The organism is Anaeromonas frigoriresistens, from assembly GCF_016820655.1.
Lineage (GTDB): Bacteria > Bacillota > Clostridia > Tissierellales > SIT17 > Anaeromonas > Anaeromonas frigoriresistens.
Map to the genome: position 1 here is coordinate 1 of NZ_WSFT01000036.1, position 57,671 is coordinate 57,671.

Below are 57,671 nucleotides of genomic sequence, written 5' to 3' on the forward strand. Positions count from 1 at the left end.
AATTGGTAGAGCAACTGACTTGTAATCAGTAGGTTGGGGGTTCAAGTCCTCTCATCAGCTCCACATAAATTAAAGAAAAAGGCCGGAGAGCGCTGTGACCTCTCTGGTTTTTTTCTATTCTTTTATTTTTTAACAAAAAAAAAGAGTCTATATTAGACTCTATGCTTCCCACCTTAGATCATCCCCAAAAAATTTAAGAGGTACAAAATTACTAAATATTCTAGAAAAAGTTCTATCAGTATACGTATCTGCAAACTCTTTTGGTGAAAAATTAGTAGATATTATCATTTTTTTACCATTCAATAAGCGAGTATTAACAATATTAAATATCTCTGTATTAGTAAAGGAATTTGTAAATTCAGTGCCTAGGTCATCAATGATTAATAGATCCGCATCAAATAATAAACTATATTCTTTTTCTCCAATATCATCATTATTTCTATTGAATTTATGAGAACCGATTATATCCATAATCTTAAAGGCCGTTTGGTACACAACAATATAACCTTTATCTAATAAAGACTTAGCTATACAATTAGCCATAAAAGTCTTTCCTAGGCCAGTCTGGCCATAAAATAATAGATTCTCTCCATTATCCTTATCAAAGTTTATAACAAATCCTTCGGAAATATTTAAGATATTCATCATATTTTCTTGAGGTGTTCTATCTTCACCTTCTATAGGATTATTACTAAAAATATTGATATTAAAATTATTAAAATTCTCTTTTTGAAGCATTTTAGAAAGATTGGACATCTCATATGATTCATTTATGAGAGCTTGTTTAAAACAACTACATTTTTCGCCATTTTTAAAATATCCAGTATCATTACATTTATTACATTTATAATTTACATTTAAATATTCTAAAGGTATATTATTTTCCGTAAGTAAGATTGCTTTTTCTTTTTTTAGCTCTTCTAATTGAAATCTTAATTTACTTATTTTATTCTCATAACTAAGAGGGTCTTCTATTATAACTTTTGATATAGATATACTTGCCTCAGTTATTTTCTTATCAATATCTTGGAGACGGGGAATCTTACTATATACCTCTTGTCTTCTCATTTTTTGATTGAGGATAGCTTTATCCCTTTTCTTATCGTATTCATTAAGAATCTTTTTAATTATATTCTTATTCAATATAATCACCCTTATAAAGTTTATTATCCGTTAATTTTCTCTTCGAAATTTTTTCTGATTTTTTTCTCTAACTCATCAGCTGAGTACTTAGTAGTACGTTGCTGAAAATTATGAAACTGTGTATATACTTTTTTCTTTTTTGTGGGAGTTACTTTCTTTTTTAAAACATCTTCTTTATTAGTTTTAAAATTTTCTTTTCTTTTTTCCACATCTTCTAAGGAGTTCACGTTTTCATTATTCCAATTCTTTAAAACACCATCAATATAATCGAAGCTAATTTCACTAATTTTAGTAGTTTCATCACAGGCCCTTAGGACTAGTTCCATACTAAAGTTCCACTCATCAAACCATCTATCAATATATTTCTTCTGAGGTTCACTTGCCATACCTTTTAGACCAAGGTATCTTATTACCTTATTATATCTATAAAATCTTTCATCTCTTTTGCTCATATAAGCATCTAACTTCTCGATATTTGTAATATCATCAGCATACCAGTTCCGGATAATTCCTTCCACAAAGGATATATTCCTTCTATTCTTTTTTTCTAAAGAATACTGAAATGCTCTTACTATCACTTCAGGGCTCATATTATAATTATCTATCCATTCATAGATACGCTTATATTCATTAGGAGTAATATATCGTTTTATAACTAATCGTATTTCGTTAAACATTTCATTAATAGCTGGCACTTTCTTTGCTTCTACTAGTTCTTCTGAAGTAGCTGTATAGGGTTTAGTATAGCTTTCTTTTCCACTTTCTATTTTAGTATCAGTTGATTTTGGTTTTATTAAATTATTAATGTAGAGTTGTTTAAGATTCAAGAACTCAATATTATAATCTATGTTATTGCTCTCATCTTCAAAAATTTTTTTTATTATTCCTTTATTTTCCCAAAAATCCCATGCACTAAGAACATCACCAAGGGGAACATCTAAATGTTTAGCAATAGTTCTATTATCTACATTTATATTATCATCTTTATCCTTGGCGTATTTATATCCTAATAAATACACTTTCACATAGGTACCGTGAGCCATAGGCATGAAATCATTTATAAAAATATTTTCTATAGGGGTATCCCCTAAATCTATATCTGTAGTTTCAATATAAAAACTCAATTTAACTCACCTGCCAAACTTTTATTAATAATTATTATATCATAGGAAATACTTATACTATTGTAATATTTAAGTAACATAACCAAAATATAATAGACATCATAAATTACTTTAACATACAATATCTTAATAGACAATATGGAGGAAATACCATGGAATAATTTTATAGAGACATATTTACTAGGTTAAGAATTATACCTATTTTATACAGTTACAAACAAGTTTATATGGAAATAACTTTTATAGATTATTGGGAAATTATCATAAAAATATTCCTCAAATAAAAGAGGAATTAAGTAATAATAAAAAATTAATAGAATATTATGTATTATAGACATGCTTTACACAAAAAAATATTTGCTTATTCGTAAAGCAACTGATATAATTGAGGGGTACTTTATTACGATTGTATTACAAAAGTGTTATCAGTAGATTACTAGTGAAATAATTTTAGCAAATAGTCGCAGTTTTTTATATACCATTTAAATACCCAACAAACGAAAGTTAAATCACAATATATAAAAAAATATAGAGGATTTTCTTGGGGAGGAAGTTTTATGAATGATTTTATTAAGAGAGCCATTGGCGTTATTGGAAAAAAGAGTTCTCGTTTTAAAGACATAAGATTTAGCATTATTGTTGTAGCAGTTCTTATAATAGGAATATTAAGTGGCGCAACAATAAAATCTAATATTGAACATAAAAAATATACAGAAGCTTATGAAGTTAGCCTAGGTGAAGAAAAAATAGGTATGGTAAGGGATAAGCAATTAGTATTGAATACATATAATCATATAAAAGATAATTTTAAGAAAGAATCTGGATTTGAATTATTACATAATGAGGAATTTACTTTCCAACAGACCTATGCAGAGGATGAAGAATTAACTTCCAAAACAAACATTTATAATAATATCAAAAATAGGGTTGGAGAAAGTGTATTAGCATATGGACTAAAGGTTGATGGTAAACTTGTAGGTATTGTTAAAAGTGATAAAGTAGCTAAAAACATAATAGAAGATATAAAAAAGCCATACATAGAAAATTCAAATGAAAATTCAAAAATAGAAGAAGTTAAAATCCTTGAAGACATTAAAATAGAACAAGTTAAGGTAGACGTATCTCAAATTCAAAATTCAAATGATTTAATAAATATCCTTAAAAAAGGAACTAATGAGGAAAAGACTCATATAGTTAAAGAAGGAGAAAGTTTTTGGGAAATTGCTAGCAATAATAAAATTACAGTGGAAGATTTGGTAAAAGCTAATCCATCTCTAACTCCAGAAAGTATTAGAGAAGGAGATGAAATAAGTCTAATAGCACCAAAATCATATATAACTGTAGTTACTTATGAAACTAAAACCTATACAGAAGAAATACCATATGAAGTAAAATATGAAAAATCTGATAGTTTATATTCAAATCAGAAGAAAGTTAAACAAGAAGGAACAGAAGGAAAAAAAGAGGTAGTAGTAAAATTAGAAAAAAGAAATGGAATAGAAATAGCTAAAGAAGTAATATCTCAAACAATAAAATCTCAACCTATAGCACAAATAATTACAAAAGGAACAAAGGCTATTCCTTCTTCTAGAGGTACTGGGCAATTCTCAATGCCTGTGAATGGAAGGTTAACTTCCTCCTATGGACCTAGAGGATCAGGATTTCATTCAGGTATAGATTTAGCAGCTTCTACTGGAACCACCATAAGAGCAGCAGATAATGGTGTTGTAACATTTGCTGGGTATAGTGGTTCATATGGTTATATGATTAAGGTTGATCATGGAAATGGATATGCTACTAAATATGCCCATAGTAGTAAATTATACGTTAGTAAGGGACAAAAAGTTGCTAAAGGTCAATCTATAGCAGCAGTAGGAAACACAGGTAGAAGTACAGGACCTCATCTTCATTTTGAAGTTCTTGTAAATGGAAGGCATCGTAATCCATATAATTATTTAAGATAATAATAATAATAAGAGAGTTAAGACCTAGGAATTTTCCTAGGTCTTTTAATTTATATATCCCATAGAAATAAAAGAATTATCAATAATATAATTATTATATTATCATCAATAAATCCACCAAAGACTCCCTGACTGTCAAATTTTTCAGGGTCATTGAAAGATATAGTATCATATTTACTGGCATAGTCTTTATCAAATAATTTTTCTAAATCTATGACTCCTGCACCTTGTTCGTTTTGAGAGAAACCTATGTTGCTACAACAACCTACAATCATTTTCTTTGCTTTTTTTGGAGTTAAATCAGCATGCTTTTGATGTAATAAAGCACATGCTCCTGTTACAACTGGAGTAGCCATAGATGTTCCACTTAATGATATATATCCAGAAGAATTTTTATTTGATAAGCTCATAATATCAACTCCTGGAGCCACTACGTCCGGTTTTTTGTAACCATCTTTTGTAGGACCTCTACTAGAAAAATTTGCTATAAAATCATCATTTATCTCTGGAGTTTTATTATCATCTATTGCGCCTACTGTAATTCCTGATGGAGCATTTCCAGGACATAAAATTGTACCCTTTGAAGGACCGCTATTTCCTGCTGCACAAACTACAGTCAATCCTGACTTTACTGCTTCTTCTACAGCCTGAGCTAATGGACAAGATGTATATGAACTATTAGCTGGTGTACCTAAGGATAAGTTTAATATTTTAGTATTATATTTGTCTTTAGTTTCGATAACCCATTGTATCGCTGATACAATATCAGAAGTACTTCCACTACCAGAACTATCCAAAGCTTTTACTATTAATAAATTAGCTGAAGGAGCTATACCTGTGTATTTACCATTAGATGAATAGCCACTGCCTGCAATTATTCCTGCGATATGAGTTCCATGGCCATTATCATCATAGGGTTTATTACGGTTATTTACAAAGTCTTTAAAACCTAAGATCCGATTTGTAGGTCTAATTAAGTCTACATGAGGTGAAAATCCTGTATCTACTACAGCAACTGTTACACCTTCACCAGTAAAATTTTTTTCTTTAGGAAAATTCGTTTTTATAGATTCATTTACAATATCTAACTGAGCAAATACTTTACCATCAAATGATATGAATTCTACATCAGGATCATTACTTAATGAACTTATATCATTGAGATTCATACTGCAGGCAATAGCTCCTACAATAGGAAGCTCATATTTTAACTTTGAAGACATAGTAGATATCTTACTAGTGTTATTATTTTTAAACCTTATTATAATCGGAATTTCTCCCTTAGATATGGAGTTCAATTTAGCACTGACTAAAGGATCAATCTTAATTCTTTTCCCCCGTCTCATAAAATCACCTTCCTATGATTTAATCTATGCGGTAGGTGATTAAAAGGTTATTACATTTTTATTTGTTCTAATTAAGTTTGGAGATACTATGTTATAATTATATAAACTTGCAAATTAAGTACTAGAGATTCAAAATATTAAATTATTATTTTGAAGGAAATTCGTATAATATATAGAATAGATATAAGAGTTCCATTAATTGTAATTAAAGATAGGAGGATTTTTATGGCAAAAAAAATACTGGTTGTAGATGATGAAAAACCAATCGCGGATATATTAAGATTTAACCTACAAAAAGAAGGTTATGATGTTTCCTTAGCTCACGATGGGGAAGAGGCAGTAAAGATAGCTATGGAATGGGATCCAGACTTGATATTACTTGACATAATGTTACCTAAAAAAGATGGATTTGAAGTTTTAAAAGAAATTAGAGAAAAGAAAGATACTCCTGTAATTATGTTAACTGCAAAAGAAGAGGAAGTAGACAAGATTTTAGGATTAGAGATGGGGGCAGATGACTATATTACAAAACCTTTTAGTATAAGAGAGTTAAGTGCAAGAGTTAAAGCTAATATTAGAAGGGGAGAAATGGTGAAGAATGTTAGTGAAAAAGAGCCTAGAAATATAATAAAATCTGGAAACCTAGAGATAGATTTAAACAAATATGAAGTAATAAAGAATGGTGTAGTTATTGACCTCACATTGAGAGAATTTGAATTGCTAAGATTTATATCGACTAAACCAGAACAAGTATTCTCTAGGGAAAAACTTTTACAAGAAGTATGGGGATATGAGTATTATGGAGATATAAGAACTGTAGATGTAACGATAAGAAGATTAAGAGAAAAAATTGAAGATAATTCTAGCAATCCTCAATATGTAATAACAAAGAGGGGAGTAGGCTATTACTTCAGGAGGGCATAGATAATGTTTAAAAGCATTAGAATTAAATTTATAACTGTTTATTTTTTATTGGTATTTATAGCAATGATTATAGCAGGAATATTTATAGTAACAGTATTTGAAAAAAATCAATTAAAACAGGTAGAGAGCTCTATGAAAGCTCAAGCGCAAAGTATATTGGCTTTTTCTCCTACGATAAAAGAAGGAAGTTGGGATAAGTTAGGGGATGAGGAAAAGAGTGATTTATTAACTAAATCCCCTATCTATACTACAGATAATAGGGTTTATATTGTAGACACTACTAAAGTTTCTCCAGAAATAATTTCAACTAATATAGGCCAAGAAGAAAGACTTATAGGAGAAAGTGCCTATAACATACCACAGATATCTCCTACTCTAATAGTTGAAGCTTCCAATGGAAATGAAATTTTCGAATATAATGAGGAAATGACATTAAGGGATCTAGCATATCCAATAAAAAATGAAGAAGGAGAAGTACGAGGAGTAATATATATAATTTATGATCTAAAAAATATAAATGATACTATTTCTGAGACTAAAACTATATTTATTGAAGCTACATTATTAGCTTTGGCAATTACAGTAATACTAGGATTTATGATAGCTAGTAGTATAACAGAACCAATAAAAGATGTTACAGTAAAAGCTGAAAAGATGGCGGAAGGTGACTTTAAACAATATGTTGATGTAAAGTCAGATGATGAAATAGGACAGCTAGCAAGTATGTTTAATCTACTAACTAGAAAATTAGATACTACTATATCAGAAATATTTAGAGAAAAAAGCAAGATGGAAACTATTTTTAACTATATGGCGGATGGTGTTATAGCAGTGGATATTAAAGGTAGAATATCTCATGCTAATCCTATAGCTAAAAACATTTTAAAAGTTAAAGGTGAAGATTTAAAAAATAAAGATTATGATGAAATAATATCTTCAGTGAACAAATATTTAACATTAAAAAATATAATACAAAATGAAGATTTAAAAGGAAAACAAATGATAGAAACTGAAACATCCACATATATGGCAAGATTTGCACCCTACTTAAATGAAGGGGATGAATTTGGAGGAATAATTATAGTATTTCAAGATATAACAGAGCAACAAAATCTAGACAATCTTAGAAGAGAATTTGTTGCAAATGTATCCCATGAACTTAAAACTCCTATAACAACAATAAAAAGTTATACAGAGACACTGTTAGATGGAGCATTAGAGAGTAAGGATTTAAGCATACAATTTTTAGGTGTAGTAAATGATGAGTGTGATAGGATGTCTAGAATAGTAAGGGATCTTCTTCAATTATCAAATTTTGATAATAAGGAAGTAAAATGGGAAAAGGAATTTATATCTTTGTCTGACTTATTATTAAAGAGTTATACGAAGTTAGAAATTTCGATAAAAGAGAAAAAGCAAGAAATTAAAATAGATGTAGATGATAATGTACCCTTAGTGTATGCGGATAAAGACGCTATTGAACAAGTTATTTTAAATATATTGAGTAATGCTATAAAGTATACTCCTGAAAATGGCTTTATAGAAGTCAAAGGGGTAAAGCAATCTGAAGCAGTTAAAATTATAATAGAAGATAATGGTATTGGAATACCTAAAGAAGATTTAGAAAGAATATTTGAAAGATTCTATAGAGTTGATAAAGCAAGATCAAGAGATTTGGGAGGAACTGGATTAGGACTTTCCATCTCAAAAAGAATAATAGAATCTCATAATGGAAAGATAAACATAGAAAGTGAATATGGCAAAGGTACAAGGGTGAATATAACATTACCAATAAAAGATAATTTAGATAGTTAACATGGTTTATGTAATTTAATTTTAAAGCCTAGGTAATATCTCTGTAATATAACTCTTATATAATTGTAGTGTTATATTAAACACAGATTATATAAATATATAAGGACATTAGAAATTAAAGGATATAAGGGATCTATTATATAAGAAGATAATTACCTTGATTTTTGAGGAGGATAAACCATGATAAAGAAAATATTATCTAGTACATTAATAATGATTATGTTAGGTAGTACCTATACAACAGCCCATTCAACAAACCCAATAAACCCAACAAATGTAATAACGATTCCTAATAATAATTATAAGATCATAATGCCGGAAAATAATTTAGTGACTTCCCAAAAAATTATACTATTATCAGGAAAGGCTGAAGAGGATAGCAGTATAATTATAAAAGTATATAATTTTGATGAGCTATTATCTATTAATAAATCAAAATTAAATAATGATACTTCTTCTATTGAGGAGGAGCCAATTCTAACTACAAAAACAGAAGTGGGAGAGTTAGGTCGATATAACATAGAATTAAAACTTCCCCAGGGAAGAAATAAAATTATTGTAGAAACTAATAATGATGATAATACTTATATCTTTACTAGAGATATAAGTGTTACCAGTGAAGATATAGCTAAAGAATATCTTAGTAAAGCAAATATATTAAATGACGTAGATATTAAAGAACTATTAAAATCAATAATAGAAAGTGATTAGAAGGTGAGGTGGCTATCCTATGGATAAAGGTAAAATTAATACTTTTATTTTAACCACTTTGTTCATAATGAGCCTATTTCTTGCTAGTAAAACCTTATTTGATACTAATAATGATTTATTCTCATCCTTAGGAGACAATAAATATGATTCTTCTAAGGATTTAATCATATCTCAAATTATTTCTCCAAAGAGAATACTAGTAAATTATTCTGAGGGTACCCATACTATAGTATATTCTAATGAAAAGGATGATTTATGGGGTAAAGCAACAGTAATTATTAAAGATACCTTTATGAATGATATGCTTAATATTACTGAAATTACAAGCAAAGAATTAATAGATGAAAAAAGTGAAAAGTCAATTAATCTTGAATTCCCTGATGAAATCCCTATTAGATTACTATCAAAAGCATTAGATATGCCTATACCTACCAACATAGAGGGGAATATAGAATCTATAAAAGATGTATATATAAGAATAGGTAATGAATCATATATAATCTTAAGCAATGAAGAAAAGGTTATTAAAATAAATGACTTAACCTATGATAGTGATGACTTAGATAAATCTATAGAAAACCTTAAGAATTCTAGAGATTTCGTAAATTATTGGCCCGGTAGGATTATTTTAGGAACCAAAGAAGATGTATATATACCTACTAGTGTACCAAGCAATAAAAAGAATATCAAAGTAAAAAATGATATAGATGTAATAGATACTACGAAAAAAAAGAATGAATATAGTGAAAAAATACCACAAAATAATTTAGAAGACATTCATAGAGCAGAAGATAATAGTCATATTGATAAAATTGCAGAGGGTTTCTTTGATAAGGATTTATCTTATTTAAGAAAAATAGTAGATAATAGTGGTGCAATTGTTTATATGTATAATCAAAATACAGGATTATTAGTTTATCCTAATGGGTTAATTGAATATTCTAATACATTAGATAATGTAACAATAGAAAGAAATCTTTATGAAAGTTTTAATACTATTATTGAGTTTGTAACTACTAAAGATAGATTACCAGAAGAAAGTTACTTATCAAATATTGAAGAAATTGAATCTGAAGATGGTAGTAAAGGATATAGATTTACTTTTGAATATAATATACAAGGCAGACCAGTATATATAAATAATATAAATAGTGAAAATAAACAATTAATGAAACCTTTAATCGTTGAAGTATTTAATGATCAAGTAAAAAGTTATAAAAGATTTTATAGAGATAGTATATTTGAAGAAGAAACTCGTATTTATGGGGAAGAACGAATGACTCCTGAAGAAATAATTGAAAAGAATATGGATGAAATAATAAGAGATTTTATTAACGATGAGAATTCTATAGCAAAAAATATGGAGCAAAAAATTCGGGAGATAATAGTATCTTCTATAGATAATGTATCTCTAGGCTATTATGATAACGCTAAAGAATATTATAATACTCCCTTAGATGATGTATGGGTCATAGATATTGGCAAGAAGAGATATATATTTGATACTAGTGATGGAACTAAATTAGATGTTGAATCTATAGATTAAATAATTAAATTATATTTTCACGGAGCACTCTTTTAAAAAGGAGTTGTAGAATTTAATGGATTGGTCAAAAGCTAAAAAAATATTAATTATTGCTTTTTTAATAATGAATATTATACTACTATCTACTTTTCTCTATAGATCAAAGGGAATGAAGCAGTATATAACTACTGAAGCTGATGTAATAGAAAAGCTTAAAGAAATTAATGTTGAAATTCATACAGAAATTCCCAATGATATTCCAGATGAGGGACTTCTAGAAGTGGAGTTTGAAGATTATAGAACAGACAGTGAAAAAATTGAGATGGCAAGGAAGTTTTTAAATATAGGAGATATAATAGATACCAATAGTGTAGAGACTAAAGAAGATGAAATAATATTCAATAATGGAAATGAAGTATTAAAGATAATAAAAGAAAAAGAGTTAGTATATATAAATAAAGACAGAACCAAGGTAGGAAATTCTGAATATGATCCCTATGCGGTAGTAAATAATTTTGTAAGAGATAAAGGATTTAGTACAGAAGATTATGTGTTAAGTGAGATGAGAAAAAATGATGATTCCTATTATTTAGTGTATTCAAAGAAATATAAAGATACTATAATAGAAAAGAGTTATATGAAATTTACAATATATTCTTCAAGAGTAGTAAATTTTGAAAGATTATGGATAGAACCTATTAAAGAGAAAAAAAATAACATTGACTTAAGACCAGCCACAGATTCTTTATTAAAACTTTTATCCCAGAAAGAAATTTATGGAAAAAATATTGAAGATATTATTTTATGTTATTATTTTGATCCCACAGATACAAAAGTTTATGATTTTAGAGAACCAAGATCAGGAGATGCAATACCTGCATGGAAAATAGAATTTACGGATGGAACAATTAAATATCTTTATGAAAATTAAGAGTCCAAATTAATGGACTCTTTTTCTTTTATATAGGTTATAATATAGAAAATGAGACTAGATATTTAGATATAATCTAGTCGTGAGTATTTAAAAATATGTATAAATTGTATATAATAGATGTATAGGCGAGAATATTACTAGAAGATAATACTGAAAGAGGGGTGAACAGCTGATTTCGGTCAGCTTAAAATATGGATAAATTTATAATTAAAGGTGGAAATAGATTAACAGGTGAAGTAAATATAAGTGGATTTAAAAATGCTATTTTAGCAATAATTCCTGCTACATTGTTAGCAAAGGATAAATGCAGAATCGAGAATGTGCCGCTAATAAGCGATGTATATATATTAGTTGATATGATGAAAGAATTAGGTGCAGAAGTGTATTTAGATGAAGCAAATAATGCAATAGATATAGACACTTCTACTATAGAGGATTGTGTAGCATCCTATGATATGGCTAAAAGACTTAGAGCATCTTACTATTTAGTAGGAGCTGGATTAGGAAGATTTAAAGAGGCCCATGTGGCATATCCTGGAGGATGTGATATTGGTTCAAGACCGATAGATCAACATATAAAAGGGTTTGAAGCATTAGGAAGTACAGTTAAAATTGAGCATGGAGTTATAAATTGTGAAGTTGATAAATTAATTGGAAATGATATCTACATGGATGTAATAAGTGTAGGAGCAACTATAAATGTCATGTTAGCAGCAGTTATGGCTGAAGGTAAAACTATAATAGAAAATGCAGCAAAGGAACCTCACGTTGTAGATACAGCAAACTTCTTAAATGCAATGGGAGCAGAGGTTAGAGGAGCCGGTACAGATGTTATAAAGATCAGAGGAGTTAAAGAACTTCATGGGTGTACATACAGTGTAATCCCCGATCAAATTGAAGCAGGAACATATATAGTAGCAGCAGCAGCTACAGAAGGGGATGTGCTGATTAAAAATATTATTCCAAAACATTTAGAATCAATTACTGCTAAATTAAAAGAATTAGGAGTAGAGATAATTGAGAATGATGATTCTATTAGAGTTATAGGAAAACCTAATCTAAAGAGTATTAATATAAAAACACTACCTTATCCAGGATTTCCTACAGATCTTCAACAACCTATATCAGTATTACTTACTAAAGCAGAAGGTACTAGTATAGTAACAGAAAGCATATTTGAAGGTAGATTTAAGTATGTAGATGAACTAAAAAGAATGGGTGCAAATATAAAAGTAGATGGTAGGTCAGCTATAATAAGAGGAGCTACTCCATTAAGTAGTACAAAAATAACTGCCACTGACTTAAGAGCAGGGGCTGCTTGTGTAATAGCAGGGTTAATTGCAGATGGAGATACAGAAGTTTATGATATAAATCACGTAGAAAGAGGATATGAAAGAATAGAAGATAAATTAAGAGGGTTAGGTGCAAATATTAAAAAAGTGACGGAATAGCCTAAGGGTTATTTCGTTTTTTATTTTTTTGTTAATTCATCACAGAAACATCACAAATATTCTATAAAATAAATCATGACAGTATGGAGGAGTAAAAATGTCTTTTAAATTTTGTTCAATAGCCAGTGGAAGTAGTGGTAATTGTCAATATATAGAAACAGATAAAGCAAAGATACTTGTGGATGCTGGGTTAAGTGGAAAGAAGATACAAGCAGGACTAGACTTAATTGGAGTAGATCCAAACTCATTAAATGGTATACTAGTAACCCATGAACATAAAGATCATATACAAGGGGTAGGTATACTATCTAGACGGTTTAACATTCCTATATATGCAAATAATAATACATGGGAAGTTATGAGAGAATACCTTGGAAAATTAAAGGAAGAAAATATTAAAATAATAAAAAATAATGGCGACTTTGAAATTGGAAACTTAGGGATAAATACTTTTAGTACTAGTCATGATGCTATTGATTCTATGGGATATAACTTTAATTACAAAAATAAGAAGGTAAGTATAGTTACTGACACAGGAGTAATAACAGATAATATAAAAAGTAAAATACAAGATTCTGACCTATTATTCCTAGAATCAAATCATGATGTGGAAATGCTTAAAGTAGGAAGTTATCCATATTATCTCAAGAAAAGAGTACTAAGTCATGAAGGTCATTTATCCAATGAAGATGCCGGGAATTTATTAGCGGAAATTTTTCAAGGGAGATTTCAAAAGATATTTCTAGCCCATTTAAGTAGAGAAAATAACTTTCCAGAGCTAGCCTATCAAACCGTTGTTAATATAATGACAGCAAAGGGTATAAAAATAAATAAAGATATAGAGATAGATATAGCTCATCGACACCAGCCCACAGTATTTTGTACTATCTAAATAGGAGGGATAGAAATGAATGATGATAACAATAGCATCATTAATGGATTTAGTGGAGATAGTGAAAGGGAAGAAAAAATAGAAAATAATGAAAATAAACAGTGGCATAGTCCAGCACCAAATACAAAAGCTCCTGTCTATAGAGAAAAAGAGAAGCCTAAAAGAGGATTTATATCTTATTTTATAGTAGCTTTGGTGGCAGCATTAATAGGTGGATTAATATCAGCATATATTGCTCCTCAATACTTATATGGTAATATTATACCTATACCAAATAATGGAGGAAACGTTAATCCACAAAATATAACTATAAATTCTCAAGAAGATATGAATATTGTTTCAGCTGTAGCTGAAAAATCAATGAATTCTGTAGTAGGTATAACCACTATGACTACTCAACAAAATTTCTTTGGTAATAATGTGCCTTTAGAAGGAGTAGGATCTGGAGTCATAATAGAGAGTAATGGATATATACTTACAAATTCTCATGTAATAGATAATGGGCAGGCAGACGAAATAACAGTACAATTTGCTGATGGTTCCAAATCAATTGCAGAAGTATTGTGGAATGAATCAGCATTGGATCTAGCAATAATTAAAGTAAATGATACTAATTTACCAGTGGCAGAATTAGGGGATTCTGATGATTTAATTGTAGGAGAACCAGCAATAGCAATAGGAAATCCTCTAGGACTACAATTCCAAAGAACTGTAACATCAGGAGTTATTAGTGGGTTAGATAGAACAATAGCCAGTGAAAATGTAATGATGGAAAATCTAATTCAGACAGATGCTTCGATTAATCCTGGGAATAGTGGTGGAGCACTTCTAAATAAAGAAGGTAAAGTTATAGGGATAAATACAGCAAAAATAACTTCAGCAGAAGGTTTAGGATTCTCTGTACCAATAAATATTGCAAAACCAGTTATTGAACAGATAATATCTGAGGGTGAATTTAATATGGCTTTCATGGGTGTATCTGGGATAGAGGTAAGCAAATATGAAAAAGCCTTAGGTGTTGATATAGAAGCAGAAGAAGGTTTTATAATAATAGAAGTAGTACCTGGATCACCAGCAGCAGTAGGTGGAATACAACAAAATGATATAATAACTAAGATTGGTGATAAAGAAGTAACTAACTACACAACATTAAGAAAAGCTTTATATAATCATAAACCAGGAGACACAACAGAAATAACTATAATAAGAAATGGAGAAAATAAAAAATTAGATATTACATTTAAAGAAACTCCTAAAGAGGCAAAAAACAAATAAAGATATGTAAGACTTGACAAGTTGTCAGGTCTTTTTCCATTTTTAATTTTAAAAATAGAATATATTTATAAAAACAAGGAATTATCTATTTCTAAATAGAAATACTAAAAATAGGATATAATAGAGTAAAGATATTTTTTAGGAGGGAAAACTATGTATGTTGTCTGTAATGACCATTTAACTGAAGCAATAGATGAATTCGTAGAAGTATATGAACAGCCACCAGATATATATGAATTAGATAGTGTATCCTTTAGTGACTGGATAGCACCATCTATATGCGATAAATGTGATAAGGGTCCAAAATATCTAGTAGTTTAAATACTAATTAGGTAGCTAAAATCTAGGACAAGCAGGTAAGATGAAAGGATTATAATATGAACATAACAATAATAGCAGTAGGAAAGATAAAAGAAAAGTACATAAATGGTGGAATAAAGGAGTTTACTAAGAGACTCTCAGGATATTGTAAATTGAAGATAGTAGAAGTGAAGGACGAGGCTACAAGAGAAAACATGTCCCAGACAGAGGAAGACATACTAAAGGATAAAGAGGGAGAAAAAATACTTTCCAAAATTCCAAATGGGTCATATGTGATAACCCTTTGTATAGAAGGCAATCAACTATCCTCTGAAGAACTCTCAGAGAAAATTGACAGACTTGCAGTCACAGGGAAGAGTAATATCACTTTCATAATAGGAGGATCAGTAGGTCTATCTGACAAAGTAATAAAAAGCAGTAATATGAAATTATCCTTCTCAAAAATGACATTTCCCCATCAATTGATGAGGTTGATATTATTGGAGCAGATATATAGAGCTTTTAGAATTAGTAGAGGTGAACCCTACCATAAGTGATAACGGTTTTTTATGAAAATAAGCAATTACATTATATATATGCTATTATATATATGTCAAATGAATAAAAGAGTCAGAGGTAGATGAGGCTTGTTTTATTAAAAAATATATAAGATGGTACAGTTAGTAATATTATAAAAGGTCTCCCCAGGTGGTAAGCAAACGAGGGGAGTTTTTTATATGTTTACAATGAGGTCCAGTGATGATCTTGATTAACTCTTTCATTTTAAATGAAAAAAATTTTATTATAAAATGAACCTTTTAGATAGTTTGAGTATCTCTTATTATATAGGAGCTCCTAACACTGAAGGAGGTAAAAAATTTGGATAATACAACTTTGATTAAGAGCTGTCAACAAGGCAATCTAGAAAGCTTTGAAGAGCTTTATAAAGACTATAGTAAAAATGCTCTAGGCACAGCTTACCTTATTGCCGGACATAAGGGGATAGCAGAAGATATAGTTCAAGAAGCATTTTTTCAATGTTATAGAAAGATAAAGAATTTAAGAGATACCAACGCGTTTGATGTGTGGTTTTATAAGCTATTAGTAAGGATAGCGTGGAAGATGTCATCAAAATACAAGCATACAGTACCAATTGAAGAAATAAGTTACAAAAACACTTGGTGGAAAGAAAGTTTAGATGCAGAACTAGAGTCGAGAGAAACTAGGATAGTGATACATGAAGCGATAGAAAAGCTCAGTCCTCCTTTAAAATCAGTGATTATTCTATATTACTTTAATGACATGACGATTAAACAAATTTCAAGAATACTTAGCTGTGTTCAAGGAACTGTAAAATCTCGTTTACATAATGCAAAAAAAATTCTTGAAAAAGAACTTGGCAAGGATATAGATAAAAATATCTATAAAACCATATACAAGGGGAAGGAGTGTAGTATAGATGATTAATAAGTCTAACCTTGAAAGCATGATAAAGAAAGATTTAATACAAAAAGCTAGTGAAGTCAAACCTTCAGATGAAATGATCTCAAAAATAATTGACCGAATTGAGGATGAGGAACGAACAAATCACAACATGTTAAAAGATAGAATATTAAATGTGATCTTGAGAAGATTTATTGCTGTTTCGCTATGTGGAGTTTTAGCCTTTACTGGGATACTGTTTATTTTTTCAGAGACAGCTAGGGCTCTGACATTAGATGCAGTAAACACTATAAAAACAATATTTGTACTTGAAAAATCAGAAGGAGATTACAAGATTGTTGAACAATCAACGACAGACCCTGTATTCACACCTGTATGTATCAGAACATCAAAACTAAGTGATGAGGAAATTTCCAAAAAGCTTAAATTTAATGTGTCTTATCCAGAAAGTCTATCTGGCGGGTATAAGTATCATTATAAAAGTGAGGGAGTAGGTATTCAAAGGCAAGTAAGTCAAGAAAAGTGGAGACAGCTTCAAGTGGATATGATTGAAGCTATCAATGATGAGACTGCACTCAATGGTCTCAGTGCATATAAACCATACAGGATTATAGTTGCAACCTATAGAAACAAAGAAGGACACAACATATTTATCCAAATGCAAGCTGCAGAGGTTCTAGTATCTACTGAAAATAATAGTACCGTTGTTAAAACAAATATAGGTAATGAAGATGCTATTTGGATTGAAATGATGACCCCTGAGTATGAACATATTATGGAAAATGGGATGGGCACATCAAATTTATTTAAGAAGCCAGAAAGGATAGTAAAAGTGCATTCCCTAATATGGGAATCTGATGGCGTTAGATATGTTATCAATACTATGAAAGGGCAGGAGCTCTTTATGGAAGAGTCAGTAAAAATTGCGGAGTCTTTTATGGAACAAATAAAATAAGATGGATACAGATAAGTAATATTATTAAGAGGATATATCCTAGAAATATAACGGGCTTATTCTATAGGAGTAAATCTTAAAACTACGCTACTTTTATAATTTTTTCTGAAATTAAAAGGATGTTAACTTCAATAATTAACATCCTTTTCAATATTTAATTATGAATTTGGGAAGCAACAATATGAGAATATTATTCATAAATAACTCTAATGATATTAAGACGATTACTAGTGAAAGAGAATAATAGGTTAGTGAGGTGAAAAAATTAATAGTGATAAATTGAAATAAACATTGGTCTGTAACTGCGGTGTTTTTATAGAACGAAATAAAGGAGTATATTTTTAGATGCATGGGGTAGGCAGTAACATATGCATAAAATTAACATACGTAATGAATTTTAAAAAACTTGCTATAAAATATTTTTTAGAAGAAGCTGATATAAACTCATTATATTTAGAAATACTTAACAACATTTCACCAATTATAGGTTCGTATATTCTCAATACTACAAAAAAAGACTTTTCACCTTACCCCAAAATAGACGTATCTATTACTGATAGTATTGATACAAAAATATCTAATAAAAAAAGGGTGAAAATTATATAATATTATGGTAGAATGACTACGTAGAAATTAATTTATGATGAAAAGGGGTTTTAGCATGAATAAACCAATATTATCTGCTCACTTTGAGTCAAGAAAACCATCAGCGGTTCGTCTTGCACAAATGAAATATGAAGAAAGAAAAATAAAGCCTGAAGCGGTTATTAACGTAGGTATTGGAAACGTTTCGCTACCAGCAAATAAAGCGATGCAAAAAAGAATGTTTGCCCTTGATGCACCAGACAGTCCGTTTGCTAATGGAGTTGTTAGATATACAACTACTGCTGGAACTCAAGAATGTCAAGATGCATTCAAAAACATACTAAAAAGTGAAGGCTTTGATACAAGTAAGCTTCACGTACAGGTTACAGATGGAGGATCTGCAGCAATGGAATTAATGCTAATTGGTGTATGTGGTCCAGCTGGAAGTGATGAAAAACCTTTACTTATGATTGACCCAGCATATACAAACTATATTTCTTTTGCTGAAAGAACTGGAAGAAAAACAGTTACTGTAAAACGTAACTTAAATGAAAATGGAAAGTTTACTCTTCCGGAGTTTGATAAAATCGAAGAAGTAATAAAAAAAGAAAAGCCAGGAGCATTATTAGTAATACCATATGACAATCCTACTGGCCAGATGTATGAATATGATTCGATGAAAGCTTTAGCAGAACTTTGCGTAAAGTATAATATGTGGATGGTAAGTGATGAAGCATATCGTGAACTTTATTATGGTGCTGATATACCATTAGTGAGTATTTGGGGAATAACTGATAAAGATGTTCCTGGAATTGAAGGTAGAAGAATTTGTATTGAAACAGCTTCTAAGGTATGGAATGCATGTGGCTTAAGAATTGGCGCATTAATTACTGATAGTGATGAATTTAATAATCGTTCCGTAGCAGAGTATACAGCTAATCTTTGTGCAAATGCTATTGGGCAGTATATTTTTGGAGCATTAGCTCATGAAAGCAAAGAAGGTATTATGGACTGGTGCCAAGAAATCAGAGAATATTATAGAGAACAAATATTGAAGGTATATAACGGATTAAAAGAACAAGAGCCTAGTCTTATTGTTTCAAGCCCAGATGCATCTATTTATACAGTTATAGATGTTAGAAATGTAGTAAAACCTGGATTTAATGCAAGTGATTTTGTATTATATTGTGCAGGTGAAGGGTCTGTAGATATAGATGGTGTTGAAACTACATTACTAGTAGCACCTATGAGCGGATTCTATGATATTAAAGAAGGTGAAGAAAACCCAGGAGATACACAATTTAGAGTTTCTTTTGTTGAAGAACCTGAAAAAATGGCTAAAATCCCTGAGTTATTTGTTAAATTACTTAGAAAATATGAATCACAGAGATAATTAATATAAGTATTTATTCCCCTAGTTAGGACTTATTAGTTTTAGCTAGGGGTTTTATATTAATGAAAAATATTTTAACTTTTTTAATTGTGGGGAGAGGTACTGAAATTAGTGAGTTGAGTATAATTAATTCACTATATATTTATACTAAAGAGAGAAAAGGTAAAGTACCTTTATCAATACAGTTATAGATATAAACCTATCTTAATATATGATAGAATGTATTAATTGGTACTTAAAAAAGGAGGATACATATGCAAAATTATAAGATGATGATAGCTTATGATGGTAGAAAATATACAGGATTTAATAAATCAAAAGGTAAATTAGAAAAGAGTATTCAAGGTAAGTTGGAATTAATACTGTCAAAGCTTTATGAAGAAGAAGTAGAGGTTATTGGTGCAGTTAGTACTGATGCTGGGGTACATGCAAAGGGACAAATTGTTAACTTTACAGCACCAGATAGGCGTCTAGATAAAAAGGAAATCTTTGATTATTTCGAAAAATATTTAACCGATGATATTATTATATTATCAATAGAAACTGTTGATGAGAGGTTTCATAGTAGATATCTAATGAAAAGTTTAACTTACGAGTATCGTTTATGGAAAAAAGATGCCCCAAATCGTCCGTTGTTTGAGAGACAATACGTTAACTTAATGAATCAAACAGTAGATGTGGCTAAAATGAAAAAAGCTGCAAACTACCTTGTAGGTGAACACGATTTCTTAGCATTTACTACTAATAAGAAAACAAAAAAATCAATTAAGAAGATATTTTCTCTAGATGTAAAAGAAACTAAACATGAGATTATTATTACTATGAGAGCAAACGGATTTTTATTATATATGGAAAGAATAATAGTAGGTACATTAATACAAATAGGTCTTGGTCAATTACCTATGAGTACAATTGAAAAGGCTTTTAAATCTAAGGATATGGATGATGTGGGTCATAAAGCTAGTGCAGGAGCTCTTTGTTTAATAAGTGTTGAATACTAGTCAATATAAAAGATTTTAACTGTTAAAACTATTATAATTATACAATCTTATCTAATTGATGAAAAGTCGCTCGCACACCCGTTACTTCAGTGATGGGTTAGAGCGACATTTTTTATGTAATTTAAAGGAACATTTGTTCCTAAAAGTATATACAATTAAGTTAAAACATGGTATAATATATGTAATAAATGTTAAATTAAAACAATAACAAGAAGGTGATTATATGCAGAAAGCTTTTAAATATAGAATATATCCAAATAAAGCACAAAAAGAATTAATACATAAGTCTATCGGATGTTCTAGGTTTGTATATAATCACTTTTTAGCTATCGCTAATGAAGAAGAATATCAAAGTTATAATAAATATAGCAAGAGACTAACTTCTTTAAAGAAGGAAAAACCGTTCTTGAAAGAAGTAGATAAGTTTGCTCTACAAAACAGTTTAAGAGCATTAGATGATAGTTTTAAGCGTTTCTTTAAAGGACAAAACAAAAGACCTGTTTTTAAGAATAAGAAAAAAGCTCATATGAGTTACAAGACTAGCCTAACCAACAACAATATCGAGGTAGGTGAAAATTATATTAAACTGCCTAAATTAAAGAAAGTTAGAGCTAGAATACATAGAGAATTTGAAGGACAGATCATTAATGCCACTATTTCCAGGACTCCTACGGATAAATATTATGTATCAGTCTGTGTAGAGGTAGATAAGCCGAAGGCTATGGAGAAGACTACGAATATGGTGGGATTAGATTTAGGTCTTAAAAGGTACTTAGTAACTTCCGAAGAAAAGATAATAGATAATCCTAGACATTTATCTAAGCATGAGGAAAAACTAGCTAAAGAACAAAGAAAGTTATCTAAGAAAAAGAAAGGCTCTAATAATTACAAAAAACAAAAAAGAAAAGTGGCTAAAATTCATGAGAAAGTTAAAAATGCTAGACAAGATTTTATCCACAAATTAAGCTACAGGCTAATTAGCGAAAACCAAGTTATTGCGGCCGAAAGCTTAAAGGTGAAGAATATGATAAAAAATAAAATACTAGCAAAACATATCTCTGATGCTGCTTGGGGTAAATTCACCTCTCAATTAGAATATAAAGCTGATTGGTACGGAAGGGATTATGTAAAAATAGATACTTTCTTCCCTAGTAGTCAAACTTGCTCAAAATGTAGGTATGTAAATAAAAAAGTTAAGAATTTAAAAATAAGAGAATGGCAATGTCCTGTCTGTGGCGAAAGCCACGATAGAGATATAAATGCTGCTAAAAATATAAAGGCCGAAGGCCTAAGAAATATATCGTAAGTATTATTTAGTAGGGTGGGGTCCACATCCGATTTTATGCCATAGGAGGCTCAAACAAGTCCTTGCTTTCATAGGAGGCGCAAGCCGTTGAAAAGGAAGCCCGTCACTTTAGTGATGGGAGGTTCACGACACACACATCTGGACTTAGTAGTGATTTTTCAGTAGTAGATCCTTATCTTATGCTTGGAAAACGTCTATGTACTCATGAAGAAGTGTTTAATACTTTTAAAGACATGCCTTTAGAATTTGAGCCAGGGGAAGGATGGAATTATTGCTATTTTGGATACTATCTACTGGGGGTTATAATTGAGAGGGTTACAGGGAAGTCCTACATAGAATTTATAAAAGAAAATATTTTTGAGCCTTTAGACATGAATGATAGTGGGATTGATGAGTATATTGAAATTCTTCCTAATAAAGCAAGTGGATATTATGTAAATGATAATAAATTAATATGCTGTGAAATAGATACAATGAGTACATTTTCAGCAGGAGCCATCTATTCAACAGTTGAGGATATGTTATTGTGGGATCAAGCTCTATACACAGAAAAGCTTGTATCAAAAGAGACCATAGATGAGATATTTACACCATGCAAAGAAGACTATGGCTATGGATGGGTTATAGATAAAAACCTTAATCGAAAAAGAGCTCGTCATAGTGGGGGAGGAAGCTGGGGTAATGGATTTAACCATCAAATACAGAGATACATAGACGATGAGGTTACTATTCTTGTATTAAGTAATTATGGATTTTCAAATTCCTTTAATATTAATGAAACCATTGCAAAAATAGTATTTAACGAGAACTATAGTATGCCATTAAAACCAGAAGCTTTTAAGCTGGACTTAAACATTTATGATAGTTATACAGGTCTGTATGAAGAAATGGGAGCAAAAGTGGAAGTAAAAAGGGATGGAGAAAAATTATATTTTGTACAAGAATTCGCAAAGCAAGGTGCCAAGTGGATAATGCCAATATACCCAATATCAGAAAATACATTCCATCACATTTGGATAGACCAGAAATATACCATTGAAAAAGATAATAATGGAGATCTGACTTTTGATGGAGTAAAGAAAATTTGTTAAAGGTTTTTTATAATCAAGAAAATCTTAGAACATTAGCTCCCCTCATAATAAACAGTTAAAATAATATAACTGTTTATTATGAGGGGAGTTCTTATTATGGGAAAAAAATCAAAAGGGTTAAAATTATATATACTATAATTAGAAAAACTTTAAAATAGAATATGGTTTTCTGTTAGTTTTGATTATTCTATAGAGTAATATAACTAAATGGTAGAAAACTGGTGATGAAAAGCATAAAAACCTTTCCATAGGGTATGAAAGTTTTGATAAATGAAGAATAAAGGAAGTGTAAAGACTATGGACTTTAGAGAAACTATTCTTAAGTATAAACCAATTAATGAACAAGAAACTAATGATAGAAAGGTAATTTTAGATTATATTGATAATTTTTATGAGAATATTTTAATAAGGGAAAATGAAATAGCACATATGACAAGTTCTGGATTGATTTTAAATAAATCTTTAGATAAAATACTGATGATTCATCATAATATATATAATACTTGGACCTGGACTGGAGGACATGCAGATGGTGATAGTGATATGCTTGAAGTAGCCCTTAAAGAAGCAAAAGAAGAAACTGGAGTTATAAATATATGGCCTCTAACAGATGACTTAGCTTCTATTGATATTATCCCAGTATATGGACATATTAAAAGGGGTAAATATGTATCATCACATCTTCACCTGAATACATCATATATCTTAATAGCAGATGAAGAAGATGAACTTATTATAAACAGAGATGAAACTAGTGGTGTTCACTGGATTGATATAAATAATCTAGACAAATATTCCAATGAACCATATTTAATAGATATATATAATAAAATTATAGAAAAGGCTAGACAAGTAAGATTATAATATTTAAAAGTGGAATAATAATAGAAGGATTTTAAACTAATAAGGTGAAATCATAAATAAGAGTAAAATTTGATAAATAGCAATAGCGACAACTAATGAAAATTTTATCCTAGTATTAAGGGAGAGATATAGATGAAAAAAAACAATAATAGTAGTAAATATAGGAATAAAGAGTATTCTCAAAAAAAGTCTGAACAAATAAGGTTAAATAAATTTATAAGTGAAACAGGAATTTGCTCTAGAAGAGAAGCTGATAAACTCATCGAACAGGGGAGAGTTACAATAAATGGTGCAAAACCAGAGCTAGGAACTAAGGTTACTTCAGAGGATGATGTAAAAGTAGATGGAAAATCTATAAAACCTAAAGAAAACAATGTTTATATAGCTTTTAATAAACCTGTAGGTATTATATGTACTACGGAGCATAAAGTTAAAGGCAATATTATAGACTTTATTAATTATCCAGAGAGGATTTTCCCCATCGGTCGACTAGATAAACCTTCAGAAGGACTTATATTTTTAACCAATGATGGAGATATAGTCAATAAAATTCTTCGTGCTGGTAATTATCATGAAAAGGAATATATTGTTACTGTTGATAAGCCTATAACCCCTGAATTTATTCGAAAAATGGGAAACGGAATCCCTATTTTAAATACTGTAACGCAGAAATGTTTTGTAAAGAAAGAAAGTAAATTCGTGTTTAGTATAATTTTAACGCAAGGATTAAATAGACAAATAAGAAGGATGTGCGAGTATTTAGGATACAATGTTAAAAAGCTTAAACGAGTACGAATTATGAACGTAACCTTAGATAATTTACCTGTAGGAAAATGGCGTTATTTAACTAAGGAAGAAATGAAGACTATAAATAACTCAGTTTCCAATTCAATCAAGACTAAAGAAGGTTCTCAGTTATAATAGATAGAATGTATTGAATATTATGATAGACAAGGCTAGTAAATAGGAGTTAATCATGTTAGTATATTAAAAGAACTTGAAGAAAAACTGGGTAATTAAAAACCAAAAAGATGATATCAAGATAATATACAAAAATATCAACTAAGAGAGATTTGTCAGTTGGACAAGACTATGATAGGATATAAGCCTATAAAGTAGCTAACAACAATGAATGGAGGAAATGACATTATGCATGACTTACCAAATTGCCCAAAATGTAATTCGGAATATACATATGAGGATGGACTTCTTCTTATTTGTCCAGAGTGTGCCCATGAATGGACTTTAGAATTAGAAAATGAAAAGAATGAAGATGATAAAGTCATTAGAGATTCAAATGGGAATGAATTAAATGATGGTGATTCTGTAACAGTAATTAAAGATCTTAAAGTAAAAGGAAGTTCTTCAGCTATAAAAATGGGAACAAAAGTTAAGAATATAAGATTAGTTGATGGAGACCATAATATTGATTGTAAGATAGATGGTTTTGGAGCTATGAAGTTAAAATCTGAGTTTGTTAAAAAGATATAAATAAGTTAGATGAAGCTAGGCATTAGGCCTAGTTTTTATATCTTAATAGAGTTTAAAGAGCTATTTTTAGAAATATTAATCAAGAAATAAATTTCAGAAGATTCAAACAAAACATTGACACTGAAAATCTATTTAAATATAATTATAATTAAGTGAAAAGAGGGAGTGCTAATTAATGATTATATTAGGTCTTAATTCTTTAAAAAACTGAATATTATCTGGATAAAATATTAGCTATCATATAGGAGATAGACTATTATATTTTGATTGAAAAAATTCAGAGGGGGAAGATTAAGAACTACTAAAAGATGCATACCTTAATTTAAGAAATATTAATATGCCTAGTTATACTCAATTTTATATGTTAAAAGTATTATAATAGGTGTATTTTTAAACCAGAAAATTCATAATTAAATATTAAGATATTAAGGATTGTAAGTGAAGGTATGTTCATTTACAATCTTTTTTTTGAAAAAATATAGGGGTTGGAGGGAAGAAATATGAAAAAAGAAGTTGAAGATTTAAAAACAGTTCAAGAAGAGATAAAAGATGTCTTGATTAAACTTCAAGAGGGATATACCAAAAGAGATATTAATCTAATTGATGAATATGTAGATCCATTAATATCTACTGATAGCAATGTATTTGCAGTTGGCACCGCTGATGATGAATGGTGCTTTGGATGGAAAGAGGTGAAGGAATTAATAGAATCTGACTGGGAGTATTGGGGAGATTTAGTATTTGATATAGAAAATATGGTGTTTTCTACCCAGGGAGATACAGCTTGGTTAATTACCAGGGCTTCAGTTAGTTATGAGTTTGGAGAAAGTCAGGAAACCTATGAAAGATATTTAGATGCATGTAAAGATTTTTTAGAGAATAAAGATGAAGACAAAGACTTATCTTCTCTATCTAAGATAACAAAAATTAATTATTTACTAGCTTCTCTTATGGGCAATAGAAAGGAATCGAAAAGAGCATATAAATGGCCTGCAAGGTTTTCGGGAGTATTAGTAAAGGTAGAAGAAAAGTGGGTATTCAAATACATGCAATTTTCCATGACAAATCCATCTAGATATCCTGATATTAGATTTATTAATGAAGACGAATATAAAGAAAAATTTAAAGATCTAAAAGCTAAAATGCTAATATTTAAAGAAAATTGTATCTCCACTGAAACTAAGGATATTGAAGAATTACTTATAAACTTTCAAAAGGTATATTTAGAAAATACTTATTCAACGAAAGATATCCTTACTAACTTCTTTGAAAGAAGAGAAGATGTTTTACTAGTTGGCCCAGAAGAAATGTGGCATAAAGGAGAATCAGAGGTTCGTGAATTCATACAAGACAATAGACGAAAATGGGATCAAATGTCTATAGGCATAGATGAAGCTATTATCAGTATAAACGATGATGTAGCATGGGTCACTACTAATGGGCTAGCTAGAAAAAGGCTAAGTATTGAAGATGCCTGTAATAGAGAAATAGATATTATTAAAGGTATATTTAATTATAATATTTCGGGAAGAGATAAGGTATTTAAGATTCAAAGGGATATAAGTATACTCCTTAAAGAAATATCCAAAGGAGAAGAATTCTTTTGGCCTTTTAGATTAGAAGGAGTATTGTTAAAAAAAGATGGAAGATGGCTAATTCATACATTACAAATTTCCTATCCATTTATGATGATATTAGAAGGCAAATATGACTAGAAAAAAATGTTTTATTATTAAAAATAATACTTTTAAATGAGGAGTGTGGAAAATGAAAATAGAATTTCTGACACAAGAAAGAGTAGAAGATTTTGTGGGGTATTGCAAGAAGCATAAAAGCGAGGTAGATGAATCATTTTTATATGATGAAGATTTAGAGGATTTTAAAGCAGATGAAGAAAATCCTACTTATATATTTACTAATGAACAGGGAAAAATAATAGCAGCTGCTTCTCTTATAATTGATGAATACAATAGACTAGGAAAAAAAGCTAGATTTAGAATATTTCATTCAGAGATTGAGGATTTTCAATATTTTAACATGCTTATGAAAGAAATACTAAAGCATACAGATGGACTAGAGAAGTTAGTTATCTTTATTCCTCTAGTAAATAAAAAATTAATGAAGGTTTTTGAAGAATTGGATTTTTTAATTGAGAGATATTCATTTCTATTAGTAAGAGAGGATTTAAGTATTCCTCAATTTACATTACCAAAGGGCTATGAAATCAGGGCTTTTAGACCAGGATTAGATGAGGAAGTATGGTGTGATATAAGAAATAAAGGCTTTGCGAAGCTTAAAGGAAGCGAAACTCCTATTACTCCTCATATTGTAACTCAGATGATGTCTGAGAAGGATTACATAAAAGAGGGCACAATGATACTGTATCATAATAAAAGGCCTGTAGGAATAGTTAGAGGATCTGATGATGAATATGAAGGCTCACCCATTATGAATATAGGACCCCTGGCTATCATACCAGAGTATCAAGGAAAGGGTTTGGGAAGGAGTTTGTTAAGAGCATCATTAAATATAGCTAACGAAAAAGGATATGATAGAACAATACTTTGTGTAAATGGAGAAAATGTAAGGGCAAAGGATTTATATATTCAAGAAGGATTTAAACAAGTAGAAGAAGTTGTATGCTTTAAATATGATATTAAGATGAAGTAAGTATTTTAAGGACAGTGAATTAATAAATAACAATAAAAATCTCAAGGGTATTTAAATAATGTCCTTGAGATTTTTTATAAAATTTAAAAGAACATGAACATAGATAGACAATTCTATGTTAAAATCAAATTGAAATGGAGGTTTTAAATATGAGTGAATATAAGTCTAACAATAAGTCATGTTGAAGTACAGATACTCCATCTTCCCGGAGGGAAGAAGTAAAAATTGAATCAACTAAAGAAGAAAAGTATGATAAGTCATTATATAAAGATATTAGTCATTTGATTGAAGGATATATATCTACACCTATAGGTGATATTAAAAAAATAAAAACTTATTTATCAAAAAAAGATATTTTACAGGATATTCATACAAGGATAAAAATTAAGAGAGATGATTTTAGAATAGAAACAGGAGTATATGCTATTGGAGATCCTGATAAAACTTCCCCAGTATTAATAACTGCAAACTATAAGCTCACCTTTGATAAGCTAAGAAAGGAACTTCAAAATCTAAATCTTTGGATTTTAGTAATAGATACTAAAGGAATTAATGTATGGTGTGCTGCTGGTAAAGGAACTTTTGGAACAGAAGAAATCATAAATAAAGTAGTACAAACGAAATTAGTAGAAATAGTAGCTCATAAAAATTTGATGCTTCCTCAGTTAGGAGCTCCAGGGGTTTCAGCTCACACAATAAAAAAATACACAGGGTTTAAAGTGATATATGGCCCAGTTAGAGCTGAAGATATACCAGAATTCTTAGCAACAGGATATAAAGCCACAGAAGAAATGAGAAAGGTAGAATTTAATCTATACGATAGATTAGTTTTAACACCTCTAGAACTAATAATAAGTCTTAGGTATTTTATTATGATACCTATATTATTATTTATCTTAAATCTTATTAGTGGACAGGACTTAGGAATTGAAAAGGTATTAAACTTAACTATACTAGAAAGCATACCTTATTTAGGTGCATTTATTATAGGAACTTTGGTAGTACCATTACTTTTACCTATAATACCTTTTAGATCTTTTTCTCTAAAAGGAGTAGTAATAGGTATTATATGGTCAATGGTAACTGCTTATATAAGAAACATGCTGATGTTGGACTTTCAATGGATAATTCTAATAGCAAACGGATTAATATTGACCTCAATAATAACAGTATTAAGCTTAAACTTTACAGGATCATCTACTTATACTTCATTTTCTGGAGTTATGAAGGAAACAGTATGGACATATCCATTTGTGATTTTAGCATCATTAATAGGAGTAATGTCAATGATTGTTGGGAAGATAGGGGATAGACTATTATGAGACATAAATACTTAAAGAATGTAGCAACTATAGAGTTAGATATAGAAAAGTGTATAGGATGTAAAATGTGTATAAATGTATGTCCTCATCAGGTTCTTACTATAAAAGATAAGAAAGCTTTTATTCAGAATAAAGACTATTGTATAGAATGTGGGGCTTGTGATAAAAACTGTCCTGTTGATGCTATTATGGTTAAATCAGGAGTTGGCTGAGCATATGCCATATTAAAAGGTAAGCTCACTGGAAGTGAGCCAAATTGTTGTTAGGAATTACAACTTAAAAATCTATTCCTATAAAATAGGGGGTAAATTACCATATGTATAAAAAAATAATTATAGATAAAAGTGAAATAAAAGGATTAAGAAACAAAGACAAAAAAATGAGAATGTTGATAGATTCTATTGGAGAAATAGATAGAGAATATATACCTGACTCATTTATTGCATTAGTTAACAGTATAGTATTTCAACAATTAGCATATAAAGCAGCTATTTCTATATGGAATAGATTTGAAGAATTCATAGGTGAAATTACTCCAGAGAATATACTTAATACTAGATTTGAAGACTTGAGGAAATGTGGACTTTCAACGACAAAAATTCATTATATAAATAATATCGCTAATGCTGTAAAAAGTGAAGAATTAGATTTTAGTAATTTCTCTAATCTTTCAGATGAAGAGATCATAGAAAAACTTGTAAAGATTAAAGGTATAGGAGTTTGGACAGCAGAAATGTTTCTTATATTTTCACTAAATAGAAAGGACGTCATGAGCTATAAAGATTTAGGCCTTAGAAAAGGAGTTCAATGGCTATATAATATGAAGAAAGAACCTACTAAGGAGCAATTTGAAAAGTATAAAAAGAAATTTTCACCTTATAATACTTTAGCCTCTTTCTATTTATGGGAAATTACCATTAATAATTATTTCAAATACGATAATATAGAAAAAGTTAACTTGAAAAATAACGTAGCATATATGGAGTCGTCTATAGGAATTATTGAGATTCAGTCTTATGAGGGAAAAATAATAAGCTTAGACTTTGTAAAGGAAAGGAAATATGATGAAACATTAGAACCTGTTTTAGAAGAAGCAAAGAAACAGCTAAGGGACTATTTTGATGGTAAAAGAAAGGCTTTTGATTTGCCTTTGAAAATAAATGGCACAGAATTTCAAAATAAAGTTTGGGTTGAACTTACAAAAATTCCTTATGGAGAAACCCAATCCTACAAAGATATAGCAATATGGATAGGAAATAAAAATGCAAGTAGAGCAATAGGAAATGCAAATAATAAAAATAAAATAGCTATTATTATACCATGTCATAGAGTGGTAGGGAGTAATGGAAAATTGATAGGGTATGAAGGTGGATTATGGCGAAAAAAATGGCTTTTAGAACATGAAGAAAGACATTTTTAAAAAATAGTATGAGCCGGTGACTATAGTCACTGGCTCGAATTATTATGGTTGATTAATATTATATTTTAAACTTCTTAACCATATCATTTAACTTAGCTGATAGTCCAGATAATAGATTAGCATTTTCAGAAAGATTCTCCACAGAACTATACTGTTGTTGAACTGAAGCCGCGGTTTCTTCTGTACTAGCAGAGTTCTCCTCTGAAATAGATGCTATATTTTGGACTCCTGAACTTATCTCTTTACTATTAGACTCAATATTATCTAGACTATCAGTTACATTTTCTATTTTATCTATCATTTGTGTTATTTCTGAACTTATATTATTAAAATACTCGCCGGAGACTGTAATTTGAAGGGTTCCTTTTTGAACTTGATCATATGTACTGTCTAGGGATTCTGTTACTAACTTAGATTCGTGCTGCATATTTCTGATTATTTCAGATATCTCAATAGCAGATTTACTTACTTGTTCAGATAAGTTTCTTATCTCTTCTGATACCACTGAAAATCCTCTACCTGCTTCTCCAGCTCGAGCAGCTTCAATAGCAGCATTTAAAGCTAAAAGGTTGGTTTGGTCAGAAATATCATTAATCACTTGGACTAATTTAGATATTTCTTGTGACTTTATATCTAAATTCTTAACTTTTTCCACTGAGTTATTTACTTGCTCATTTATTATCGCCATTTGATTAATTGATTTTTTCATTTCCTGTATACCTTCATTTGAAGCTTTAAAAACAACTTGAGAAGAGTCTGCTAATATTTTCCCTTCATAATTAGCTTTTCCTATAAGCTTATCAAGGTTTTGTACAGAATTTGATATTGATGTAGAAGAACTAGCCTGATCTTCTGATCCAACAGCCATTTCTTGCATAGTTACAGCTATTTGCTCACTACCCTTTTTGATTTCTATACTAGCGGTATTTAGGCTATTACTTTGAATATCTATTTCTTTCGATGTATGTAATGTTTCTTCAATCATATGTTTAAGATTATATATCATAGAATTCATTGAAGTAGCTAATTGTCCTAGCTCATCTTTTCTCTTAATATTGAACTCTTCTCTTAAATCTCCTTGGGCAACTTTCTCTGTTTTGTTTCTAAGAACAATAAGAGGATTTGCAATATTACGAGCGATAAAAATGGAGATTACAATAACCCCTAATAAGGTTAATGCTCCTAATAATAAATTGAAATCTCTTATTCCTTGAACAGATTGTAGCGCAATTTCTGTGGGCTCACTTACAATTAGACCCCATGAAAAACCTTTGAAGTCTTTATATCCATTACTCTTTACATATCCTATAATCCCTTCTTTTCCTGTAAAATCATTTCCTTTGAAATATCCAAAGTCTCCATTTTCAAGTTTATCAAGCTTTTGGTATATATCTGATCCATCATCTACCTTGCTTTCATTGGAATCAGTAGTTGTACTAGCTCCTGAAACCGTATCAGCTATTTCAGTTTCATCATTTTTTAGTAGTTTAACAGATGCTCCATTACTAGCGCTATTATTAACAATTGACCATATGATTTCAAAATTAAAAGAACCTTATATTACTCCAATACTTTGACCTTTTTCATTTTTTATGGCAATATTTATTGGCATAACATACTTTTCTAGTGTTTCATCGTATTCTAAATCTTTAAAGGATATACCCTCATTAAATGCTTCATTCCACCACTCCTCATCTTTAAAAGTATTAGTAGATACATCATTTGTTCCAAGATTAATTATATAACCATTTTTATCAGTAATAAAAAGTGATGAGAAGTAACTTGACTGTTTTATTACCTTATTAAGATATTTTTCAACTTCAATATTATTTGTTGTTGCGTCTTCATTTTCAGATGATGATTGATCTTGTACTGTATTAGAAGATATTGATTCAATAGCACCTATAATCGAAGGTGATATACTAATAGATTCAAGATCTTTTATCCTTTCATACATTAATTGATCAATTTTTTCCATATGCATAACTGCATAATTTTCTACCTTTGCTCCCACTTCATCTTCTAGTGACTTAGCTGAATTATTATAAGCAAAAGCTCCCATTAACATGTTATTTTTTTGTCATGATTAAAAATTTATGTAATTATTGAAGGAATGGACTATAGAAGAAAGGGCAGGGGAGCTATTAGACATTGTTTATATGCATTATTACAAACAATTAAGAATACATACATAGGAATAAAAAGTGTAGATGATTCTGTGAGAGAGTTTGCTAGAGGAGTTGTTATGACTCCCATGCAAATATTATTTATGTTAATTTACCACTATCTTTTCCGGTAATAAATAATGGAACCTTAGAAGAGGATCCGCGGGATGTAGTAAAAGAGTTTTTTAGAAATAAAGGATTAATTGATTAGAATATCTAAAATAATAATAGAAAGTATCCTAAAGGATACTTTCTATTATTATTTTAGATAAAATTAAATTGAACTTTTTTATAAATGTAATACTCTTATATATGAAAGAGAGGTGGGAGTTTGGAAACTAAGATACTGGTGAAAAAAGCCAAGACTGGAGATAAAGATGCATTAGTTGAATTAATTATGAAGGAGAAATCCAATTATTATAAACTTGCATTTTTATATTTAAAAAATAAGGAAGATTCATTAGATGCAATGGAAGATATGATTGTAATATTATATGAAAACATTTATAAGCTAAAAAAGAATGATTCTTTCTATAGCTGGAGTAAAACTATATTGGTAAATTGTTGTAAAAAAATTATTAAACAACGGAAAAAAACTGTTTCAATAGACTCTATTAAAGAGCAGTCATATAAAGAAAATTATGAACAAAGAGAGAATAAGATTCTATTAGAAAAATATTTATCACAGCTAGGAGAAAAATATCAAGAGGTGATTAAATTAAGATATTTTTTAGATTTAGAATATAAAGTAATAGCAGAAATATTAAAAATACCCTTAGGTACAGTAAAATCTCGAATATCTTATGGCCTTAATAAATTACAAGCTAAAATTGGAGGTGAGAATATTGAATAATATAGAAGATATGTTTAAGGATATAAAGAAAGACTTAGATGATATAGATGTGCCAAACAACTTAGAGAATAGATTAAATAAAGCACTAGAGGACAAGGTAATGAAAAAGAAAAGAAAAAATAGATTAGGTAAAATTGTAGCTGTATTTTTAGTGTTTTTGTTAATTGGATTTAATTTTGATGCTTTAGCTTTTTATGGTAAAAAAATATTAGGTTATGACAATGTTATGAATGGAGCCCTAAAAGAACTTAATGATGCAGGAAAAGGTCAAATTATAAATAAGAGCTATACTTTTAAAAATGGTGTCTCAGTAATATTAGATGGAATAATGATAGATGAGACACAACTATTAGCATTTTATACAATAGAAGATCCCAGTGGAAAAGATATGATACCAAGATTTGAATTAAAAGGACTAGTAAAAGAGTACTTTCCAGAAGGTGGATACGGAAAATATAATGATGAAAGAACTATAATAAAATATATACAGAGTTTTGACCCTCCCCATTTCTATGAAAGATCTTTGAAGTTCAATATTCATTTATATAATGAGGATATTAATGAAACAGGAGAAATAAAATTTAAAATTGATAGAGATAAAGCCATGGGACATACTCTAAAGAATTCAATTAATAAAACCATTGAAATGGAAAGAGAAAATATTCACTTTGATTCGATATTGGCTTCTCCTACTCGTACTGTAATAAAAGGGTCTATACAAAATATATTTGAACTTGCCAAAGATGTTATAAATAATGATAGATTAAGACCAAATAATATAGAAACAAAGTTATATGCTAATGGAAAGGAAATGAAATATCAAGGTGGTGGCATGAGTACAGATCATAAAGGTATAACCTTTCATAAAGAGTATGATCCATTGCCAGAAAATCTAAAATCTTTAAAATTAGAATTAGTTAGTTTTTCTGGAGATCATGATATAAACAAAGTTATAGATGTTGATATAAATGAAAAAGAACAAAAAATAGACATTATAGGTCAGGGGATAGTTATAAATGAGATAGATAAAAGAAACGAAGAAACTTTAATTACTATTACAACAGAAGAAAATACAATTCTCACTAAAGTATATCTGATAATAGATGGTGAAACGGTAGAGTTAGAGGAAACATTTAATAACAACTATAAAAAGTTAAAGAATGGAGAAGTACTTCATACTAGAACATTGAAATTTCACGGAGTGGGAGAAAAATATAAATTAGAAATAAAAAGAATGACTTATTCTAAAGAATACAATAAGACAATAGATATACCAATAGAATAGATTATTGATTAAACTAGATATCAAATTTAGATATCTAGTGTTTTTTATCCTAGGTAGATACTAGTCATAAATATTCAGATTTCTCAATATATAAGTATTGGGGTTTCAATTGGAATTAGGGAGTAAAGCTCCTTTGCTTCACTAGAATACATTCTCACACAGCCATTGCTAACAGCCTTTCCTATAGACCAAGGTTTATTTGTTCCATGTATTCCATAAATACCATAAGGAACACTGAGTTGCATAAAATAGCCTCCAAACTGTCTTCCCCATAGAGCTTTTTTAATAATTTTCCAGCTTCCTTTAGGGGTAGGAGTACTAGGCTTACCAACAGCTATATCATAATGCTTTTGAACTATATTATTTTTAAGTAATTTTAAGATCTTTTTATTAGTAACGACCTCTATAGAATATGGATTTTCTGGCATTAATATCACCTCTATATAATATATGAAAGTGAGATATAAAGTGCTACAGAATTAAGATATAAAAGTTTTATAATGCATACTTTTTATTAATAATGATAATATAGGGTATTTATTAAGTTGAGGTTAAATATTTAACCAAAATGTAATATAACAAAGGAAAGGGGCCAAAACGCCTATAGTTGAAATAGTACTGTAATATAGATTGTAATAGTTCAGAAAAATATTACAAAAAAGAGATTTTATGTACAAAATTTATGGACTCATTTATTAGGATGAAGGCATGTAAATAAGCGGTATAGGCAGGAAAAGTAAATATATAATATTAAATAAATTATTAAATATTTACTTTTGGTGATTATATACCTTCAAAGGCTCCGTTACGACATTTTAATATTATTAGCAACAATTGTAATTGCTATTTATAACTGTATCTTGTAGAATATCTTTAGTATTAACATAAATTTTACAAACATGTAGAAATAAGAGGGGATATTATGAAATTGAATTTAAGAGGGTTAGTACCCAACATAAAAAATAATATAATTTTAATACTCTTGATTGTAGGGGGTATTTTTAATGACCTAGCACTAAGAGCAATGACTATAGGAGATGTAGTTTATTGGAAGCCAATTGTGACTAGTATACCTATGATTATATTTGCTAGTATACTAGCTTTATTCCTATCATACAAAAATAGGAATTATATCTATATAACTTTATCAATATACTTTGGAGTATTAAATGGTATGAATTATATGTATTATAAGCATTATAATTCTTTTTTATCATTTTCATTATTAAAGCAACTTTCTCAAGTTAGAGAGATGGGAGATAGTGTACTTAAGACATTAGATCCTAGAGTGTTAATCTTTGCTATCCCAACAGTTATATTAATTATAACGATAATAAGGTTAAATAAAGCGAACTTTTTTGAAAAAATAGAAAGTAAAAGAAGTAAAATAGAATTTGTAACACCACTAGTAATAGGAATAGCAATTTTATATTTTGTATCTACTACTCTAACAGGTACAGATAAGAGTCGTATAATAAAACAATGGAATAGACCTTATTTAGTAGAACAATTAGGAATATACTCTTATACAACTGCTGATTTTGTTAAAAACTTAGCTTCTAATAACCATAAAATATCGGAAGAAGAAACAGAAGAAGTATCAGTGGTTTTAGAAGATTTAGTAGATGGAAATCTAAATACTGAAACTGTTAATGAATATTCAGATATATTTAAAGGAAGAGATATATATGTAATCCACTATGAAAGTGCTCAGGCCTTTGCTATGGACCAAGAATTTGAAGATGGCCCAGTAACACCATTCTTAAATAAAATGGCATCTGAAGGATTATATTTTAATAATTTTTACCCTCAACATTCAGTAGGAACAAGTAGTGATACAGAATTTACTTTTAACACATCACTATTACCTATAAACAATGGAACAGTATTTATGACTCATGCAAATAGGGAATATGTATCATTACAGAAATTATTAAAACAAGAAGGCTATTACTCAATGAGTATGCATGGGAACAATGGTGACTTTTGGAATAGGAATATGATGCATAAAACATTAGGTTATGATAGATTTTTTAGTAAAAATGATTATGTTATAGATGAAGAGATAGGATTAGGATTGAGTGATAAATCTTTCTTTAGACAATCAATTGAAAAGATAAAAGAAACTAAAGAACAGCAAAATAGTCCAGTAATATCTACATTAATAACTCTTACAAACCATTATCCTTTTGATGATGTAGATAAATATGGAGAATTTAATGTAGGACATTTAGAAGGAACTGATATAGGGAATTATCTTAAATCATTCCACTATGCTGATGAAGCTTTACAAACCTTTATAGAAGGCATGGATCAAGAGGGACTATTAGATAATGCTATAGTTGTTCTATATGGGGATCATCATGCTAAAATATCTAAATCAGATTATGAAAAAGTATATAACTATGATGAAACTACAGAGGATTACTATAATGAAGAAGATCCACAATATACTGCTATCAATGGAGTATATAAAGAGCAATTAAAAAGAACACCATTTATTATATGGTCTAAAGATAAAAAAATAAATGAAACTATAAATACACCTATGGGTATGGTGGATGCCTTGCCTACACTTTCAAATATGTTAGGAATTTTAAACCCATATCAATTAGGGGTAGATATGATGTCAGTAAAAGAAAATACGGTTGTTTTTCCAGATGGAGATTGGTTAAATAGTAATCACTATTACTCAGCATCATCATCAAAGCTTTATAGTTTTAATAACGATGAAGTTATTGAAGATCCTGATTTAATTGCCACAAATCATATGATTGATGAAAAAATAGAATTATCAAATAATATTATTCAAAACGACTTAATTAGATTCTTCAATGGACTATTAGCTCAAAACAAAGTTTTAACACCAGAACAAAGATCTATAATGTATACCGAACCAAATATATAATAACAGAGTGGCTCCCATGTAGAGCCACTTTTTTTATTTTAAATTGACTTATTTAAAGCCTTATGATTAAATCGAAATTATGAATAGATATTTTATATATATTAACAATATATATGAGATAAGAAAATTAAAAGGAGAAGGAGAAGGATTTATGGAAATTAAAATAATTCACGAAGATTCCCATATAATTGTAGCAGAGAAACCACCTAAAGTGCCTTCACAAGAAGATAAAAGCGGAGATGTGAGTATGCTTTTATTCTTAGAAAATAATTTAAAAGTAAAATATCCAAAAATAAAGAAACCTTATATCGGATTAGTACATAGATTAGATCGTCCTACGGGAGGAGTCATGGTATTTGCAAAAACCAAAGAGGCAAATGCTTATTTATCAGAGCAAATACGAGAAAAACAATTACAGAAATCCTATTATGCTGTTATATGTGGAAAACCTGATAATTATAAAGGAGAGTTAAGAAATTATTTACAAAGATTAAAAACTGTTAATATGTCAAAGGTAGTTAAAGAAAAAACAAAAAAATCTAAGGAAGCAATTTTAGAATATGAAGTAGTACAGAGCATAGAAACAGAGGAATTTGGTCTATTAACTCTTGTGAAGATTGATTTAAAGACAGGAAGACATCATCAAATAAGGGTTCAATTTTCCCATGTTAACCTACCTTTATGGGGAGATACTAAATATAACAAAAGCTTTGTAAAAAGAAGTGGTTGGACTCAAATAGCCCTGTGGGCTTCTAGGTTGTCATTTAAACATCCTAAAGATAAAAAAACCTATACATATATATCAAAACCAAAGGATCAATATCCCTTCAATCTATTCCAATATTAAAATAAGAAAAGGGAGTTTACTCCCTTTTCTTATTTACTTATATCATATTGTTCAGGCCATTGTATATCATATCCTAATTCTTGGGATGAATGAAGAGGCCAGTACGGATTTCTAAGGAGTGCTCTTCCTAGATAAACTAAATCAGCCCTCTCATTTTGTATAATTTCTTCTGCCATTTGAGGTGAAGTTATTAATCCTCCAGCAATAACAGGAAGTGAAGTAATGTTCTTAATAATTTCTGCATATTTAATCTGATATCCAGGATAAGGATTTATTTCTGCAGGAGCTACTCCTCCTGAGCTCACATTTACTATATCTATCCCTGAGTTTTTAACTCTCCCTAATATATTTCCTAAATCTTTTGAATGATTTCCTTCCTCTAAATAATCTTCAGCAGAAACTCTAACCATGAGGGGTTTATCCTCAGGCCATACAGTTCTTACCTCTTCAATTATTTCTTTTAAGAATCTACCTCTATTTTCAAAATTACCACCATATTCATCTGTACGTTTATTAGATAGAGGAGATAAAAATTCACTTATGAGATAGCCATGGGCTCCATGGATTTCTATAATATCAAAACCAGCCTCTTTAGCCCGGGAAGCTCCTTTTTTAAAAGCATTAATAACCTCTTTTATATCATCCTTAGTCATTTCATTTGGTGTACCATATTTATCATTATAGGCTATAGAGCTAGGAGCAATAATCTCTTCTGAATCTACAGCACATTTTCTACCGGCATGGGCTAATTGAATACCTATTTTAGCATCATATTTATGAGAGAGATCTACAATGTTTTTTAGTCCCTCTACATGGGAATCATCCCAGATACCTAAATCACCATCAGAAATTCTCCCACGGCTTTCCACTGCAGTAGCTTCTATTAATATTAATCCAACTCCTCCAATTGCACGGCTAGTATAATGAGTATAATGCCAGTCATTGGCATAGCCATCTTTATTAGCACTATACATACACATTGGAGCCATTACTATACGATTTTTTAGATTTAAATCTTTAATTTTTATACTTGAAAACAAATTAGACATAAAAAAACCCCTTTCTAATATTATAAATTTTACCCATATCTAAAGAATACCCTAAAATCTATTATTTAATAGTGTATTAAAACCTATTATATTAATAAATATTAGGTATAAGATAAATAGTTGTGAACAAATAACTATAATATTATACAATATATATTGAAAGATAAGAGGTGATAGAGTGTATGATAGAGTTATTAACTTATTAAAAGAAGCTAATGTAGAATATAATAGGTACAAGCATCAGCCAATACTAGACTATGATACTGCTAAAGAAGTAAAAGATAAATATAATCTATCTGGTGTAGAAAGTAAGAGTCTATTTATAAAATCAAAATCTGATGAATACTATATATTCATCACAGTAGAAAATAAAAAAATGGATTCAAAAAGAGTTAAAAAATTAATAGGAGAGAAGGTATCTATTGCATCTGGAGAGGAATTACTTAAAAAGACCGGGTGTATACCCGGGTGTGCATCTCCCTTTGGATATGATAAAGATATTTCAATTATTGTGGATAGGGAAATATTTAATTATAATAAATTTCTATTTTCTCCCGGTATTGCAGAAATAACAATTCAAATAAAGTCAGAGGATTTAAGAAAAATTCTTGAGGTATCTAATAATAACGTAATATATTATTAAAAGAAGCATTAGTACATTCTTATATTTCTTTTTATTAGAAATATATCCTAGTATGATATACAATATTATCATAGATTAATACAAAGATGTGGAGGGAATATTGATGATAAGACATTATAAAAATAAACTAACAATTTCATTAGGTATTATACTAATATTGATGATATCTATTATTTTTACAGGGTGTGATAAACAAACTGCTAAAGAGGCATTTAATGTTTATAAAGAAAAATGGGAGAATAATAACTATGAAGAAATGTATGAAATGCTATCCACCGATTCTAAAGAGTATATTTCAAAAGAAGAATTCATAGATAGGTATAAGAATATATATGATGGAATTGGAGCTGATAATATATCTATAGAATTAAATGATGATAAGGATGAAGAAGAAAACCCAATATCTTTTTCAATTAAAATGGACACTACTGCTGGAACTGTAGATATCAATGATTATCAAGTAAATATGATAGAAGAAGAAGTTGACAATGAGAAAGTATGGGCTATTGAATGGAATGAAAGCTTAATATTTCCTCAGATGTCTTCAGGTGATATAGTAAGAGTTAATACTCTGACGGCTAGTAGAGGAGAGATATATGATAGGAATGATAATGGATTAGCAGTAAATGGAACTATATTAAGTCTTGGTATACATCCTAAAGTATTTGAAGAAAATAAAGAATCAAATATATTAAAAATGGCAGAGATTTTAGATATAGATGCCAGTCGTATAGAAGATAAGTTAAGTAAGAATACAAATCCTGATCATTTTGTACCGATAGTAAAAATCTCTGCTTCAAGTAGTGAGATATTATCTCAGTTATCAGAGATAGATGGAGTGAAGTCTGAAAAGTTAGATGGAAGAATATATCCAGCAGGAGAAGCCTTAGGAGCTTTAATAGGATATATAAAGCCCATCACAGCAGAGGAATTAGAAGAATTAAAGGAAGAAGGATATACTACTTATAGCTTGATAGGAAAGACAGGTTTAGAGGAAGTATATGAAAAACGTCTTAGAGCTAAAGATGGAAAGGAAATATATATATCAAAGCGCCAAAATGGTGAAGAATTTGAGCGAGTAATCATAGCAAAAAGTCAACCAGTGGATGGAGAAAATATCAAACTAACAATAGACTCAGACTTACAAAAAGAGATATATAAAGAAATGAATAAAGATGCTGGAGCATCCACAGCAATAGACCCCAAAACAGGAGAAATATTAGCTTTAGTAAGTTCACCTTCTTTTGACTCAAATTTATTTAGTACTTATATAACAAATAGTCAAAGGGAAGAGTGGAATAGTAACGATGTAGATGAATTCCAAAATAGATTTAACAATGCATATTCTCCTGGTTCTACTTTTAAATTAATCACTGCAGCTATTGGGTTGGATAAAGGAGTAATAGATCCGAATGAAAAAATAAATATAGAAGGTAAGCAGTGGCAACCAGATGGATCATGGGGTGACTACAAAGTTACTAGAGTTAGTGAAAAAAAATCTCAAGTAGATTTAACTGATGCCTTTATTTACTCAGATAACATATATTTTGCAAGAGCTGCTTTAGATATTGGCGGAGATAAATTTATGAAAGATGCAGAAAAATTTGGGTTTAGTGAAAAGTTACCAATAGACTACCCAATCCAAAAATCTCAAATAGCAAATGATGAAGTAATTAATAAAGATACTTTGTTAGCCAGTACGGGATATGGACAAGGAGAAGTTCTTATGAGCCCTTTACATGTATCTTTAGTATATAGTTCTATAGTAAATGATGGAAATATGATGAATCCTTTATTAGAAGTAAAAGAAGATTTAAATCCTGAAATATGGAAGGAAAATGTAGTATCTAAAGAAAGTATAACTACAATAAAAGAAGGACTTATTCAAGCAATAGAAAATAATGATGGAACAGGAAATGATGCTAAGATTCAGGGTATAGAATTAGCTGGCAAAACCGGAACAGCAGAATTAAAGAAATCTTTAGAAGATAAGGATAGCGAAGAAAATGGATGGTTTGTAGCTATGAATACTGAAGATCCGAAGATAGTAGTATCTATGATCATAGAAAAAGTTAAAGATAGAGGACAAAGTCACTATGTAGTACCAAAGGTAAAAAATATAATAGAATATTATTTAAATAATAAATAGTAAAAAGGAAAGGGTCTCCTTTCCTTTTTACTATTTTATAAATAAATCTTCAATTTCTTCAAACTTATCAATAATATAATCAGGATTTTCAGCGAGTAATTCTTCCCTAGTGTTTGATCCTGTAGTTATTGATATTATCTTAGCCCCTAAGTGTCTAGCTGTTTTAATGTCTAGAATTGTATCACCTATAACGTAGACTTCATCAAATTTATTTCCGTATAGATCCTTAGCTTTACTTAAGGCGTTATCTGCTATATCAAATCTTTTTAGTCCATTTTCTCCAAATCCCCCGGTAGGGAAATACTTCCACACTCCTATTTTCCCTAGTTTATATTGGGCTCCTATACTTAATTCACCAGTTATTAAGGATAATTTATGATTTGTTTTAGAGAGTTTCTCTAAAATGCTCTTTGCATCTGCATTTTCTCTCCACACATTTGTTGTCTTAAATTCTTCCAATTGTTCTCTGTAAACTTGAAGAAATCCATTCCATTTCTCCTCAGAAAACTCTTGTCCATACTTATCTAGTACTTCCATAAAAACATCTTTATCTGAACGGGCAGAAGTATCTATTTCATCCATTCCATTTTCTACATTTAAATATTGATCGATAGCATTATTATAGGGTATATCTGTCCGATTATCTCTTTTTATTATCGTACCATTTATGTCAAAAAATATTAATGAGCTCATAATTTTTCTCTCCTTTGTTTAATTTGTCTTTATTAAATTTTATCATAACACTATTTATTAGGCTAATTATAACTATTTGCTTGATAATTGTATAGAATACATGAGATAATAAGTATAAATCAGAATATTGAGAAAAGGAGTAGTGATTTATGTTTAATACAAATTACACAAATATGTTGAGTGTGGGAGTTAGACGACTTAATAAATAAGTACGTTTAACTAGTTAATTAACGTGTCCTTATTTATTAAGTCGTCATCTATATTTAAGAAGACTTATAAATATAGGAGGAAGTATAATTGAATAATAATACATTGAAAACTTTAGAATATAACAAATTAAAAGAAAAAGTAAAAGAGTTCTGTATAAGTGGATTAGGAAAAGAATTAATCGACAATCTCACGCCCCATATGAATATAGATGTGATAAAGAAGAGGTTAGATGAAACCTCAGAGGCGAAAAATATATTTAATAATTCTAACCATATACCCTTTGATGGTATATATGATATTAATAATTTAATAGATAAAGTGGATAAAGTTGGACAATTAGATCCAAGTGAAATGCTAAAAATATCTGACTTTCTAAGAGGTTGCAGAAGGATTAAGAAATTCATGATAGAACAAGTATTTTATGCTCCAACATTAAGTGAATATGCTCTATCATTAAGTGAGTTTAGAGATATTGAAGAAGAGATAAATCAGGCAATTAGGAATAATAGAGTTGATTCTTCTGCCAGTAAAGAATTAAATAGGGTAAGGAGAAAGATAGACAATATAGAAGAAAAAATACAAGAGAAATTAAATAAATATTTAACATCTCAAACCTATAAAAAATATATACAGGAATTTTATATTAGTAAAAGGAATGAGAAATACGTAATTCCAATAAAATCATCCTATAAGAACAAAATAAATGGTACAGTTATAGATGTCTCAACTAAAGGATCTACTGTATTTATAGAGCCTAATTCAGTATCTAAATTAAATAATGAACTGAGTTCTTTAAGATATGAAGAAAAGCTAGAAGAATATCAAATTTTAGCCTATTTAACAGGCTTAATATATGAAAAGATAAGACGCATAAGTATAAATCTAGAGTTAATTAGTCAATATGATATGATTTTTGCTAAAGCCAAATACAGTAATAAAATAAAAGGCATAGAACCAAACATTAATTCCTATGGATATATAAATATTATAAAAGGAAAACATCCATTACTGGAAGAGGATTGTGTTCCATTAGATTTCACTATAGGAAATGACTTTAGATCTTTAGTAATAACAGGACCTAATGCAGGAGGAAAAACTATAGCTCTAAAAACTGTAGGGTTATTGACCTTGGCAGTTCAATCAGGATTCCATATACCAGCAGAAGAAGAAACAGAAATATCTGTTTTTGACAATGTATTTGTGGATATAGGGGATAATCAAAGCATAGAAAATGCTCTAAGTACTTTTTCTTCTCATATGAAGAATATATCAGATATTATGAGTAAAACTAATAAGGCATCATTAGTTTTATTTGATGAAATTGGTACAGGAACAGAGCCAAATGAAGGAGCTGGATTGGCTATAGCTATATTAGAAGAACTATATAAAAAAGGAGCTATAACTGTATCTACAACCCATTATGGTGAAATTAAAAATTATGCTGAGGATCATCCTGATTTTCAGAATGCTCATATGGTATTTAATCCAGAAACATTAGAACCCCTATATAAACTAGTTATTGGTGAAGGGGGAGAAAGTAATGCATTATGGATATCTAAAAGAATGGGTATAAATGATGGGGTACTAAAGAGGGCGAAGTCATATATAGAGAATAAACAATATAACTATGATATCCTTAAGGATAATAAAACTAGAAAAAAATCTATAGTAATAGATGAAAATTCTGATGGCAATAGAGAAGAAGAATTAAGGGTAGGAGATAAGGTAAAGATTCTAGAGACTGATGAAGAAGCTATTGTTTATAAAGAAAAGGATAAATATAATAATATTGAATTAATGGTAGATGATGATTTTATCACTTTGAACATTAGAAGGGTAGAACTCTCCATAAAAAGAGAACTATTATATCCAGAAGGATATGATTTGGATTCCTTATTTGTTTCTTATGAAAAGAGAAAGTTAGAGCGGGACATTGAAAGAGGCTCTAAAAAAGCATTAAAAAAAATATATAAAGAAATCAAAAATAAATAAACTAAGGACCATACTTATAAGTATGGTCCTTAGTTTATTTATTCATATCCATGTGTACTTTACCATCTTTTAATTCAATAATTCTATCTGTTCTTTCAGCAATCTTTCTATCGTGGGTTATCACAATAAAGGTAGTATTTGATTCCTTACTCATCTCTCTTAATAGACTATATACATTTTCTGTAGATTCTGAGTCAAGATTACCTGTAGGTTCATCCGCTAATATAATCTTTGGTCTGTTTATGAGGGCCCTTGCAACGGCAGTTCTTTGTTGTTGCCCTCCGGACATATCTGTTGCAAGATTGTTTTTTACTTTAGACAATCCAACAAAATCCATTAATTCATTAGCTCTATTTATTATCTCCTTAGAAGGTTTAGAGTTACCTATTCTATAGGGAAGAAGTACATTTTCTAAAGCTGTGAATTCTGGAAGAAGATAATGGAACTGAAATATAAATCCTATTGCTTGATTTCTTAAATCAGAGAGTTCATTTTTCTTCATAGTGTCAGTTCTTTTTCCATTAATATAAACTTCTCCATTACTAGGTTTATCTAAAGTACCAATTATATTTAATAGAGTACTTTTACCACTCCCGGATGCCCCTATTATTGAATTAAAAGATCCTTCCTTAAAGGATAAACTTATATCATGTAGCACTTTTGTTTTGACCTTAGTACCATATATTTTATCAATGTTTTTTATTTGGAGTATATCACCCATTTCTGATCACCTCTATTGGATTAAGTTTTGATGAACGTCTTGCTGGAATTAATGCTGCTACTATAGCAGATGATATTGCTATCAATGTGGATATTGCAATAAATGTATAGTCAATATATAGACTAACTACTGGGGTTCCATCGGGATTAACAGCAAATTTTGTAAATAAGAAGCTTAATAAAAGTCCTAAAGCTACTCCTAATATAGCACCAATAATACCTAGTAAAAGTCCCTCAAATAAAAATATAAGGCTGGCTGTTCTATCCTTTATTCCCATAGCTTTTAATATTCCTAATTGTTTAGATTTTTGTATTACTGTTATAGCTAGCACACTAGCTATTCCTAGAACTACAGCAATCATTACAAATACTTGGATCATAAGACTGGAAACACTTTGACCATTTAGACCACTTAAAAGCTCCTCATTTTGTGCTTTCCAATTGGTTATTTCTAAATTAGACTCTAAATTCTTCTCTATTTTATCAGCAATGGTATCAGATTCAAACACATCACTAACTTGCATTTCTATGCTGGTTATCTTATCTTGTATAGCAAATAGGTCTTGAGAAGTATCTAAAGTAGTAATCATCCAAGACTCATTTATAGATGCAACCTTAAGGTCAAAAAATCCTGTTATCATCATTTCTTTAGACTTTCCTGAATTAGTGACAATATCTATTGTATCTCCTATTTTAACTCCCAATTCTTCTTTTAGATCTTTACCTATTAGAGCATCATATTTATCTCTAGGTTTTTCTCCTTCATAAATTCTATCAGTTATTTCGTATATTTTATTAGAGTCTTCTATATTGAATCCTCTAATCAGTAGAGAATAGTTTTTATTACCTCCTTGGGTTAAGGCAGGACCATCAACAACTACTGAAAGGTTTTTTATTCTATCATCAGAAGCTTCTATTTCTTTTAGTTTTTCTTTATAATTTGTTATATAACCATCTTCTGTATCAGATTTTATTGTTATCTGAGAAGAGTTTCCTATAGTAGTATCCACCAAATCTTTTTGTAGACCTTGAATTAATGAGCCTATAAAAATTTGAACAGATACTCCTACTGCAATACCTAAGGCTATTAGTATTGTTTGACCTTTATTAGATTTTAAGAATCTTACTGCAATTTTAAAGGGAAGTCTCATTTTCTATCCTCCTTAGCTAAATCAAGTATGTCTTCAAAGGTATTTAGTTGCATATCTGCTCCTAATTCCTTGTAATCAACTCTATTATTTTTAAAAGCATTTCCTCCAACTATTATATTTACCTTGTTTTCAGTTCTCTTTATTTCTTCTATAGCTCTATAGGTCCCAATTAGATTATAATAATTAGATACACTAATAGATATATAATCTAAATCAATCTTTTCTAATGCATTTAAAAATTCCTTGGTAGGTGTATTGCTACCTACAAATATTGAGTCATAACCAGCTAAGGTAAAGAAATCTGTGATCATTCTTGCGCCTATCTCATGATATTCTTCTGCAGGGCATACTATAGCCACTCTTTTATTAGTTTGAATTCCATATTTAGAATCTCTCTCTTTTATAACATAAGGGTAGCAATTTTCTATTATGGTCCTAATGATAGAGCTTCTAACATGCTCTTTCCAAATATAATAACCATCTCCTTGATCTTCTTTAAATTCATTTAAAGATGGAGTAAGTACTTTAGTATATAAAGTTACTATATCAATCTCCCTATCATTAAGTTTCTTAATAATAAGGTCTAAAGCTTTTTTCCTATTTTCTTCTTTAAGATATAGAAGAAACTCATCATAAAAATCTTTCATAAAATCACTCCCCAAGATAATTTAAATATAATCAACAAATATAAACACATTACGTGATATTGGATGTGTAATTTAAATGTATTTAATATTAATACCACAAAAAGAATAGGAATATCACAGAACAGAATATTTTTTTAATATTTTTGATAGATTCCTAAATAATGTGGTAAGAAAAGATAGAGACTGGTACAATAATATTATTAATTAGTTTTAGGAGGCGGAAATATGAAATTAGTGTCATGGAATGTTAATGGGCTTAGAGCTTGTGTAAAAAAAGGCTTTTTAGAATATTTTAAAGGGGTAGATGCAGATATATTCTGTTTACAGGAGATAAAACTTCAGGAAGGACAAATAGATTTAGAATTAGAAGGATATCATCAGTATTGGAATTATGCTGAGAAGAAAGGATATTCAGGTACAGCTGTATTTTCAAAAGAGAAACCTATATCAGTACAAAAGGATTTAGGAATTGAAGAGCATGATAAAGAAGGAAGAGTAATTACTTTAGAATATGAGAAATTCTTTTTAGTTAATGTATACACTCCAAATTCTCAAAGAGGTTTGGCTAGAATTGACTATAGAATGAACTGGGAAGATGACTTTAGAAATCATCTAAATGAGTTAGATAAGAAAAAGCCAGTAATATTATGTGGTGACTTAAATGTAGCCCATAATGAAATTGACTTAAAAAATCCAAAAAATAATAGAAAAAATGCTGGATTTAGTGATGAAGAGAGAGGAAAAATGACTGAACTTTTAGATTCAAACTTTATTGATACTTTTAGATATTTTTATCCTGATAAAGAGGATGCTTATAGTTGGTGGTCTTATATGAGAAAAGCTAGAGAAAGAAACTCTGGATGGAGAATCGATTACTTTATAACTTCAGAAAGATTAAAGGATTCCCTAATAGACTCTCAAATTCATTCAGAGATAATGGGTAGTGATCACTGTCCTGTGGCCTTAGAAGTAAACCTATAGGTGGATAAAATATGAAGATAATAATATCACCTAGCAAAACTCAAGATTTCACTAGAGGTATGGATAAGAGAATAACGAATCCTTTATTTAAAGAAAAGTCAGATAAAATAGTAGAAAGAATACAAGGATTTAGTAAACCTGAATTATCAGATAGGTTAAATGTTAAAGGAAATTTATTACAAGAAACCTATGATAATTATCAAGATTACAAGAATTCTGAATCCACTGCAGCAATACTCGCATATACGGGCCAGCTATTTAAGGGACTAGATATAGAAAACTATGGAGAAAAGGAATATGAGTTTTTAGATAAACATCTATATATTCTTTCAGCCCTATATGGTATATTAAAACCCTTTGATAAAATAAATTCTTATAGATTAGATATGAAATGTAAAGTATTTGATAATCAAACCCTTTATTCCTATTGGGGAGAAGATATAACAAATCTATTTCAAAAAGATGAACTGATTTTAAACTTAGCTTCTAAAGAATTTAGTAAACTTATAAAAAGACCTATGATAACAATAGAATTTAAAGAAAAATCAAAAGAAGGAAAATATAAAACCATAGGTACCTATGCTAAACAAGCTAGGGGAAAGATGCTAAATTATATTATAAAAAATAAAATTAAAGATATAGAAAGTTTGAAGAAATTTAATGAAGACAGTTACACATTGAATAAAGAATTATCTCGAGAAGATGTATTAGTTTTTACTAGATAAATGAGAGTATAGCTAGAAATAATATGATATAATTAAGATAACCTAATTAAAAAGGAGCAAAGAAAATGGTGCCTATATTAATGTCTATAATATTAATTATATATAGTTATTTAATAATAAGCATAGGCTTTATTAGTAATATGTTACTTTTTTCTAATAAAGCTCCATTATCATGCTCTTTATTAGAATTATTTAGTGCATTAAATAAAGATATCACATACTCCTTAACATATTTAAAAGAATGGTTTATAAATCTCTCTAATATTATAAATAGGTTTATAAATACATCTAATCATATTATTATCAACCTTAATATTATAGTCTTACTTAATAATCTAATAATTATAAGACTTAATACATTAAAATTATCTAAAACTTTCTAAAAATAGTTTAAGAATTTGTTTTATTATGATGATGCATTTATACATAAATGCATTTATTTATCATAAATAAATTTAATTATTTTTAGGAGGTTTTTTATGCCCACAATATCAAAGATTTCAAATTTTATAAATAACATAGATAGTCCTGTAAACTATAATATAGCTGAATATATAAAAGTTCTTGATAGAGTAAACAATATTAATTTAAAGAATTTAACAGACAATCAACTAAAGGAAAAATCAGAAATACTAAAAAGAAAAGCTAAAATATCTACTGATGATATTATAGTAGATGCATTCTCCCTAGTGAGGGAAACATCAAGAAGAGTATTGGGAATGTACCCCTTTGATACACAAATTTTAGCGGGAGCAGCCTTAGATAGAGGGAAAATTGTGGAGATGAAAACTGGAGAAGGAAAAACCTTATCCGCCATAATGCCTGCCTATCTTAATGGACTAACTGGCAAGGGGGTTCACATATTAACATATAATGATTATTTAGCTGCTAGAGATGCTGAGTGGATGGGAAATGTGTATAAGTTTTTAGGAATAGAAGTCAGTTTTATAACAGAAAAGATGAGTAAGAATGAAAGGAAAAAAGGATATTTAGCCCATATCACCTATCTTAGTGCTAAGGAGTCTGGTTTTGATTATTTAAGAGATTTTTTAGCTATAGATAAGAAAGATATAGTTCACAGGCCATTTAATTATGCAATAATAGACGAAGCTGACTCCATACTTATTGATGAAGCCAGAGTTCCTTTAGTAATAGCAGGTAAGTTTGATAACACTACCGAGAATTATAGCTATTTATCTAATTTAATTAAAGAATTACATCCAATAAAGGATTATGAATTAAATGAATATGGAATGGAAATAACCCTAACAGAAGAAGGTTTATCAAAGATGGAGTATAGATTAGGATGTGATAATCTTTATGAGGATAAGAACTTAGAGCTTCTTACCCGTGTAAACTCTGCTCTACATGCTGAAGTTCTTTTGCAAAAGGATAAACATTATATAGTAAGAAATAATAAGGTAGAAATTGTAGATGAGTTTACAGGAAGAGTATCTGATAAGAGAAGCTGGCCTGACAATCTACAAGATGCTGTAGAGGCAAAGGAAGGCATAAAATCAAGTTCAAAGGGTAAAATCCTTGGTTCTATTCCTTTGCAATATTTTATTAATCTATACCCAAAAGTAGCAGGGATGACTGGTACAGCTCATAGTGCCGCAAGAGAGCTTGATGAGTTCTATGGTAAGGATGTCGTGATTATACCAACAAATAAAACTTTTATTAGAAAAGATAAACCTCACTATATATTTAAGGATATCCATACAAAGAAGCATGCTATACTTCATGATATAAAAAAAGAGCATGAAAAGATGAGACCAATTCTTATTGGTACAGGAAGTGTAGAAGAATCAGAGAATCTGGCTATGGAATTAAGAAATAACAGGTTAAGTTGTAATGTGATCAATGCTAAGAATGATGAAATAGAGGCAGATATAATAGCAAAAGCAGGAGAATTAGGTGCCATCACAGTATCCACTAACATGGCTGGGAGAGGGGTGGATATAAAGCTTGGAGGAAAGAATGAGAAGAATAAAGAAAAGATAATCTCCTTAGGAGGATTATACATTCTAGGCACTAACCTCAATGAGAGTAGAAGAATAGATAACCAACTTAGAGGAAGAGCTGGACGTCAAGGAGAGCCGGGAGAAAGTAGATTTTATGTTAGCTTAGAAGATGAATTAATAAGAAAGTACCGAATAGATAAATTAATTCCCTCCAAATTAATACAAAGAAATTTCAATATAGAAGATGATAAAATAAGAGAATATATAGATAGAGGCCAAAGGATAGTAGAAGGTTATAATTCAGACATTAGAAGACAGCTTATGAAGTATTCCTTTATATTAGAAGAACAACGATCAATTATTCATAAAAAACGAAGGGAGATTTTAGAAGAAAAAATTTCTTTAGAGTTATTATCAAATAAATCACCGGAAAAATATAAAGAAATTCAAGATGAATTAGGGAAGGATATTATTAAAAAAGTTGAGAAACAACTTACATTATATTACATCAATAAATGCTGGGCAGATTATCTAGAATACATCTCTTATATTAGGGAAAGTATTCATCTAGTAGTGGTAGGTAAAAAGAATCCTTTGGATGAATTTCATAAAATTGCTATCGAATCTTTTGATAAGATGTTAGAAGAAATCGAGATATCAATTGTTAATACATTTAAAACAGCAGAAATAACTAAAGATGGAATTGATATGGATAAAGAGCGATTGAAAATACCATCTTCTACCTGGACATATTTAATAGATGATAGTCAAAACCAATTTAGCAATGTAGAAGATGTGGTAAAAAGTATCAGTACTGCTATAGCTAAGCCTTTTATATCCTCTAAAACCTTATACAAAAAACTGCTAAAGATTTTTAATTAAAATAAAAAATAAGTAATAATATTCTCCTCTAAAATGAATAATAACTAAGAGTGTATTTATCATTTAATGAGAGGAGATATTATTATGAGTACAGTTCTATATATTAAAGCAGACCCAAAAAGAGAAGATGAATCAAACACTATAATGCTTTCAAACGAGTTCATAGAAGAATACAAAAAACATAATCCAAAGGATGAAATCATTACCCTTGATTTATATGAAGAAGGGATTAAATTTTTAGACAGAGAAATGGTAGATGGAATGATTTCAGGAGAATTAAATGAAGTATATGAGTATGCTAGACAATTTGCTGGAGTAGATAAATATGTTATTTCAGCACCTATGTGGAATATGAGTATACCAGCTATTTTAAAAGCCTATATTGATTATGTAGTATATTTAGATATTACATTTAAGTATACAGATCATGGGGCAGTAGGTTTATTAAAGGATAGACCTAGAAAAGCTATCCATGTAGTTTCTAGGGGAGGAGAATATAGCTCTGGTAAATCAGCAGATCATGAATTAGGAGATAAATATATAAGAACTATACTAGGATTTATGGGAATTGATGATGTAAAAACACTAAAACTAGAATTAACTAATGTATTAGAAGCCGAAGCATTAGATGAGGCTATATTAGAAAGTCATGAAGAAGCTAGAAGAATGGCAAGGGAATTCTAATTAAATAGAACTTTAACCTAACTATAAAATAGTTAGGTTTTTTATTTATACTTTTTTATATTATGGTAATACTTAATAAAGAAAGAAATTTAGGACTATAGACTCATATAATTTAGATATAGTTAATATACTTGTACTATATAAGAATGATAGGAACAACAAAAGCATAGGGGGTTGATTTAAGGGTGGGTTACCTTTTAGAAAAAATATTATATATTAATAAAAAACAATCTGAAGAAACAAAGATATTAATTGCCTATAGGTATTTATCTTTAATAGTTACTTCTCTATTTTACATATTTAGCAATACCGACCATAGTTTTAATAAGAGAAGTTTTATTGTGGCTTGTATATTTATATCCTCATTTATACTTAACTATTTGTATATTAAAAATAGAGAGTCAAAAATACAAATTAAATTCTTAGTATTAATAGAGACAATAGGAAACTCAATTATTTTAATCCCATCCGGGGGAATAAATAGCCCCTTTGTATGGTACTCATTAAATACTATACTAATAACCTCAATAGAGTTAGAAAGACTATATAGTTGGATTAATTTATTTGTTTATTTATTTGCTTCTTTAGCGATATCAGACATTTTTATAACTACGAATACAAGAAGCTTTATGGGTCTAGTATGGGAAGAGTCAAATTTGATTTTAAGTTTAGTGCTTATAACGGCTCTGGCTAGATTTCTATCTAAATATATATTAGAAATTAAGAAAAAGAGCAATAAACTTGAGAACACAAATAAACAATTACTATTGGCCAATGAAAAAATAAAGGAATCTATGAATTATACAATGGAACTTTATCATGCGGTAGAGTTGTTTTCTCACCAAAAAGATAAAGAAAATTTAGTAGACCATATAATCAATTATACTAAAAAGATAACAAAATCTTCTCAGGTTATATTTAGTATATATGGAGGATCTAATGATGAAGTAGTAATACATACTGAGGGAATAGATAATATCTTTTTAGAGAAGTTAAAAGTTAAAATATTAGATATAAACAACATCGAGGTAGTACCGCAAATTCCCATAGAAATAAAGATAGAGAATAATACATATCTTTTTTCTTTGATAAATTCTCATGATAAAAGTTACGGTGTATTAGGGATAGATACTACAGATATTATGAAAAATGATATTAATGATTTGTATTATCAACTTAAGTTTTTATCTGAGTTAACTTCAATAGTTCTAGAAAGATTTGAGCTAGATGAAGTGAATGGAAGACTTTTAAAAGCTGAAGAACAAAATAGGATAGCCAGTGAGATACATGATGGTGTGCTACAAAGACTATTTAGCATATCCTGTGGCATATTTACTTTAATGAAAAGAAAGAAGAAAGCCCCTAATGAAGATATCACTGAAGAGTTAAACCAGATGAGAAGCTCTATAGATGATACCATGAAAGAATTAAGAAAGACCATATATGGACTTAGCTGGAGTAAAGAAGGATCAGATAATTTTATTTCAGATATAAACAACTATATAGATGAAATTAAAAGGTTAACTACTATTAATATTAAATTTAAAGTACAAGGAAAGAGTGAGGTATTATCTACACTACATAAAAAAGCATTTTATAGAGTAATTAGAGAAGGGATAAGTAATGGGATTAGACATGGAGGGGCAAAAAATATAGATATTAATCTATATATATATAGACAACAAACTCTGCTAGAGATAATAGATGATGGGACGGGTTTTGATATAAAAGAAATTAGAAACAAGAAAGATAAAGGGATAGGGATAGAGAATATGTATCATTTAGTTAATTCGCTTAAAGGACAAATTTATTTTGATAGCATAAAAGAAAGAGGTACTATCATAAGTATTAAGGTACCTAATGTACATGTTATTGAAAGGGAGGAAGTTGTGTGAGAGTACTTGTAGTTGATGATCATCCATTAGTTAGGAAGGGGATATCTGCAACATTATCCTTTGAGGATAAGATAGAGAAGGTTAAAGAAGCATCAAATATAGATGAAGCAATAAATATATTAACTACTGAAAATATGGAGATTACTATAATAGACTTGAATCTTGGCAGAGAAAATGGTCTAGAGATAGTTAAAAAAGCTAAAACTAAAGGAATAAAGACTAAATTCATTGTATTAACCTCATCATCAAAAATAGAAGATTTTAATAGGGCTCAATCTTTAAATGTAGATGGATACATATTAAAGGAAGCCTTTGCAGAAGATATTATCTATGGAATTCATACTGTAGCAAGGGGTAAGAAGTTCTTTGATCCTGAAGTGATCAAATATCAAATGGGTAATCAACATAATAAAGAATTAGATGGATTAACTCCTAGGGAAAAGGATGTACTAGAAGAGTTAGGTAAAGGACTCAGCAATATAGAAATAGCCCATCATCTCTTTATATCAGAAAGTACAGTGAAAAAGCATGTAAGTAATATATTATCAAAATTACGACTAAGTCATAGAACAGAAGCAGCATTGTATGTGAATAATACATTAAATTTTGGACATTAGGATTTAAAATAAGATGAGGTGAAAATATGGCAAAGAGAAGGAGCAAATTTAAATCTAAGTATATTTTAGTTATAGTGGTTATAGTACTAATGAACTTAGTGGGTGTAAGCTATGCCTATTGGACGGATAGGTTAGAGATTGATGCAAGAATTAATACTGCATCTATGAATGTGGAGTTTGTAAAAATAGGGAATGTTAAAACTGCTCCACAAGGGAACAGTGATAAAGAATTAAATTTAGATATAAGAGATAAGGATGGAAAAGAAAATAATCATCTACATATTTCAGGGACTTTAAAAGAAAATCAAAAGGGATTTGTGCAATTTGGTATATTCAATAATAGCTCTATACCTGTAAAATATACAAGATCACAGCAAGAATATAAGGATTTCCAATTTGATAATGGACTTAAAGTAAGAGTAAATCTCCAATCTCCAAAAATTGAGCCAAAAAATAAATTGTTACCACCAAATAATAATAGTAATATTGGAAATCCAAAAATACAAATAAATTCACCTAAGTCTTCATTAGATGTTGGTATATATACTTTTGAAATAAAACTTCCATTTAATATTGCAATAGGAGATACTGAATGGACAGAGGATTTAATTGTAACTGGTAGTATAGAAATGATACAAGATGAACCACAAGTTCAATCAACCATTTCAGATGAAAATATTAATCCAAAAGAAAAACAACAAATGTCAAGTGAAGAAAATAAAAGTAAGGATAAAGTTTTAGAAAAAGATACTGAAGATAGTATAGAGGATACACAACAGAAAGAAAAATTAGATAATTCAAAAAACACAGAAGACTCCCAAGAAGATGGGAATTCCAATAGTAGTGACGATACTGGTGATAGTGGAGAAAATGGGTCTTCTGGTGAATCAGAAGAGTTAGAGGAAGATAGTACACCGAGTAATCCAGATGAAAGTGATAAACCGGAATAATATTAATTGGGGGACCAAAGATGATAAAGAGAGAGTATTTACCTACAAAGTCATCTAAGAAGAATTTCTTAATACTTATTATTACATTGCTCACTATATATTTTTTAGATAATAAATTTTTGGCTTCCTTTTTTGGTAGCCAAGTTTTTATGTATATATTTAAGCCTAGCCTTTGGATTGGAATATTAATTTTAATTTGGTTTTACCCGAGAGTTAGACCTAGTGAGAAATTAAGATTTAGAGGATTTACAAACTGGTGGGCTTTTAACTTTGCTATTATTTATATAGTCCTTACCTATATGGCAGGACTCGTAGATGGATTAGGAAAAAGTCCCTATGTTCATGATCCTGTTACATTAGCATCAAATCTATTTGCAGTAGGGGTAGCAATAGTTGGAAGAGAATTGATTAGAAACTATTTAATAAATACTTTAACTAAGAAAGAAAACTATACTTTATTTATTCTCGTAGCATTACTAATGACTATAACGAGTTTTTCTGTTAATAGATATATGAATATAGCTAATTTTCAAGAGGGAGTTATATTTACAGCTCATTATTTTGCTCCTGAATTTTCACAGAATATATTTCTTTCATATTTAGTATTTATAGGAGGACCTATACCAGCTATTATATATATAGGTATTTTACATAGTGTTCATTGGATATCACCTGTATTACCGGATCTTAAATGGATAACATCAGCTTTTATTGGA

At 29.4% G+C, this 57,671-nt stretch carries 53 protein-coding genes and 1 pseudogene (1 of these 54 running past the window's edge); 43 read left to right on the forward strand and 11 right to left on the reverse strand.

The window, feature by feature from the left end:
• Window positions 1-159 precede the first annotated feature (159 nt).
• On the reverse strand, window positions 160-1,152 hold the full coding sequence (locus GOQ27_RS08485) for an ATP-binding protein (RefSeq protein ID WP_484477111.1): 993 nt from the start codon (window positions 1,150-1,152) through the stop codon (window positions 160-162).
• Between the two features lie 14 nt (window positions 1,153-1,166).
• Entirely contained in the window at window positions 1,167-2,267 is a 1,101-nt protein-coding gene (locus GOQ27_RS08490) for a DnaD domain protein (protein ID WP_203366425.1), read from the reverse strand.
• 557 nt (window positions 2,268-2,824) lie between these two features.
• Here GOQ27_RS08490 and GOQ27_RS08495 point away from each other — a divergent pair.
• On the forward strand, window positions 2,825-4,231 hold the full coding sequence (locus GOQ27_RS08495; RefSeq protein ID WP_203366426.1) for a M23 family metallopeptidase: 1,407 nt from the start codon (window positions 2,825-2,827) through the stop codon (window positions 4,229-4,231).
• A gap of 50 nt (window positions 4,232-4,281) precedes the next feature.
• Here the strand turns inward: GOQ27_RS08495 and GOQ27_RS08500 are convergent, their stop codons facing one another.
• Window positions 4,282-5,577, reverse strand: a complete 1,296-nt coding sequence (locus GOQ27_RS08500; protein ID WP_252187786.1) for a S8 family peptidase — start codon at window positions 5,575-5,577, stop codon at window positions 4,282-4,284.
• Between the two features lie 225 nt (window positions 5,578-5,802).
• Between GOQ27_RS08500 and yycF the strand changes: the two genes are divergently transcribed.
• The 26 genes and pseudogenes from yycF (at window position 5,803) to GOQ27_RS17475 (ending at window position 30,945) form a co-directional block, all read left to right on the forward strand.
• Entirely contained in the window at window positions 5,803-6,501 is a 699-nt protein-coding gene (gene yycF / locus GOQ27_RS08505; protein ID WP_203366427.1) for a response regulator YycF, read from the forward strand.
• A gap of 3 nt (window positions 6,502-6,504) precedes the next feature.
• Window positions 6,505-8,316 (forward strand): sensor histidine kinase, encoded by a 1,812-nt coding sequence (locus GOQ27_RS08510; RefSeq protein ID WP_203366428.1) that lies wholly within the window; start codon window positions 6,505-6,507, stop codon window positions 8,314-8,316.
• Window positions 8,317-8,496: 180 nt separating this feature from the next.
• Window positions 8,497-9,027 carry a hypothetical protein gene (locus GOQ27_RS08515; protein ID WP_203366429.1) on the forward strand — a complete coding sequence of 177 codons (531 nt, stop codon included), beginning with the start codon at window positions 8,497-8,499 and terminating at the stop codon, window positions 9,025-9,027.
• Between the two features lie 19 nt (window positions 9,028-9,046).
• A complete protein-coding gene (locus GOQ27_RS08520) occupies window positions 9,047-10,573 on the forward strand; it encodes a hypothetical protein (protein WP_203366430.1) in 1,527 nt (508 codons plus the stop codon).
• 55 nt (window positions 10,574-10,628) lie between these two features.
• Window positions 10,629-11,483 (forward strand): two-component system regulatory protein YycI, encoded by an 855-nt coding sequence (locus tag GOQ27_RS08525; RefSeq protein ID WP_203366431.1) that lies wholly within the window; start codon window positions 10,629-10,631, stop codon window positions 11,481-11,483.
• Between the two features lie 194 nt (window positions 11,484-11,677).
• Window positions 11,678-12,937 carry a UDP-N-acetylglucosamine 1-carboxyvinyltransferase gene (locus GOQ27_RS08530; RefSeq protein ID WP_203366432.1) on the forward strand — a complete coding sequence of 420 codons (1,260 nt, stop codon included), beginning with the start codon at window positions 11,678-11,680 and terminating at the stop codon, window positions 12,935-12,937.
• 97 nt (window positions 12,938-13,034) lie between these two features.
• Window positions 13,035-13,829 carry an MBL fold metallo-hydrolase gene (locus tag GOQ27_RS08535; protein WP_203366433.1) on the forward strand — a complete coding sequence of 265 codons (795 nt, stop codon included), beginning with the start codon at window positions 13,035-13,037 and terminating at the stop codon, window positions 13,827-13,829.
• Between the two features lie 15 nt (window positions 13,830-13,844).
• Complete coding sequence (htrA, locus tag GOQ27_RS08540; RefSeq protein ID WP_203366434.1) at window positions 13,845-15,104, forward strand: serine protease HtrA; 1,260 nt, start codon at window positions 13,845-13,847, stop codon at window positions 15,102-15,104.
• 153 nt (window positions 15,105-15,257) lie between these two features.
• A complete protein-coding gene (locus GOQ27_RS08545) occupies window positions 15,258-15,425 on the forward strand; it encodes a CxxH/CxxC protein (protein WP_203366435.1) in 168 nt (55 codons plus the stop codon).
• A gap of 56 nt (window positions 15,426-15,481) precedes the next feature.
• Entirely contained in the window at window positions 15,482-15,961 is a 480-nt protein-coding gene (gene rlmH, locus GOQ27_RS08550; RefSeq protein ID WP_203366436.1) for a 23S rRNA (pseudouridine(1915)-N(3))-methyltransferase RlmH, read from the forward strand.
• 322 nt (window positions 15,962-16,283) lie between these two features.
• On the forward strand, window positions 16,284-16,871 hold the full coding sequence (locus GOQ27_RS08555) for an RNA polymerase sigma factor (protein ID WP_203366437.1): 588 nt from the start codon (window positions 16,284-16,286) through the stop codon (window positions 16,869-16,871).
• Complete coding sequence (locus GOQ27_RS08560) at window positions 16,864-17,802, forward strand: hypothetical protein (protein WP_203366438.1); 939 nt, start codon at window positions 16,864-16,866, stop codon at window positions 17,800-17,802. Before GOQ27_RS08555 ends, GOQ27_RS08560 begins: the two co-directional genes overlap by 8 nt.
• Before the next feature lie 390 nt (window positions 17,803-18,192).
• A complete protein-coding gene (locus GOQ27_RS08565; protein WP_203366439.1) occupies window positions 18,193-18,408 on the forward strand; it encodes a hypothetical protein in 216 nt (71 codons plus the stop codon).
• Window positions 18,409-18,463: 55 nt separating this feature from the next.
• Window positions 18,464-19,780, forward strand: coding sequence for a pyridoxal phosphate-dependent aminotransferase (locus tag GOQ27_RS08570; protein ID WP_203366440.1), 1,317 nt, complete (start codon window positions 18,464-18,466; stop codon window positions 19,778-19,780).
• Window positions 19,781-19,842: 62 nt separating this feature from the next.
• Window positions 19,843-19,971: a hypothetical protein gene (locus GOQ27_RS17325; protein WP_286673020.1), complete on the forward strand. Its 129-nt coding sequence runs from the start codon at window positions 19,843-19,845 to the stop codon at window positions 19,969-19,971.
• A 63-nt stretch (window positions 19,972-20,034) separates the two neighbouring features.
• A complete protein-coding gene (truA, locus tag GOQ27_RS08575; RefSeq protein ID WP_203366441.1) occupies window positions 20,035-20,781 on the forward strand; it encodes a tRNA pseudouridine(38-40) synthase TruA in 747 nt (248 codons plus the stop codon).
• Between the two features lie 223 nt (window positions 20,782-21,004).
• Window positions 21,005-22,087 carry an IS200/IS605 family element RNA-guided endonuclease TnpB gene (gene tnpB, locus GOQ27_RS08580; RefSeq protein ID WP_203366442.1) on the forward strand — a complete coding sequence of 361 codons (1,083 nt, stop codon included), beginning with the start codon at window positions 21,005-21,007 and terminating at the stop codon, window positions 22,085-22,087.
• Between the two features lie 140 nt (window positions 22,088-22,227).
• Window positions 22,228-23,178 (forward strand): annotated as a pseudogene (locus tag GOQ27_RS08585) (serine hydrolase domain-containing protein); the annotation flags it as partial.
• Window positions 23,179-23,448: 270 nt separating this feature from the next.
• On the forward strand, window positions 23,449-24,042 hold the full coding sequence (locus tag GOQ27_RS08590; RefSeq protein WP_484477112.1) for an NUDIX hydrolase: 594 nt from the start codon (window positions 23,449-23,451) through the stop codon (window positions 24,040-24,042).
• A gap of 132 nt (window positions 24,043-24,174) precedes the next feature.
• Window positions 24,175-24,963, forward strand: a complete 789-nt coding sequence (gene rluF / locus GOQ27_RS08595) for a 23S rRNA pseudouridine(2604) synthase RluF (RefSeq protein ID WP_203366443.1) — start codon at window positions 24,175-24,177, stop codon at window positions 24,961-24,963.
• Between the two features lie 228 nt (window positions 24,964-25,191).
• Window positions 25,192-25,533 (forward strand): zinc ribbon domain-containing protein YjdM, encoded by a 342-nt coding sequence (locus GOQ27_RS08600; RefSeq protein ID WP_203366444.1) that lies wholly within the window; start codon window positions 25,192-25,194, stop codon window positions 25,531-25,533.
• 500 nt (window positions 25,534-26,033) lie between these two features.
• Entirely contained in the window at window positions 26,034-27,248 is a 1,215-nt protein-coding gene (locus GOQ27_RS08605) for a Cif family virulence factor (protein WP_203366445.1), read from the forward strand.
• A gap of 52 nt (window positions 27,249-27,300) precedes the next feature.
• A complete protein-coding gene (locus GOQ27_RS08610) occupies window positions 27,301-28,203 on the forward strand; it encodes a GNAT family N-acetyltransferase (protein ID WP_203366446.1) in 903 nt (300 codons plus the stop codon).
• 149 nt (window positions 28,204-28,352) lie between these two features.
• The gene (hgcA, locus tag GOQ27_RS08615; RefSeq protein ID WP_264175411.1) at window positions 28,353-29,525 is read left to right on the forward strand and encodes a mercury methylation corrinoid protein HgcA; all 1,173 of its coding nucleotides are present in this window, start codon (window positions 28,353-28,355) and stop codon (window positions 29,523-29,525) included.
• Window positions 29,522-29,737 carry a mercury methylation ferredoxin HgcB gene (gene hgcB / locus GOQ27_RS08620; protein ID WP_203366448.1) on the forward strand — a complete coding sequence of 72 codons (216 nt, stop codon included), beginning with the start codon at window positions 29,522-29,524 and terminating at the stop codon, window positions 29,735-29,737. Before hgcA ends, hgcB begins: the two co-directional genes overlap by 4 nt.
• A 104-nt stretch (window positions 29,738-29,841) precedes the next feature.
• Window positions 29,842-30,945 (forward strand): methylated-DNA--[protein]-cysteine S-methyltransferase, encoded by a 1,104-nt coding sequence (locus tag GOQ27_RS17475; protein WP_203366449.1) that lies wholly within the window; start codon window positions 29,842-29,844, stop codon window positions 30,943-30,945.
• A gap of 58 nt (window positions 30,946-31,003) precedes the next feature.
• On the opposite strand, the gene GOQ27_RS17480 is transcribed toward GOQ27_RS17475, so the two are convergent.
• Window positions 31,004-32,257 (reverse strand): methyl-accepting chemotaxis protein, encoded by a 1,254-nt coding sequence (locus GOQ27_RS17480; RefSeq protein WP_350445897.1) that lies wholly within the window; start codon window positions 32,255-32,257, stop codon window positions 31,004-31,006.
• Between GOQ27_RS17480 and GOQ27_RS16970 the strand changes: the two genes are divergently transcribed.
• Window positions 32,181-32,522 (forward strand): hypothetical protein, encoded by a 342-nt coding sequence (locus GOQ27_RS16970; RefSeq protein WP_207751288.1) that lies wholly within the window; start codon window positions 32,181-32,183, stop codon window positions 32,520-32,522. The genes GOQ27_RS17480 and GOQ27_RS16970 overlap by 77 nt on opposite strands.
• Here the strand turns inward: GOQ27_RS16970 and GOQ27_RS08640 are convergent.
• Window positions 32,501-33,007, reverse strand: coding sequence for a PDC sensor domain-containing protein (locus GOQ27_RS08640; RefSeq protein WP_203366451.1), 507 nt, complete (start codon window positions 33,005-33,007; stop codon window positions 32,501-32,503). The genes GOQ27_RS16970 and GOQ27_RS08640 overlap by 22 nt on opposite strands.
• A 434-nt stretch (window positions 33,008-33,441) precedes the next feature.
• Here GOQ27_RS08640 and GOQ27_RS08645 point away from each other — a divergent pair, with 434 nt between their 5' ends.
• Both GOQ27_RS08645 and GOQ27_RS08650 read left to right on the forward strand, forming a co-directional pair.
• Window positions 33,442-33,963 (forward strand): RNA polymerase sigma factor, encoded by a 522-nt coding sequence (locus tag GOQ27_RS08645; protein ID WP_203366452.1) that lies wholly within the window; start codon window positions 33,442-33,444, stop codon window positions 33,961-33,963.
• Entirely contained in the window at window positions 33,956-35,248 is a 1,293-nt protein-coding gene (locus GOQ27_RS08650; RefSeq protein WP_203366453.1) for a DUF4179 domain-containing protein, read from the forward strand. The genes GOQ27_RS08645 and GOQ27_RS08650 overlap by 8 nt, the downstream gene beginning before the upstream one ends.
• Before the next feature lie 83 nt (window positions 35,249-35,331).
• Here the strand turns inward: GOQ27_RS08650 and GOQ27_RS08655 are convergent, their stop codons facing one another.
• Window positions 35,332-35,676, reverse strand: coding sequence for a L,D-transpeptidase (locus tag GOQ27_RS08655; protein WP_203366454.1), 345 nt, complete (start codon window positions 35,674-35,676; stop codon window positions 35,332-35,334).
• Between the two features lie 494 nt (window positions 35,677-36,170).
• On the opposite strand from GOQ27_RS08655, the gene GOQ27_RS08660 reads away from it, so the two are divergent.
• Both GOQ27_RS08660 and GOQ27_RS08665 read left to right on the forward strand, forming a co-directional pair.
• On the forward strand, window positions 36,171-38,156 hold the full coding sequence (locus tag GOQ27_RS08660; protein ID WP_203366455.1) for an LTA synthase family protein: 1,986 nt from the start codon (window positions 36,171-36,173) through the stop codon (window positions 38,154-38,156).
• Window positions 38,157-38,307: 151 nt separating this feature from the next.
• Entirely contained in the window at window positions 38,308-39,003 is a 696-nt protein-coding gene (locus tag GOQ27_RS08665) for an RluA family pseudouridine synthase (protein WP_203366456.1), read from the forward strand.
• A gap of 29 nt (window positions 39,004-39,032) precedes the next feature.
• Here GOQ27_RS08665 and namA read toward each other — a convergent pair whose 3' ends face one another.
• Window positions 39,033-40,052, reverse strand: a complete 1,020-nt coding sequence (namA, locus tag GOQ27_RS08670; RefSeq protein ID WP_203366457.1) for an NADPH dehydrogenase NamA — start codon at window positions 40,050-40,052, stop codon at window positions 39,033-39,035.
• Window positions 40,053-40,230: 178 nt separating this feature from the next.
• Between namA and GOQ27_RS08675 the strand changes: the two genes are divergently transcribed.
• Both GOQ27_RS08675 and GOQ27_RS08680 read left to right on the forward strand, forming a co-directional pair.
• On the forward strand, window positions 40,231-40,695 hold the full coding sequence (locus GOQ27_RS08675; RefSeq protein WP_203366458.1) for a YbaK/EbsC family protein: 465 nt from the start codon (window positions 40,231-40,233) through the stop codon (window positions 40,693-40,695).
• Window positions 40,696-40,798: 103 nt separating this feature from the next.
• Window positions 40,799-42,844: a penicillin-binding transpeptidase domain-containing protein gene (locus GOQ27_RS08680; RefSeq protein ID WP_203366459.1), complete on the forward strand. Its 2,046-nt coding sequence runs from the start codon at window positions 40,799-40,801 to the stop codon at window positions 42,842-42,844.
• A gap of 30 nt (window positions 42,845-42,874) precedes the next feature.
• Here the strand turns inward: GOQ27_RS08680 and GOQ27_RS08685 are convergent, their stop codons facing one another.
• The gene (locus GOQ27_RS08685) at window positions 42,875-43,537 is read right to left on the reverse strand and encodes an HAD family hydrolase (RefSeq protein ID WP_203366460.1); all 663 of its coding nucleotides are present in this window, start codon (window positions 43,535-43,537) and stop codon (window positions 42,875-42,877) included.
• 297 nt (window positions 43,538-43,834) lie between these two features.
• Here GOQ27_RS08685 and GOQ27_RS08690 point away from each other — a divergent pair, with 297 nt between their 5' ends.
• Window positions 43,835-45,739, forward strand: coding sequence for an endonuclease MutS2 (locus tag GOQ27_RS08690; RefSeq protein ID WP_203366461.1), 1,905 nt, complete (start codon window positions 43,835-43,837; stop codon window positions 45,737-45,739).
• A gap of 34 nt (window positions 45,740-45,773) precedes the next feature.
• Here the strand turns inward: GOQ27_RS08690 and GOQ27_RS08695 are convergent, their stop codons facing one another.
• The 3 genes from GOQ27_RS08695 to GOQ27_RS08705 are packed head-to-tail and all read right to left on the reverse strand — an operon-like array spanning window position 45,774 to window position 48,257.
• Window positions 45,774-46,460 carry an ABC transporter ATP-binding protein gene (locus GOQ27_RS08695; protein ID WP_203366462.1) on the reverse strand — a complete coding sequence of 229 codons (687 nt, stop codon included), beginning with the start codon at window positions 46,458-46,460 and terminating at the stop codon, window positions 45,774-45,776.
• Entirely contained in the window at window positions 46,453-47,610 is a 1,158-nt protein-coding gene (locus GOQ27_RS08700) for an ABC transporter permease (RefSeq protein WP_203366463.1), read from the reverse strand. The genes GOQ27_RS08695 and GOQ27_RS08700 overlap by 8 nt, the downstream gene beginning before the upstream one ends.
• Window positions 47,607-48,257 carry a cobalamin B12-binding domain-containing protein gene (locus GOQ27_RS08705; protein WP_203366464.1) on the reverse strand — a complete coding sequence of 217 codons (651 nt, stop codon included), beginning with the start codon at window positions 48,255-48,257 and terminating at the stop codon, window positions 47,607-47,609. Before GOQ27_RS08705 ends, GOQ27_RS08700 begins: the two co-directional genes overlap by 4 nt.
• A gap of 225 nt (window positions 48,258-48,482) precedes the next feature.
• Between GOQ27_RS08705 and GOQ27_RS08710 the strand changes: the two genes are divergently transcribed.
• The 8 genes from GOQ27_RS08710 to GOQ27_RS08745 all read left to right on the forward strand — a co-directional run.
• On the forward strand, window positions 48,483-49,238 hold the full coding sequence (locus GOQ27_RS08710) for an exodeoxyribonuclease III (RefSeq protein ID WP_203366465.1): 756 nt from the start codon (window positions 48,483-48,485) through the stop codon (window positions 49,236-49,238).
• Between the two features lie 11 nt (window positions 49,239-49,249).
• The gene (locus GOQ27_RS08715) at window positions 49,250-49,963 is read left to right on the forward strand and encodes a YaaA family protein (RefSeq protein WP_203366466.1); all 714 of its coding nucleotides are present in this window, start codon (window positions 49,250-49,252) and stop codon (window positions 49,961-49,963) included.
• A gap of 479 nt (window positions 49,964-50,442) precedes the next feature.
• Window positions 50,443-52,809: an accessory Sec system translocase SecA2 gene (gene secA2, locus GOQ27_RS08720; RefSeq protein WP_203366467.1), complete on the forward strand. Its 2,367-nt coding sequence runs from the start codon at window positions 50,443-50,445 to the stop codon at window positions 52,807-52,809.
• Window positions 52,810-52,893: 84 nt separating this feature from the next.
• The gene (locus tag GOQ27_RS08725; protein WP_203366468.1) at window positions 52,894-53,493 is read left to right on the forward strand and encodes an FMN-dependent NADH-azoreductase; all 600 of its coding nucleotides are present in this window, start codon (window positions 52,894-52,896) and stop codon (window positions 53,491-53,493) included.
• 185 nt (window positions 53,494-53,678) lie between these two features.
• Entirely contained in the window at window positions 53,679-55,388 is a 1,710-nt protein-coding gene (locus GOQ27_RS17485; protein ID WP_203366469.1) for a sensor histidine kinase, read from the forward strand.
• The gene (locus GOQ27_RS17490; protein ID WP_203366470.1) at window positions 55,385-56,005 is read left to right on the forward strand and encodes a response regulator; all 621 of its coding nucleotides are present in this window, start codon (window positions 55,385-55,387) and stop codon (window positions 56,003-56,005) included. The genes GOQ27_RS17485 and GOQ27_RS17490 overlap by 4 nt, the downstream gene beginning before the upstream one ends.
• 26 nt (window positions 56,006-56,031) lie before the next feature.
• Window positions 56,032-56,955: a hypothetical protein gene (locus GOQ27_RS08740; RefSeq protein WP_203366471.1), complete on the forward strand. Its 924-nt coding sequence runs from the start codon at window positions 56,032-56,034 to the stop codon at window positions 56,953-56,955.
• Window positions 56,956-56,975: 20 nt separating this feature from the next.
• Window positions 56,976-57,671, forward strand: partial view of a signal peptidase I gene (locus GOQ27_RS08745; protein WP_203366472.1) — the 5' portion only. The gene runs 516 nt beyond the window's last position; the window shows 696 of its 1,212 coding nt (coding positions 1-696); it begins with the start codon at window positions 56,976-56,978; its stop codon lies off the right edge, out of view.

Excerpts from the sequence above, each read along its gene's own strand:
- GOQ27_RS08495 (WP_203366426.1), top strand. The coding sequence starts at position 2,825 with ATGAATGATTTTATTAAGAGAGCCATTGGCGTTATTGGAAAAAAGAGT.
- GOQ27_RS08530 (WP_203366432.1), top strand. The coding sequence starts at position 11,678 with ATGGATAAATTTATAATTAAAGGTGGAAATAGATTAACAGGTGAAGTA.
- rlmH (WP_203366436.1), top strand. The coding sequence starts at position 15,482 with ATGAACATAACAATAATAGCAGTAGGAAAGATAAAAGAAAAGTACATA.
- GOQ27_RS08500 (WP_252187786.1), bottom strand. The coding sequence starts at position 5,577 with ATGAGACGGGGGAAAAGAATTAAGATTGATCCTTTAGTCAGTGCTAAA.
- GOQ27_RS08725 (WP_203366468.1), top strand. The coding sequence starts at position 52,894 with ATGAGTACAGTTCTATATATTAAAGCAGACCCAAAAAGAGAAGATGAA.
- GOQ27_RS08680 (WP_203366459.1), top strand. The coding sequence starts at position 40,799 with ATGATAAGACATTATAAAAATAAACTAACAATTTCATTAGGTATTATA.
- secA2 (WP_203366467.1), top strand. The coding sequence starts at position 50,443 with ATGCCCACAATATCAAAGATTTCAAATTTTATAAATAACATAGATAGT.
- GOQ27_RS08640 (WP_203366451.1), bottom strand. The coding sequence starts at position 33,007 with ATGGGAGCTTTTGCTTATAATAATTCAGCTAAGTCACTAGAAGATGAA.
- GOQ27_RS08710 (WP_203366465.1), top strand. The coding sequence starts at position 48,483 with ATGAAATTAGTGTCATGGAATGTTAATGGGCTTAGAGCTTGTGTAAAA.
- GOQ27_RS08520 (WP_203366430.1), top strand. The coding sequence starts at position 9,047 with ATGGATAAAGGTAAAATTAATACTTTTATTTTAACCACTTTGTTCATA.
- GOQ27_RS08560 (WP_203366438.1), top strand. The coding sequence starts at position 16,864 with ATGATTAATAAGTCTAACCTTGAAAGCATGATAAAGAAAGATTTAATA.
- namA (WP_203366457.1), bottom strand. The coding sequence starts at position 40,052 with ATGTCTAATTTGTTTTCAAGTATAAAAATTAAAGATTTAAATCTAAAA.
- GOQ27_RS08570 (WP_203366440.1), top strand. The coding sequence starts at position 18,464 with ATGAATAAACCAATATTATCTGCTCACTTTGAGTCAAGAAAACCATCA.
- GOQ27_RS08515 (WP_203366429.1), top strand. The coding sequence starts at position 8,497 with ATGATAAAGAAAATATTATCTAGTACATTAATAATGATTATGTTAGGT.
- GOQ27_RS08685 (WP_203366460.1), bottom strand. The coding sequence starts at position 43,537 with ATGAGCTCATTAATATTTTTTGACATAAATGGTACGATAATAAAAAGA.
- GOQ27_RS08545 (WP_203366435.1), top strand. The coding sequence starts at position 15,258 with ATGTATGTTGTCTGTAATGACCATTTAACTGAAGCAATAGATGAATTC.
- htrA (WP_203366434.1), top strand. The coding sequence starts at position 13,845 with ATGAATGATGATAACAATAGCATCATTAATGGATTTAGTGGAGATAGT.
- GOQ27_RS08535 (WP_203366433.1), top strand. The coding sequence starts at position 13,035 with ATGTCTTTTAAATTTTGTTCAATAGCCAGTGGAAGTAGTGGTAATTGT.
- truA (WP_203366441.1), top strand. The coding sequence starts at position 20,035 with ATGCAAAATTATAAGATGATGATAGCTTATGATGGTAGAAAATATACA.
- GOQ27_RS08590 (WP_484477112.1), top strand. The coding sequence starts at position 23,449 with ATGAAGAATAAAGGAAGTGTAAAGACTATGGACTTTAGAGAAACTATT.
- GOQ27_RS08665 (WP_203366456.1), top strand. The coding sequence starts at position 38,308 with ATGGAAATTAAAATAATTCACGAAGATTCCCATATAATTGTAGCAGAG.
- hgcB (WP_203366448.1), top strand. The coding sequence starts at position 29,522 with ATGAGACATAAATACTTAAAGAATGTAGCAACTATAGAGTTAGATATA.
- GOQ27_RS08510 (WP_203366428.1), top strand. The coding sequence starts at position 6,505 with ATGTTTAAAAGCATTAGAATTAAATTTATAACTGTTTATTTTTTATTG.
- rluF (WP_203366443.1), top strand. The coding sequence starts at position 24,175 with ATGAAAAAAAACAATAATAGTAGTAAATATAGGAATAAAGAGTATTCT.
- GOQ27_RS08525 (WP_203366431.1), top strand. The coding sequence starts at position 10,629 with ATGGATTGGTCAAAAGCTAAAAAAATATTAATTATTGCTTTTTTAATA.
- GOQ27_RS17475 (WP_203366449.1), top strand. The coding sequence starts at position 29,842 with ATGTATAAAAAAATAATTATAGATAAAAGTGAAATAAAAGGATTAAGA.
- GOQ27_RS08660 (WP_203366455.1), top strand. The coding sequence starts at position 36,171 with ATGAAATTGAATTTAAGAGGGTTAGTACCCAACATAAAAAATAATATA.
- GOQ27_RS08600 (WP_203366444.1), top strand. The coding sequence starts at position 25,192 with ATGCATGACTTACCAAATTGCCCAAAATGTAATTCGGAATATACATAT.
- tnpB (WP_203366442.1), top strand. The coding sequence starts at position 21,005 with ATGCAGAAAGCTTTTAAATATAGAATATATCCAAATAAAGCACAAAAA.
- GOQ27_RS08605 (WP_203366445.1), top strand. The coding sequence starts at position 26,034 with ATGAAAAAAGAAGTTGAAGATTTAAAAACAGTTCAAGAAGAGATAAAA.
- GOQ27_RS08715 (WP_203366466.1), top strand. The coding sequence starts at position 49,250 with ATGAAGATAATAATATCACCTAGCAAAACTCAAGATTTCACTAGAGGT.
- GOQ27_RS17325 (WP_286673020.1), top strand. The coding sequence starts at position 19,843 with ATGAAAAATATTTTAACTTTTTTAATTGTGGGGAGAGGTACTGAAATT.
- GOQ27_RS08740 (WP_203366471.1), top strand. The coding sequence starts at position 56,032 with ATGGCAAAGAGAAGGAGCAAATTTAAATCTAAGTATATTTTAGTTATA.
- GOQ27_RS08655 (WP_203366454.1), bottom strand. The coding sequence starts at position 35,676 with ATGCCAGAAAATCCATATTCTATAGAGGTCGTTACTAATAAAAAGATC.
- GOQ27_RS08705 (WP_203366464.1), bottom strand. The coding sequence starts at position 48,257 with ATGAAAGATTTTTATGATGAGTTTCTTCTATATCTTAAAGAAGAAAAT.
- GOQ27_RS08565 (WP_203366439.1), top strand. The coding sequence starts at position 18,193 with ATGAATTTTAAAAAACTTGCTATAAAATATTTTTTAGAAGAAGCTGAT.
- GOQ27_RS08700 (WP_203366463.1), bottom strand. The coding sequence starts at position 47,610 with ATGAGACTTCCCTTTAAAATTGCAGTAAGATTCTTAAAATCTAATAAA.
- GOQ27_RS08695 (WP_203366462.1), bottom strand. The coding sequence starts at position 46,460 with ATGGGTGATATACTCCAAATAAAAAACATTGATAAAATATATGGTACT.
- yycF (WP_203366427.1), top strand. The coding sequence starts at position 5,803 with ATGGCAAAAAAAATACTGGTTGTAGATGATGAAAAACCAATCGCGGAT.
- GOQ27_RS08610 (WP_203366446.1), top strand. The coding sequence starts at position 27,301 with ATGAAAATAGAATTTCTGACACAAGAAAGAGTAGAAGATTTTGTGGGG.